52 protein-coding genes and 1 pseudogene (1 of these 53 cut by a window edge) are annotated in these 55576 nt (G+C 67.9%); 24 read left to right on the top strand and 29 right to left on the bottom strand.

The window, feature by feature from the left end:
• On the top strand, positions 1-277 hold the 3' portion of the coding sequence (locus tag AC6EI8_RS02290) for an SDR family oxidoreductase (protein WP_498381167.1). Its footprint begins 521 nt before the window's first position; the window shows 277 of its 798 coding nt (coding positions 522-798); its start codon lies beyond the left edge, outside the window; it ends in the stop codon at positions 275-277.
• A gap of 21 nt (positions 278-298) precedes the next feature.
• On the opposite strand, the gene AC6EI8_RS02285 is transcribed toward AC6EI8_RS02290, so the two are convergent.
• A complete protein-coding gene (locus AC6EI8_RS02285; protein WP_226106307.1) occupies positions 299-1255 on the bottom strand; it encodes a GlxA family transcriptional regulator in 957 nt (318 codons plus the stop codon).
• Between the two features lie 261 nt (positions 1256-1516).
• Between AC6EI8_RS02285 and AC6EI8_RS02280 the strand changes: the two genes are divergently transcribed.
• Positions 1517-2158 carry an HD domain-containing protein gene (locus tag AC6EI8_RS02280; RefSeq protein ID WP_149316045.1) on the top strand — a complete coding sequence of 214 codons (642 nt, stop codon included), beginning with the start codon at positions 1517-1519 and terminating at the stop codon, positions 2156-2158.
• 83 nt (positions 2159-2241) lie between these two features.
• On the opposite strand, the gene AC6EI8_RS02275 is transcribed toward AC6EI8_RS02280, so the two are convergent.
• The 7 genes and pseudogenes from AC6EI8_RS02275 to AC6EI8_RS02245 all read right to left on the bottom strand — a co-directional run bounded on the left by AC6EI8_RS02275 (position 2242) and on the right by AC6EI8_RS02245 (position 9149).
• On the bottom strand, positions 2242-3261 hold the full coding sequence (locus AC6EI8_RS02275; RefSeq protein WP_226105846.1) for a Bug family tripartite tricarboxylate transporter substrate binding protein: 1020 nt from the start codon (positions 3259-3261) through the stop codon (positions 2242-2244).
• Positions 3262-3330: 69 nt separating this feature from the next.
• Positions 3331-4254 carry an HpcH/HpaI aldolase/citrate lyase family protein gene (locus AC6EI8_RS02270; RefSeq protein ID WP_149316043.1) on the bottom strand — a complete coding sequence of 308 codons (924 nt, stop codon included), beginning with the start codon at positions 4252-4254 and terminating at the stop codon, positions 3331-3333.
• 61 nt (positions 4255-4315) lie between these two features.
• Positions 4316-5542, bottom strand: coding sequence for a CaiB/BaiF CoA transferase family protein (locus tag AC6EI8_RS02265; protein ID WP_265635398.1), 1227 nt, complete (start codon positions 5540-5542; stop codon positions 4316-4318).
• 13 nt (positions 5543-5555) lie between these two features.
• A pseudogene (locus AC6EI8_RS02260) lies at positions 5556-6077 on the bottom strand (MaoC family dehydratase); the annotation flags it as partial.
• Positions 6044-7288: an acyl-CoA dehydrogenase family protein gene (locus AC6EI8_RS02255; protein ID WP_261661535.1), complete on the bottom strand. Its 1245-nt coding sequence runs from the start codon at positions 7286-7288 to the stop codon at positions 6044-6046. The pseudogene AC6EI8_RS02260 and the gene AC6EI8_RS02255, both read right to left, overlap by 34 nt.
• A complete protein-coding gene (locus tag AC6EI8_RS02250; RefSeq protein WP_265633857.1) occupies positions 7285-7776 on the bottom strand; it encodes a MaoC family dehydratase in 492 nt (163 codons plus the stop codon). The genes AC6EI8_RS02255 and AC6EI8_RS02250 overlap by 4 nt, the downstream gene beginning before the upstream one ends.
• Positions 7777-7796: 20 nt before the next feature.
• Positions 7797-9149 carry an MmgE/PrpD family protein gene (locus tag AC6EI8_RS02245; protein ID WP_265633858.1) on the bottom strand — a complete coding sequence of 451 codons (1353 nt, stop codon included), beginning with the start codon at positions 9147-9149 and terminating at the stop codon, positions 7797-7799.
• A 214-nt stretch (positions 9150-9363) separates the two neighbouring features.
• Here AC6EI8_RS02245 and AC6EI8_RS02240 point away from each other — a divergent pair, with 214 nt between their 5' ends.
• The gene (locus AC6EI8_RS02240; protein WP_498381166.1) at positions 9364-10335 is read left to right on the top strand and encodes an HpcH/HpaI aldolase/citrate lyase family protein; all 972 of its coding nucleotides are present in this window, start codon (positions 9364-9366) and stop codon (positions 10333-10335) included.
• Here AC6EI8_RS02240 and AC6EI8_RS02235 read toward each other — a convergent pair.
• Positions 10332-11057 (bottom strand): IclR family transcriptional regulator, encoded by a 726-nt coding sequence (locus tag AC6EI8_RS02235; protein ID WP_149316036.1) that lies wholly within the window; start codon positions 11055-11057, stop codon positions 10332-10334. The two genes, AC6EI8_RS02240 and AC6EI8_RS02235, sit on opposite strands and share 4 nt — an antisense overlap.
• Before the next feature lie 277 nt (positions 11058-11334).
• Between AC6EI8_RS02235 and AC6EI8_RS02230 the strand changes: the two genes are divergently transcribed.
• The 3 genes from AC6EI8_RS02230 to AC6EI8_RS02220 all read left to right on the top strand — a co-directional run bounded on the left by AC6EI8_RS02230 (position 11335) and on the right by AC6EI8_RS02220 (position 14661).
• Positions 11335-12360 carry a hydroxymethylglutaryl-CoA lyase gene (locus AC6EI8_RS02230; RefSeq protein WP_498381165.1) on the top strand — a complete coding sequence of 342 codons (1026 nt, stop codon included), beginning with the start codon at positions 11335-11337 and terminating at the stop codon, positions 12358-12360.
• Positions 12361-12382: 22 nt separating this feature from the next.
• Positions 12383-13534 carry a CaiB/BaiF CoA transferase family protein gene (locus tag AC6EI8_RS02225; RefSeq protein WP_498381164.1) on the top strand — a complete coding sequence of 384 codons (1152 nt, stop codon included), beginning with the start codon at positions 12383-12385 and terminating at the stop codon, positions 13532-13534.
• A 92-nt stretch (positions 13535-13626) separates the two neighbouring features.
• Positions 13627-14661 (top strand): tripartite tricarboxylate transporter substrate binding protein, encoded by a 1035-nt coding sequence (locus AC6EI8_RS02220; protein ID WP_498381163.1) that lies wholly within the window; start codon positions 13627-13629, stop codon positions 14659-14661.
• Positions 14662-14856: 195 nt separating this feature from the next.
• Here AC6EI8_RS02220 and AC6EI8_RS02215 read toward each other — a convergent pair whose 3' ends face one another.
• The 5 genes from AC6EI8_RS02215 to atzF form a co-directional block, all read right to left on the bottom strand.
• Positions 14857-15627 carry a GntR family transcriptional regulator gene (locus AC6EI8_RS02215; RefSeq protein ID WP_226105838.1) on the bottom strand — a complete coding sequence of 257 codons (771 nt, stop codon included), beginning with the start codon at positions 15625-15627 and terminating at the stop codon, positions 14857-14859.
• A 173-nt stretch (positions 15628-15800) separates the two neighbouring features.
• A complete protein-coding gene (locus AC6EI8_RS02210) occupies positions 15801-16622 on the bottom strand; it encodes an ABC transporter ATP-binding protein (RefSeq protein ID WP_498381162.1) in 822 nt (273 codons plus the stop codon).
• Entirely contained in the window at positions 16619-17455 is an 837-nt protein-coding gene (locus AC6EI8_RS02205; RefSeq protein ID WP_226105834.1) for an ABC transporter permease, read from the bottom strand. The genes AC6EI8_RS02210 and AC6EI8_RS02205 overlap by 4 nt, the downstream gene beginning before the upstream one ends.
• Positions 17456-17460: 5 nt before the next feature.
• On the bottom strand, positions 17461-18492 hold the full coding sequence (locus AC6EI8_RS02200) for an ABC transporter substrate-binding protein (RefSeq protein WP_226106302.1): 1032 nt from the start codon (positions 18490-18492) through the stop codon (positions 17461-17463).
• Between the two features lie 113 nt (positions 18493-18605).
• Positions 18606-20303, bottom strand: coding sequence for an allophanate hydrolase (gene atzF, locus AC6EI8_RS02195; RefSeq protein ID WP_226105832.1), 1698 nt, complete (start codon positions 20301-20303; stop codon positions 18606-18608).
• Positions 20304-20612: 309 nt separating this feature from the next.
• Here atzF and AC6EI8_RS02190 point away from each other — a divergent pair, with 309 nt between their 5' ends.
• The 4 genes from AC6EI8_RS02190 to AC6EI8_RS02175 all read left to right on the top strand — a co-directional run bounded on the left by AC6EI8_RS02190 (position 20613) and on the right by AC6EI8_RS02175 (position 26153).
• Positions 20613-22706: a TonB-dependent siderophore receptor gene (locus AC6EI8_RS02190; protein ID WP_498381161.1), complete on the top strand. Its 2094-nt coding sequence runs from the start codon at positions 20613-20615 to the stop codon at positions 22704-22706.
• Complete coding sequence (locus tag AC6EI8_RS02185; RefSeq protein WP_498381160.1) at positions 22703-23710, top strand: ABC transporter ATP-binding protein; 1008 nt, start codon at positions 22703-22705, stop codon at positions 23708-23710. Before AC6EI8_RS02190 ends, AC6EI8_RS02185 begins: the two co-directional genes overlap by 4 nt.
• A gap of 131 nt (positions 23711-23841) precedes the next feature.
• The gene (locus AC6EI8_RS02180; RefSeq protein WP_498381159.1) at positions 23842-25080 is read left to right on the top strand and encodes an ABC transporter substrate-binding protein; all 1239 of its coding nucleotides are present in this window, start codon (positions 23842-23844) and stop codon (positions 25078-25080) included.
• On the top strand, positions 25077-26153 hold the full coding sequence (locus AC6EI8_RS02175; protein WP_498381158.1) for a FecCD family ABC transporter permease: 1077 nt from the start codon (positions 25077-25079) through the stop codon (positions 26151-26153). Before AC6EI8_RS02180 ends, AC6EI8_RS02175 begins: the two co-directional genes overlap by 4 nt.
• Positions 26154-26490: 337 nt before the next feature.
• On the opposite strand, the gene AC6EI8_RS02170 is transcribed toward AC6EI8_RS02175, so the two are convergent.
• Positions 26491-27375, bottom strand: a complete 885-nt coding sequence (locus AC6EI8_RS02170) for a LysR family transcriptional regulator (RefSeq protein ID WP_498381157.1) — start codon at positions 27373-27375, stop codon at positions 26491-26493.
• Positions 27376-27504: 129 nt separating this feature from the next.
• Between AC6EI8_RS02170 and AC6EI8_RS02165 the strand changes: the two genes are divergently transcribed.
• The gene (locus AC6EI8_RS02165; RefSeq protein ID WP_498381156.1) at positions 27505-28488 is read left to right on the top strand and encodes a Bug family tripartite tricarboxylate transporter substrate binding protein; all 984 of its coding nucleotides are present in this window, start codon (positions 27505-27507) and stop codon (positions 28486-28488) included.
• A 13-nt stretch (positions 28489-28501) separates the two neighbouring features.
• Positions 28502-29917 (top strand): FAD-dependent oxidoreductase, encoded by a 1416-nt coding sequence (locus AC6EI8_RS02160; protein ID WP_226105821.1) that lies wholly within the window; start codon positions 28502-28504, stop codon positions 29915-29917.
• Here the strand turns inward: AC6EI8_RS02160 and AC6EI8_RS02155 are convergent.
• The 5 genes from AC6EI8_RS02155 to gtdA form a co-directional block, all read right to left on the bottom strand.
• Positions 29914-31260, bottom strand: a complete 1347-nt coding sequence (locus AC6EI8_RS02155; protein WP_498381154.1) for an MFS transporter — start codon at positions 31258-31260, stop codon at positions 29914-29916. The genes AC6EI8_RS02160 and AC6EI8_RS02155 overlap by 4 nt on opposite strands.
• Positions 31261-31387: 127 nt before the next feature.
• On the bottom strand, positions 31388-32605 hold the full coding sequence (locus tag AC6EI8_RS02150; RefSeq protein ID WP_265633868.1) for a 3-hydroxybenzoate 6-monooxygenase: 1218 nt from the start codon (positions 32603-32605) through the stop codon (positions 31388-31390).
• A gap of 37 nt (positions 32606-32642) precedes the next feature.
• Positions 32643-33284, bottom strand: coding sequence for a maleylacetoacetate isomerase (gene maiA, locus AC6EI8_RS02145; protein ID WP_498381153.1), 642 nt, complete (start codon positions 33282-33284; stop codon positions 32643-32645).
• 13 nt (positions 33285-33297) lie between these two features.
• Positions 33298-33999, bottom strand: a complete 702-nt coding sequence (locus AC6EI8_RS02140; RefSeq protein WP_498381152.1) for a fumarylacetoacetate hydrolase family protein — start codon at positions 33997-33999, stop codon at positions 33298-33300.
• 97 nt (positions 34000-34096) lie between these two features.
• Positions 34097-35143 (bottom strand): gentisate 1,2-dioxygenase, encoded by a 1047-nt coding sequence (gtdA, locus tag AC6EI8_RS02135; RefSeq protein WP_226105812.1) that lies wholly within the window; start codon positions 35141-35143, stop codon positions 34097-34099.
• Between the two features lie 190 nt (positions 35144-35333).
• On the opposite strand from gtdA, the gene AC6EI8_RS02130 reads away from it, so the two are divergent.
• The 5 genes from AC6EI8_RS02130 to AC6EI8_RS02110 all read left to right on the top strand — a co-directional run bounded on the left by AC6EI8_RS02130 (position 35334) and on the right by AC6EI8_RS02110 (position 40721).
• The gene (locus AC6EI8_RS02130) at positions 35334-36254 is read left to right on the top strand and encodes a LysR substrate-binding domain-containing protein (RefSeq protein WP_149316022.1); all 921 of its coding nucleotides are present in this window, start codon (positions 35334-35336) and stop codon (positions 36252-36254) included.
• A 211-nt stretch (positions 36255-36465) separates the two neighbouring features.
• Positions 36466-37485 carry a Bug family tripartite tricarboxylate transporter substrate binding protein gene (locus AC6EI8_RS02125; protein ID WP_498381151.1) on the top strand — a complete coding sequence of 340 codons (1020 nt, stop codon included), beginning with the start codon at positions 36466-36468 and terminating at the stop codon, positions 37483-37485.
• Between the two features lie 137 nt (positions 37486-37622).
• Positions 37623-39992 (top strand): ATP-dependent DNA helicase, encoded by a 2370-nt coding sequence (locus AC6EI8_RS02120; protein ID WP_498381150.1) that lies wholly within the window; start codon positions 37623-37625, stop codon positions 39990-39992.
• Positions 39993-40090: 98 nt separating this feature from the next.
• Complete coding sequence (locus AC6EI8_RS02115) at positions 40091-40324, top strand: AbrB/MazE/SpoVT family DNA-binding domain-containing protein (protein ID WP_149316020.1); 234 nt, start codon at positions 40091-40093, stop codon at positions 40322-40324.
• The gene (locus AC6EI8_RS02110) at positions 40311-40721 is read left to right on the top strand and encodes a PIN domain-containing protein (RefSeq protein WP_150083870.1); all 411 of its coding nucleotides are present in this window, start codon (positions 40311-40313) and stop codon (positions 40719-40721) included. Before AC6EI8_RS02115 ends, AC6EI8_RS02110 begins: the two co-directional genes overlap by 14 nt.
• A 15-nt stretch (positions 40722-40736) precedes the next feature.
• Here the strand turns inward: AC6EI8_RS02110 and AC6EI8_RS02105 are convergent, their stop codons facing one another.
• The 4 genes from AC6EI8_RS02105 to AC6EI8_RS02090 all read right to left on the bottom strand — a co-directional run bounded on the left by AC6EI8_RS02105 (position 40737) and on the right by AC6EI8_RS02090 (position 44538).
• Positions 40737-40955, bottom strand: a complete 219-nt coding sequence (locus AC6EI8_RS02105; protein ID WP_498381149.1) for a hypothetical protein — start codon at positions 40953-40955, stop codon at positions 40737-40739.
• Between the two features lie 79 nt (positions 40956-41034).
• Positions 41035-42465 (bottom strand): aldehyde dehydrogenase family protein, encoded by a 1431-nt coding sequence (locus AC6EI8_RS02100; protein ID WP_498381148.1) that lies wholly within the window; start codon positions 42463-42465, stop codon positions 41035-41037.
• Positions 42466-42580: 115 nt separating this feature from the next.
• Positions 42581-43540, bottom strand: coding sequence for a Bug family tripartite tricarboxylate transporter substrate binding protein (locus tag AC6EI8_RS02095; RefSeq protein ID WP_498381147.1), 960 nt, complete (start codon positions 43538-43540; stop codon positions 42581-42583).
• An 80-nt stretch (positions 43541-43620) separates the two neighbouring features.
• Positions 43621-44538, bottom strand: a complete 918-nt coding sequence (locus AC6EI8_RS02090) for a dihydrodipicolinate synthase family protein (RefSeq protein ID WP_498381146.1) — start codon at positions 44536-44538, stop codon at positions 43621-43623.
• Between the two features lie 101 nt (positions 44539-44639).
• Here AC6EI8_RS02090 and AC6EI8_RS02085 point away from each other — a divergent pair, with 101 nt between their 5' ends.
• The 3 genes from AC6EI8_RS02085 (at position 44640) to AC6EI8_RS02075 (ending at position 47524) form a co-directional block, all read left to right on the top strand.
• Positions 44640-45533, top strand: a complete 894-nt coding sequence (locus tag AC6EI8_RS02085) for a LysR family transcriptional regulator (RefSeq protein WP_150083874.1) — start codon at positions 44640-44642, stop codon at positions 45531-45533.
• A 306-nt stretch (positions 45534-45839) separates the two neighbouring features.
• The gene (locus tag AC6EI8_RS02080; RefSeq protein ID WP_150083875.1) at positions 45840-46154 is read left to right on the top strand and encodes a helix-turn-helix domain-containing protein; all 315 of its coding nucleotides are present in this window, start codon (positions 45840-45842) and stop codon (positions 46152-46154) included.
• A complete protein-coding gene (locus tag AC6EI8_RS02075; protein ID WP_226105806.1) occupies positions 46151-47524 on the top strand; it encodes a HipA domain-containing protein in 1374 nt (457 codons plus the stop codon). The genes AC6EI8_RS02080 and AC6EI8_RS02075 overlap by 4 nt, the downstream gene beginning before the upstream one ends.
• A gap of 21 nt (positions 47525-47545) precedes the next feature.
• Here the strand turns inward: AC6EI8_RS02075 and AC6EI8_RS02070 are convergent, their stop codons facing one another.
• The 5 genes from AC6EI8_RS02070 to AC6EI8_RS02050 form a co-directional block, all read right to left on the bottom strand.
• Positions 47546-48037 (bottom strand): flavodoxin family protein, encoded by a 492-nt coding sequence (locus AC6EI8_RS02070; protein WP_149316014.1) that lies wholly within the window; start codon positions 48035-48037, stop codon positions 47546-47548.
• A gap of 157 nt (positions 48038-48194) precedes the next feature.
• On the bottom strand, positions 48195-49118 hold the full coding sequence (locus tag AC6EI8_RS02065) for a LysR family transcriptional regulator (RefSeq protein ID WP_498381145.1): 924 nt from the start codon (positions 49116-49118) through the stop codon (positions 48195-48197).
• 68 nt (positions 49119-49186) lie between these two features.
• Positions 49187-49981, bottom strand: a complete 795-nt coding sequence (locus AC6EI8_RS02060) for a crotonase/enoyl-CoA hydratase family protein (RefSeq protein WP_498381144.1) — start codon at positions 49979-49981, stop codon at positions 49187-49189.
• Positions 49978-50142 (bottom strand): hypothetical protein, encoded by a 165-nt coding sequence (locus AC6EI8_RS02055; protein WP_498381143.1) that lies wholly within the window; start codon positions 50140-50142, stop codon positions 49978-49980. The genes AC6EI8_RS02060 and AC6EI8_RS02055 overlap by 4 nt, the downstream gene beginning before the upstream one ends.
• On the bottom strand, positions 50100-51074 hold the full coding sequence (locus AC6EI8_RS02050; RefSeq protein ID WP_498381187.1) for a Bug family tripartite tricarboxylate transporter substrate binding protein: 975 nt from the start codon (positions 51072-51074) through the stop codon (positions 50100-50102). The genes AC6EI8_RS02055 and AC6EI8_RS02050 overlap by 43 nt, the downstream gene beginning before the upstream one ends.
• A gap of 291 nt (positions 51075-51365) precedes the next feature.
• On the opposite strand from AC6EI8_RS02050, the gene AC6EI8_RS02045 reads away from it, so the two are divergent.
• From AC6EI8_RS02045 to AC6EI8_RS02030, 4 genes are all read left to right on the top strand, one after another.
• Positions 51366-52589, top strand: a complete 1224-nt coding sequence (locus tag AC6EI8_RS02045; RefSeq protein ID WP_149316010.1) for a CaiB/BaiF CoA transferase family protein — start codon at positions 51366-51368, stop codon at positions 52587-52589.
• A 27-nt stretch (positions 52590-52616) separates the two neighbouring features.
• Positions 52617-53075, top strand: a complete 459-nt coding sequence (locus tag AC6EI8_RS02040; protein WP_498381142.1) for a MaoC family dehydratase — start codon at positions 52617-52619, stop codon at positions 53073-53075.
• Between the two features lie 162 nt (positions 53076-53237).
• Positions 53238-54395, top strand: a complete 1158-nt coding sequence (locus tag AC6EI8_RS02035; RefSeq protein ID WP_498381141.1) for an acyl-CoA dehydrogenase family protein — start codon at positions 53238-53240, stop codon at positions 54393-54395.
• 114 nt (positions 54396-54509) lie between these two features.
• Entirely contained in the window at positions 54510-55511 is a 1002-nt protein-coding gene (locus tag AC6EI8_RS02030) for an acyl-CoA dehydrogenase family protein (RefSeq protein WP_498381140.1), read from the top strand.
• Positions 55512-55576 lie beyond the last annotated feature (65 nt).

Below are 55576 nucleotides of genomic sequence, written 5' to 3'. Positions count from 1 at the left end.
GGCCACCAAGGCCGGCGTCGAAGCGATGACGCACGTGCTGACCAAGGAATTGCGCGGCCGCAATATCACCGTCAACACGGTGGCGCCCGGTCCCACCGCGACCGCGCTGTTCCTCGACGGCAAGCCGCAGGAGCTCATCGAGCGGCTGGCCAAGCTGGCGCCGCTCGAGCGGCTTGGCCAGCCCGAGGACATCGCCAATGCGGTGGCCTTCCTGGCCGGTCCCGATGGCGCGTGGATCAACGGGCAGACGCTGCGCGCGAACGGCGGCGTGATCTGATGCGCGACGATCTCGCCGGCGCTAGCGGAAGTTGGCGCGATACTGCGCCGGCGAGATCCCCAGCCGCTGCTGGAACAGCACGCGCATGCGGTCGACCGTCACGAAGCCGCACTTGTAGGCGATCGATTTCAACGGCAGGGCGCTGCCTTCCAGCAGATTGCGCGCGATATCGATGCGCGCCCGCTCGATGAACGCGTGCGGCGTCATGCCGGTATCCGCGACGAACAGGCGGACCAGATTGCGTCCGCTCATGCCGACCTCGGCAGCCAGCGCGTCGAGCGTCAGCCTGGCACCGATATTCGCCATCACATAGGCCTGCGCGCGTGCCACCGGTGAGTCGGCCTGGGTCGGCGCCGCGGCCAGATACGGGCTGAACTGCGACTGGCCGCCCTGGCGCTGCGCCACCACCACCAGCCGCTTGGCCACCGCCAGCGCCACTGCGGCGCCATGGTCCTCCCGCACCATGGCCAACGCCAGGTCGATTCCGGCGGTGACGCCCGCCGAGGTGACCAGCTTGCCGTCGCGCAGATAGATGCGGTCGTACTCGACCGTGGCGGCGGGAAAGCGCTCCGCGAGGTGGGCGGCATTCTGCCAATGGGTCGTCACCGTGCGGCCGTCCAGCAGGCCGGCATGACCCAGCACAAAGGCGCCGGTACAGACCGACCCATGCAGCCGCGCGCGCGACGCCGCGGTACGCAGCCACTTCGACACCGCGGCATCCGCCGGCGCGGTCGGCAGCCCGGGGCCGCCGGCCACCAGCACGATATCGAAGCGGGGCGCTTCGTCGCCCAGCGACAGGTCCGGCATCAGCTGCATGCCGTTCGACGCGCGCAGCGGCTTGCGCGTCCTGCCCACCAGCACCGTTTCATAGCGGTCCTTGCGGCCGATAAAGGCATTGGCCTCGGCGAAGACGTCGACCGGCCCGGCGACGTCCAGCGCCTGTACGCCGTCGAGCATCAGGATGGCTACGGTGGTCACGCTCATGGGATGGGTTTCCTGCGGCTGTCTTCAAGCGCCGTCACGATGTCCGGATCTGACGGAATGGCGTCATTGTAGTCAGACACGGCGCAGACCAGAATGAAGGCGCGAGACCGGGACCGCTGTGGCGACCGAAGGCGACCAAGGACGACCCAGGACGGCGGCGGCCCCGGCTGGCAGTTCCCTTCTCACTCTTGCGATGGCGACCGCATCGTGCGCCTTGCCGATGCCCGCCATGCCGATCGTTCAGGAGCAATCAAGATGGCCGAAATCATTGCCGGTATTCGCGTACCCGACAGCGCGATGGCACGCGCCGCCACCCAGCTGGTGCGCGACACCGAGGACGATCTGCTGTACCACCACAGCCGCCGCGTGTTCTTCTGGGGCGCGCTGACCGGCGAGCGCAAGGCGCTGGCCTACGACCCGGAGCTGCTCTATATCGGCGCGATGTTCCACGATATGGGGCTGACGCAGCGCTATGCCAGCGACAATCTGCGTTTCGAGGTGGACGGCGCCAACGCGGCGCGCGACTTCCTGAAGGGCTATGGCATTGCCGAGCGGGATATCGACGATGTCTGGGCCGCGATCGCGCTGCATACGACGCCGGGCGTTCCCGAACATATGCGCCCGACGGTGGCGCTGGTCACGGCGGGCGTCGAGATGGACGTGCTGGGACTGTGCTATCACGACTTCACCGGCGAGCAGCGCGACCACGTCTGCCGGCATCATCCGCGCGAGCACAACTTCAAGGAAAGCATCATCGACCATTTCGCCGAGGGCACGCGCCGCAAGCCGCTGACGACCTTCGGCAACGTCAAGGCCGATGTGCTGGCGCTGAAGGATCCGAACTATCAGCGCCTGAACTTCTGCAGCATCATCCTGGGGTCGGCCTGGCCGACCTGAGCCAAGGCCGTGCCATGGCGCCGGACGGTCTGCGATACGGCATACGGGCGTGCCTTACCCCAACAGGCACGGCGCTCCCTGCGTCATTGCAGCGTCAGCCCGATCGCCTTGGTGGCGGCCTGGTAGGTGGGCCAGACGCGGCCGATGAACTGGCGCAGCGCATCGCCGGTCAACGGCGTGTCCTGGCTGCCGAGTTGTTGCCGGACCATCTTGACCTGCTCGGACTCGGTGATCGATTTCGTCACCAGATCGGCCAGCCGCGCGCCGATCTCCGGTGGCAGCCCGGCCGGTCCCAGCAGCATGTTGCATTCGGTCAGGTTGCGGAACACCGGGCTGTTGAAGCCCTCGTCTGCCCAGGTCGGGATGCCGGGCAGCCGGTCGCTGCGCGGGCCGGAGATGATCAGGATCGGCTTGAGGCCACCGGACTGCAGACCGCCCGACATGCCGAGCAGCGAGCCCGCGCCGACGTCGATATGGCCGGCCAGCAGGTCGCCCATCATCGCTCCCGTGCCCTTGTAGTTGATGATGTCGAGCTGGGCGCCGGTCTCCTTCTTCAGCTGGGCCACCATCAGCTGCCAGCCCGAGCCTACGCCGTAGTTGCCGACCGAGACCGGCCGCTTGCGGGACAGCGCCAGCACTTCCTTGAAGTTGTTGGCGGGCAGGTTCTTGTTGGCGACCATCACGCCCACGCCGGTGCTGACCGCGGCGATCGGCACCAGGTCGCGCGACGGATCGATCGGCGGCTTGCGCAGCAGCACCGGCGCCTGCGCGAGCTGGCTGTGCAGCGTGAACAGCAGCGTGTAGCCGTCGGGCTCGCTGCGCGCGACCGTCTCGGCGGCGATCATGCCGACGCCGCCGGGCTTGTTCTCGACGACCACGGGCACCTTCAGCACGCTGGTGAAATACTCGGCGAAGGCGCGGGCCGTACTGTCGTTCGACGAACCTGGCGCCTGCGCCGCGATGATGCGGATCGGCCGGGTTGGCCAGTTGGCGGCGCGCGCGGACGCGAACGGCCACGGCAGCACCGCGAGCGCCGCGCCGGCGCGCAACAAGCGACGGCGCCGGCCGTCTACCAGCCATGGGGGTGGGATCTCAGCCTTCATATCGTCTCCGTGTCGTTGTTATCACTGCCCGGCGGTGAGCCGCGGCCGCGGTCCGCGCCGCCGCGACCGCTACATGCCGATCAGCGCGGCCCGCTCCACCAGATTGCGCACGATGCGGATCGACGCGATGTCGATCATCTTGCCGTCGTACTGGACGGCGCCCAAGCCCTGTGCGAGCGCGGCGTCGTAGGCGCGCATCATGTCGCGCGCGCGGGCGACATCGTCGGGCGAGGGCGAGAACACCTGCTGCGCAAGTTCGACCTGCGACGGGTGGATCGCCCACTTGCCGACCATGCCGAGGATCATCGCGCGCCGCGCTTCCTGCAGATAGACGTCCGGGTCGCGGAAATCGGCGAAGGGGCCGTCGACCGCGTCGAGCCGGTTGGCGCGCGCGGCGATCGTCAGCCGGTGCCGCTGGTAGTGCCAGATATCGCCCGGATAGCCGCCGCTGCCGCCGATGTCCCGCACGGAGACGCCCTGGCTGGCCGAGTAGTCGCCCATGCCGAAGATCAGGCATTCGAGCCGGGGCGTGGAGGCGGCGATCGCTTCCACGTTCATCATGGCCTCGACCTCTTCGATCAGCACGTCGATGCCGATCCGGTGCGGCAGCTTGAGCTTGATCTCCATCATCGTCAGCAGCTTGTCGACGAACTGCACGTCGGCGGCGCTCATCGCCTTGGGCAGCATGATCACGTCGAGGTTGGCACCCGCGCCCTCGACCACTTCGATGATGTCCTCGTAGGCGTATTCGGTGGTCAGGTCGTTGACGCGCACGCAGCGGGTGGTCCTGCCCCAGTCGAGCCCGTTCAGCGCATCGACGATCCTTGCCCGCGCGGGGCGCTTCTCGGCCGGCGCGACGGCATCCTCGAGATCGAGAAAGACGAAGTCGACGTCCATCGCGGCGGCCTTGCTCATCATCTTCTCGCTCGAGCCCGGCACCGAAAGCTGGCAGCGGCGCAGCCGCCGCGGTCGTTGTTGTGCATCCCTTTGCATCGCTGTGTTTGCTCCTTGGTGGTATGCGCTGTCGCCAGGCGAACCATGGCGATCCGGTTTGTCACGGCCGCAGCGCGGCAATCTCGGTCGCGGTGAAGCCGAAGTCGGCCAGCGTCCGTTCGGTGTGCTCGCCGACCATCGGGGCGCGGCGGCGCACCGCGCCCGGCGTCGCGCTCATTCGCACCGGCGTGCCGGCGACCGTCAACGGCCGGGCCGCGCCCGGCTGCTCGACCTCGACCAGCATGTCGCGCACGCGGAAATGCGGGTCGGCGAAGATGTCGCGGGCATCGAACACCGGACCGAACGGGATCTCGCCGCCGAGTTCGCGCGCCAGTTCCTGCTTCGTGAAGCGCCGGGTCCAGGCGGAGACGAGCTCGTCCACCTCTTCGCGATGCGCGACACGGGCGTCGTTGCTGGCAAAGCGGGGATCGTGCTGCAGCTCGGGCCGCTGCATGCGCGCGACCAGCAGGGCCCAGAAGCGGTCGTTCGGCACGCCCAGGCTGACGTAGCCGTCGGCGGCGGGAAACAGTCCGAACGGGCACAGCAGCGGGTGGCCGTTGCCTTCCGGCCCCGGCGCGTTGCCCGTCACGCCGTACTGGAACACCAGCCGCTCGCAGACCGCGAGCACCGCGTCGACCATCGCCACGTCGACGAACTGCCCCTGGCCGGTACGCTGTGCGCGCCAGCAGGCCGCCGCGATGCCGTACGCCAGGAACATCGCCGGCACGATATCGCCGACGCCCGGGCCGATCTTGGTGGGCGGGCCGCCGCGGCGGGCGCCGGTGATGCCCATGATGCCGCCCATGGCCTGCGCGACCGGGTCATAGGCCGGCCAGTCGGCGTAGGGGCTGGCGCCGCTGCGCGGATCGCCGAAGCCCCGCAGCGTGGCGTAGACGAGCCGCGGGTTCGCGGCGGCCAGCGTCTCGTAGCCCAGCCCGAGGCGGTCCATCACGCCGACGCGGTAGTTCTCGACCAGCACGTCGGCCTGGCGTGCCAGCCGCAGCAGCGCCTCGCGCCCGGCGGGCCGCTTCAGGTCCAGCTCCACCGATTCCTTGTTGCGGTTGATCGAGCCGAAGTAGGCGCCGTATCCGCGCTGCTCCAGGCGCAGCGCGCCATCCAGATGCGGACCGTTGCGCCGCGTCAGATCGCCGCCCGGCGGCTCGATCTTGATGACCCGCGCGCCCTGGTCGGCCAGCATCATCGACGCATACGGCCCGGCCAGCATCTGCGTCAGGTCGAGCACGACCAGGCCGTCGAGCGCGCCGACGGGGCGCTCGTCGCCGCTCATCGCTCGCCCCTGGTCATCGGTCACCCCAATGGCTCTTGCGCTTGAGCAGCACCGTGCGTTCGGCCTGCACGCACAGCCTGTCGTCCTGGTTGATGCCGTAGTGGCGGAAGCGGACGAGGCCGGCGTCCGCCCGGTCGGGCGCGTCTTCTACCGCCAGCACCTCGGAGTAGGCGTACAGCGTGTCGCCATGGAAGACCGGATGCGACAGCCGGATCTTGTCCAGGCCGATTTCGCGCAGGCATTGCTCCGCGGTGTCCTGCGCGGCAAGGCCCAGCACCATCGACAGATTGATGCCGCCGAACACCACCCGCTGCGAAAAGATGCCGTTTGCCGCGCGCCGCATGGCGTCCTCGTTGAAATGGCCCTCGGCGGTGTTCATCACCATATTGGTCAGCAGCACGTTGTCCATCTCGGTCACCGTCTTGCCGCGCGCATGGCGGATCAGCATGCCGGGCGAGAAATCCTCGAAGTAGCCGTCGTGGCTGGTCAGCGCATGCGTCTTCATGCCGTTGCCCTCCCGGCGCCCTGGCGCTGATCGAAGGCGCGGCTGGCGATCATCGCTTCGACCTCCGAACGTCCCAGCAGGCTGTTGGCGATGATGCGCTGCTGGATTTCCGAGGTGCCCTCGAAGATCTTGGTCAGCCGCGCGTCGCGCCAGTAGCGCTCGACCGGGAACAGCTTGGTATAGCCTGCGCCGCCGAAGATCTGCAGCGCGGTCGAGGTCACGCGTTCGGCCATCTCCGAGGCGAAGTACTTGACCATCGACGCCTCCTTGTCGCAACGGCGGCCGCTGTCGATCTCGTTGCAGACGTAGTACAGCAGCTGGCGCGCGGCCTCGATTTCAGTGGCCATCGTGGCGATCTTGAAGCGGATCGCCTGATATTCGGCGATCGGCATGCCGAACTGGCGGCGCTCCAGCGAGTAGGCGATCGCGTCCTCGAGCGCGCCCTGGGCCAGTCCGATCGCACGGGCCGCGGTATGCGCGCGGGCGCCTTCCAGGCCCTTGGCCATCAGCAGGAAGGCCTTGCCTTCGCCGCCCATCAGGTTGCGGGCGGGGACGCGCACGCCATCGAGTGCCAGCTCGAAGGTCTTCCAGCCGAAATAGCCGATCTTGGGAATCGGCGAGCCGGTCATGCCCGGCGGAAAGCTGCCGCGTTCCTTCTCGATCATGAAGCAGGAAATCCCTTCCCAGCGCTTGTCGGGACTCGGCGGCGGCGAGGTGCGCGCGAACAGGATCAGGTAGTCGGCTCCATCGGCGAACGTGCACCAGTACTTGTTGCCGGTCAGCACCCATTCGTCGCCGTCGCGCTCGGCGCGGCACGAGATCGAGGCCAGGTCCGAGCCGGTGTCGGGCTCCGACAGCGCGCTGGCGTTCAGGAATTCGCCGCGCACCACGCGCGGCAGATAGGCCTGCCGCATGTCCTCGGGCATCGCCTTCATGATCCAGCCGCCCTGCGCGCGCGCGACGATCGAGGCGACCGACATCCAGCCGCGCGACAGCTGTTCGCAAATCAGGCAGTACTCGAAGATGCCGAGGCCCAGGCCGCCGTACTGCTCGGGAATCGTGATGCCGAAATACCCCATCTCGGCCATCTTGTCGCGCAGATCCATCGGGATCTCGGCGTCGGGGCCGTCGAGGGCATTGGCGACGGGCAGCACCTCCTTCATGGTGAACTCGCGCGCCGCCTCGCGGATCATCTGGCGCTCTTCCGTCATGTAGCCCTTGCCGTCTGCCGATATGGTCATGCCCTGGTCCTCACAAGATTCGAACGTTTGAACGCGATCACCGCTTCGCCGCGCTGGTTGGTGCCGCGCGTGTGCCAGGTCACGATGCCGTAGCCGGGGCGATTGCTGGCGAGCCGGCGCGACACCACCTCGGAGCTGGCGTACAGCGTGTCGCCGGGATAGACGTGCTCCACGAAGCTGAGCTCGTCGACGCCGAGAAACGGACCGCCGCCTTCCGACAGGTCCTCGACCGACAGGCCGAAGACGGTGTTGAACACCAGCAGCGGATTGACCGGAATGCGCGGATGGCCGGCGGCCTCCGCCATTGCCGCATTGGTGTATTGCGGGTTGTAGTGCAGCGTCAGCACCGAGAACAGCGTGTTGTCGGCCTCGCTGACGGTGCGGCCCCAGTGATGGGTGAAGGCGCGGCCGGGCTCGAAGTCCTCGTAGCGATTGCCGCGTACGCGCAGCGTCGCCTCGGCCTTGAGCCGGGCTACGGTGGGGTCCACGGAAGCGGTGTCCTGGGATGTCATCGGATTGCCTCGAACAGGGGGTCAAGGGAAGGGAGCCGGTCTAGCGCTTGCACCGCATCGACCAGGCGGCCAAAGCGCGCACCGCCCAGCACCGGCGTGACGATGGCCTCGGCCTTGGCCAGCAATTGCTGCCATTGCCGATCGAGATCGGCGGCCGGCACCGCGACATTGGCGCTTTCGCGCAGCGTGCGGCCATCGCGGGTGCGAATCTCGACCACGGCGGCGTTGCGGTCGCCCCCCTGGTCGGTGTGCAGCGCGACGCGTTGGCGGGCGCGCGCGAGGCGCGGATCGGTGGCCTGCCGGTCGGTGTAGTTGTCGAGCGAGGCGGTGGACACACCATCGAGGGCCATCACCGCAAGATGCTGGATCGAGAACTTGATCTCCAGGCCGGTGCGCGGCTGCGCGATGTCGCACACGCCGCGATGGGGACCGGACACGAGAATGGCCATCGTCTCCATGTCGTCCAGGCCGATGCCGTGCTTGCGGCGCGCCTGTGCCACGGCCTCGAGCGTGGAGTGGGTCAGGTAGCAGGAGGCGTGGTACTTGAACAGCGTCTTCTCGATCGCCATGGTGTTTCGCGGCTCGAACCGCGCGGGCAGCGGATCGCCGTCCGGCGCCTGCGTGGCTGCAAATCCCTGTGCGCATTCGAGCGCCGCGGTGTTGGCGGTGAAGCCGCGCGCCGCCAACCGGGCCGCCATCACGCCATGCATCGCGGCCTTGCCGGCATGCAGCGGCTTGGCCATCGTGCCGAACATGCATTTGAGGCCGGCCGCCTGCGTGGCCGCCAGGCCGAGCGCGTGCGCGCTGCGATCCGGGTCCAGCCGCATCAGCCGGGCGCACGCCGCCGCCGCGCCGATCGCGCCGGTGGTGCCGGTCGGATGCAGGCCGAAGCGGTATTGCGCGTCGCCAATCCGCTCGCCGATGCGCGATTCCACCTCATGGCCGATCACCAGCGCGCGCAGCAGATCGATGCCGCCGGCGCGCTGCAGCTCGGCCACCGCCAGCGCGGCCGGAGCGACCGGTACGGTGGGGTGGCCGCGCATCGCGGAAGCGACGTCGTCGAAGTCGAGCGCGTGGCCGGCCGCGCCATTGATCAGCGCAGCGTCGGCCACGTGCGCGCGGGTGCCGCCCAGCAGGGTGCAGGGCGCGGTCGAGTCGCCGCCATGTTCGGCAGTCAGCATCGTGACCAGCGGCTCGCCGTTGGCGGCGATCGCCACCGCCAGCCAGTCCAGCAGCGCGTGGCGCGCCCACATCAGGGCCGCCGGCCCGATCGCCGTGTCGTCGACCGTGCTGATCCACTGCGCCATCGCGCCGGTATAGCCGGGTGCCGCCTGCTCGGATCGTTCCATGTCCACCTGTTCGATGCGCCCGGTTTGGCGGGCGACGGTTGTTGCGGGTGGAGGCAGTATCGGCCCGCGCGGCATCGGCGGGCATCACATATGTGATGGATGACGACGGCAGCAAATCATCATGGATGTGATGGCGGGGCGCCGGGCGGAGAGGCAGACTGCATGTCGCGCGGTCCCGCACCGCCTGTCCGCCAACCACTTCGAGATCGAGACCATGACCGACGATTCCCTCCGCCTGCGCCGCTCGGTGCTCTATGTTCCCGCGGCCAACGCCCGCGCCATCGACAAGTCGGCCGCGCTGCCATGCGATGCGATCGTGTTCGACTTGGAAGATGCGGTGTCGCCCGCGATGAAGAGCGCCGCGCGCGCGCAGCTTGGGCAAGCGCTGTCGGGGCGGCGGTCTGCCGGCCAGGAGATCGTGCTGCGCGTCAATGCATTGGGCACCGCCGAGTTCGCGCAGGACCTGATGCTCGCCGCCAGCGCGCGCGTCGACGCGGTGTTGCTGCCGAAGGTCGGCGACGACAGCGATGTCGTGGCATTCGCCCGCGCCTGCGCGGCGCTGGCATGGGACAAGCCGCCGGCGCTATGGGCGATGGTGGAGACGCCGCAGGCGATCCATCGGCTCGATGCGATCGTCGCGGCCGGGCGTGCGGCGACACCGCGCCTCGATTGCCTGGTGATCGGCACCAACGATCTGGCCAAGGACACCGGTGTATTTGCCGGCGAGGAGCGCCGCCATCTGATGCCCTGGCTGATGCAGGCCGTGCTGGCGGCGAAACGCTACGGGGTCGACATTCTCGATGGCGTCTGGAACGACTTCGGCGACCAGGCCGGCTATGCCGCGGAACTGACCCAAGCCGTGCGGATGGCATTCGATGGCAAGACGCTGATCCACCCGTCGCAGATCGACGCCGCCAACGCGGCATTCGCGCCGTCGGCACAGCAGGTCGCGGAAGCCGAGCGGATTGCCGCCGCCTTCGCGGCGAACGAGAACGCAGACGCGGGGGTGATCAATCTCGATGGCAGGATGGTCGAACGGCTGCATCTGGAACAGGCGCTGCGGCTGCTGGCTCGCCACCGCGCAATCGTGCAGGCGGAGCAGCGGCGGGGCGGGGCGGCTGCGACTGCCGCGAACGCTCCGAACGCTGCGAATGCAGCGAATGCAGCGAACGCGGCGAAGGTCTAGCAGTTTCGCGCGACGGCCAGCACCGCGGGCAGCAACTGCTTGCGGCGCGCATGCAGCCGGGCCACGGGCCCGCCGGTACCGATGCCCAGCCATTGTCCGCGGATCGGTGTTGCCAGCAGCGTGGCCAGGACGCCGGCGCCGGGCGTGGCGAGATTGGCCGATTCGTAGTAACCCTGCTCGCGCGCCTGCCGGACGGCGCGCATGGTATCGGCCAGCCGCGCCGGCGGCCATGCGCTCTTGTGCTCGGCGTTATAGCGGCGCAGCAGGCGGCCCACCTCGTCGTCGTTCATCCGGCTCATCAGCATGATGCCGATCGCGGTCAGATGCATCGGGCGCATCGCGCCGGAGACGGCGGTCAGCCGCAGCGCGTGGGGCGATTCGATGACCGACAGGTACTGCAGCATGATGCCGTTCTGGCGTCCCAGCAGCACGGTCTCGCCGGTGTCCGCCGATAGCCGCCGCATGGCATCGTGGACGGTCGCGCTGGTGCCATGCTTGCGCGTGGTCCAGTCGCAAAGGAAGGACACCCGCACGGAAGGGCAGAAGGTGCGCGCCTGCGCATCGAATTCCATATAGCCCCGGCCTACCAGCGTGCGCACCAGCATCGATGCGCTCGATTGCGGTATCCCCAGCTTCTCGACGATTTCGCCGACCCGCAGCGGCCGCCGCTCGCGCTCGAACAGCTCGAGCAGATCGAAGACCCGGTTCGCCGATTTCACCATGCCTGCATCCACAGCCTGTCTCCCCTTGCCGGGCGGTCGCGCCGCCGGTCGAATTGCCGAACTGCCGTATGGTACGCCGGCCGTAGCACCCGCCGCGCATGACGTTCCGGCGGGACGGCCCCGCGATGGGTCGCTAGCCAAGGCTTTCCGATATGGAATCGAAACGTGCACGAATCATCGCTGTAGCTCGATTCGGGAATGGCATACATTGCTCCCACCCTGCCGCACGAGATCGCCGATCTCCCGGTCCGCATCCCCGCGAGAGCCAGCCAGAGCCATGAAAGCCAGCCCACTTCCTTCCCTGCCCAGCCGTGCCGTGGTCCGCGAGGTCGGCCTGCGCGACGGCCTGCAGAGCGTGCAGACCATCGTGCCGACCGAACACAAGCGCGAATGGATCCGCGCCGCCTACGACGCCGGCCAGCGCGAAATCGAGATCGGCTCCTTCGTGCCGGCGCGGTTGCTGCCGCAATTGGCCGATACGGCCGAGCTGCTGGCCTTCGCCAGGACGCTGCCGGGCTTGTTCTGCTCGGTGCTGGTGCCGAATCTGCGCGGCGCCGAGCTGGCGCTTGCCCACGGTGCCGACCTGATGCTGGTGCCGCTGTCGGCCAGCCATGCGCACAGCCTGGCGAACCTGCGCAAGACCCCCGACGAAGTGGTGGCCGAGGTGGCCCGCATGCGCGCGGCCCGCGACGCCGCCGGGGCGAGCACGCTGATCGAGGGCGGCGTGGGCACGGCGTTCGGCTGCACGATCCAGGGCCATGTCGATGCCGACGAAGTATTGCGCCTGATGCAGGCGCTGCTCGATGCCGGGGCGGACCGCGTCAGCCTTGCCGATACGGTGGGCTATGCCGATCCCGCGCAGGTGGCCGCGCTGTTCGAGCGCGCCGTCGCGCTCGCCGGCGACAGGTTCTGGTGCGGCCATTTCCACGATACCCGCGGACTGGGGCTGGCCAATGTCTACGCCGCGATGCAGACCGGCGTGAACCGCTTCGACGCCTGCCTCGGCGGCATCGGCGGCTGCCCGCATGCGCCGGGCGCGAGCGGCAATGTCGCCACCGAAGACCTGGCCTATATGCTGGGCAGCATGGGCATCGACACCGGCCTCGATATCGGCGCGCTGCTGCGCCTGCGCGAGCGTGTGGCGGGCTGGCTCTCCGGCGAGACCCTGCACGGCACGCTGTGGCGCGCCGGCTTGCCGAAGACATTCCCCGGTGTCGGCGCTGACGACGATGCCGGCCTTGCCGCGCCGAGCCGCTGTGGCACGGCACCGTCCCCGACGCCCATCCCGACTTTCCCAGCCTGATCGCCACTGAGTGGGTCATATCATGATGCAAAGCAACGAATCCCTCCCGCTCGCCGGCATCCGCGTGGTCGAGTTCACCCATATGGTCATGGGCCCGACCTGCGGCATGATCCTGGCCGATCTCGGTGCCGAGGTCGTCAAGGTCGAACCGCCCGGCGGCGACAAGACGCGCAACCTGCCCGGCCTGGGCATCGGCTTTTTCCGCGCCTTCAACCGCAACAAGAAGAGCGTGGTGCTCGACATCACCACCGACGAGGGCCGTGCCACCGCGGCGGAACTGGCCGGGCAGTGCGACGTGCTGCTGGAGAACTTCCGTCCCGGCCTGATGCGCAAGCTCGGCCTGGACTACGACACGCTGTCCAAGTCCTGTCCGCGGCTGATCTATGTCTCGCACAAGGGCTTCCTGCCGGGGCCGTATGAGAACCGGCTGGCGCTCGACGAGGTGGTGCAGATGATGGGCGGGCTGTCGTACATGACCGGACCGAAGGGGCGGCCCTTGCGCGCCGGCACCTCGGTCAACGACATCATGGGCGGCATGTTCGGCGCGATCGGCGTGCTGGCCGCGCTGCGCGAGCGCGATCGCACCGGCCGCGGCCAGGAGATCCAGAGCGCGCTGTTCGAGAACTGCGTGTTCCTGGCCTCGCAGCATATGCAGCAGTACGTGATGACGGGCGAGGCGCCGCCGCCGATGCCCTCGCGCGTATCGGCTTGGAGCGTCTACGACGTCTTCACGCTGGCCGACGGCGAGCAGCTGTTCATCGGCGCGGTCAGCGACAAGCAGTTCGTCACGCTGTGCAGGGTGCTGGAGCGGCCGGACCTGCTGGACGTGCCCGAGTACACCAGCAATGCCTCGCGCGTCGCGGTACGGCCGCAACTGCTGGATCAGCTCGGCGGCATCCTGCGGCATCACCGCGTCGCCGAGCTGGCGCCCAAGCTCGAGGCGGCCGGCATTCCGTACGCGCCGATCGTGCGCCCCGATCAGCTGCTCGACGACGTGCATCTGAAGGCAAGCGGGGGACTGGTGCCGATGCAGGCCGACGACGGCTCGACGGCGCCGGCCGTGCTGCTGCCGCTGCTGATGGGCGGCCGCCGCCCCGGCGTGCGCCATCCCTTGCCGAAGGCCGGCGAGCACAACGACGAAATCCTGGCGCGCCTGGGCAAGGGCGCGCGCTGACAGCACCGGGGCGGCCGGCGCGCGATCTGCGCTGGCCAGGCCCGAACAGGCCGCGGCACAGCGGCCGGACATACCCATCCGGAGACAACATCATGCATTCACCCCGCTCGCGCGCCATCGCGCCCTCGCTTCCGATCCGTCGCAATGTGATCAAACTGGCCGCGGCGGCCGTCACGCTCGGCATGCTCGCCGTGCCGGCGCTGTATCCGCTTCGGAACGCGCAGGCGCAGCCGGGTTCCGGCAAGCCGATCCGGCTGATCCTGCCGATCAGCGCGGGTTCCGGTGTCGATGCGATTGTGCGGACGGCCGCGCTGGCGCTGGGCAAGGCGCTCGGCCAGCCGGTCGTGATCGAGAACATGCCCGGCGCGGGCGGCATCACGGGCACGGCCGCGGTCGTCAAGGCGGCGCCGGACGGCACCACGCTCGGCATGGTGTCGAACAACCACGCGATCAATCCGAGCGTGTTCAAGTCGATGCCCTTCGATGCGATCAAGGACATCACGCCGATCAGCGTGCTGGGCGCGACCTCGCTGGTGCTGGTGGTCAACCCGAAGGTGCCGGCGCGCAACGTCAAGGAGCTGGTCGCCCTGCTGAAGGCCAAACCGGACGAATACAACTACGCCTCGTCGGGCAACGGCACCGTGATTCATCTGGCCGGCCAGATGTTCCTGGAGGAGGCCGGCGTCAAGGCGCGCCATATCCCGTACAAGGGCACCGGGCCGATGGTCACCGATCTGCTGTCGGGGCAGGTGCAGATGGGCGTGGTCGCGCTGAACGCCGTGCTGCCGCATCTGAAGGCCGGCACGCTGCGCGCGATCGGCCTGTGCGGCGCGAGCCGTTCGCAGGCGGCGCCCGATATCCCGACCATCGCCGAACAAGGCTTGCCCGCCTACGACATCGAGGGCTGGTTCGCGCTGGTCGGTCCGGCCAACCTGCCGCCCGCCGAGGTCCAGCGCCTGCACGATGCCTTCGCCAGGGCCTTCACCAGCCCCGAGGTGGTCGAGGCGCTGAAGAAGCAGGCGACCGCCACGCGGCCGACCACGCCGGCGCAGGCGGCAACGTTCTTCGCCAGCGAGGCGGCGCGCTATGCCACGCTGGTCAAGAAGGCCAACGTATCGGTCGAATAGCGGCACGCGGGGCTTCCCGGGATTTGAGCGAAGAGGAAGTGCGCAATCTGCGCGCGAACGCCCCCGATTACGTCCGCCGCGGCGCGGATTACAAGAGCCGACTGAAGAAGCTCGTGTGACAGAGCACTTGCGCCCGACATGCGTGCGGCACGCGTTCCGAGCGATACGCCGAGGGAAAACACCCGCTTCGCGGCGTCAGCTGCGACCGTCGCCCGAGGTCCCTCCCTGATGTCGGGCCAGATGCAGTTGGTGCAGCGTGATCTTGCGCACTTCCGCCTGGCTGCTGCCGATATGCGCGCGCAGCAGCATCGTGGCCTGGTCGGCGCGCTTGGCGAGGATCGCGCGCAGGATCTGCGCGTGCTCTTCGTAGGTGGCCTCGATCCGGAACGACTTGGTGAAATCGAGACTGCGCACCATGCGGATGCGCTCGGTGATGTCGCGGTGTATCCGCGCCATTTCCGCATTGCCGGCCGCTTCGACCAGCGCGCAATGGAATTCCTCGTCCCATTGCCGGACCTGGACGCCGTCGGTACTGCGCCGCGCGGGCTCCACCAGCCAGATCGCGGCCAACTGCTCCATGCGGGAACGATCAACCGCGGCACCGTACACCGCAGTCCCCGTGCACAGGCGCTGCGCCGCCGTGGTTTCCAGCACCATGCGCAGGTCGTAGAGCTGCTCGTAGCGGTCGAAGTCGAACGGCAGCACGCGCCAGCCGCTGCGGAACATCACCTCGACATAGCCCTCCTGCTGCAGACGCACCAGCGCCTGGCGCACCGGCGTGCGCGACACGCCCAGCCGGGCGCACAGCTCCAGTTCGGTGAAGCGGTCGCCGGGCAGCAGCCGGAACTGGCCGATGTCGCGCTTCAGTCCGTCGTAGACCTGGTCGGCGACCAAGCGCCGCGGGCCGGCGTCGGCGTCGGCCGTTCCCGTTGGGGTTGCCGTCCCGGTGCGAGGGCGGGCGGTCATCGGCGCCGCCTTTGTGGGCGCCGTCTTGGGCGCCGTCCTGGATGTTGTCTTGACCGCCTTGATGGTGGTCGCGCGTGCCTGCTTGCCGAGGGTCTGCATGGAAAGAAGGTGTCTCCGTCTTCTGCTGCTTCGAAGCATACCGCGCGGCGGGCCGTTCCGGCGCCGCGCGCAGTTCAGCGCCGCACCTCGCGCTGGAAGATTTCCATGCTGAGCCGCTTGGTATCGACGAAGCTGGGCTGCGACAGCGTCTCGACCGTGCGGGGTCGCGCATCGCCGTAGTGCAGGATTTCCGCGACCCGCGTGGGGCGTTTGGTCAGCAGCAGCACTTCGTCGGCCAGGTAGACCGCTTCCTCGAGATCGTGCGAGACAAGCATCATGGTGGTGCCGGTCTGCATGAAGACCTCCTGCAGCTTCTCGCGGATGAACAGCGTCATCTCGAAATCCAGCGCCGAGAAGGGTTCGTCGAGGAACAGCACTTCGGGCTTCGGCGCCAGCGCGCGCATGATCGATGCGGTCTGCTGCTGGCCGCCTGACAGCTCATACGGATAGCGGTTCAGGTCGAACTTGACGTCGAAGGAGGCGACCAGCTCGGCCATGCGGCGGTCGACCTCGGCCTTGGATTGCCCGGCCATCTTCAGCGGGTAGGCGATATTGTCGATGGTCCGCATCCACGGAAACAGCGCCTCGCGGTAGTTCTGGAACACGTAGCCGATCTTGGTGTCCTTCAGCGACTTGCCGTCGAACAGGATTTCGCCGGCGTCGATCGGCACCAGCCCGGCAATCATGTTGATCAGCGTGGACTTGCCGCATCCGTTGGGACCGAAGATCGAGACGATCTTGGCCTTCGGGATATCGAGATCGAAATTCTCGTACAGCGGCCAGCCGGCGAAGTACTTGGTCAGCCCACGGATGGTGATATGCGTGCCGGCGGGGCCGGGACGGAAGGCCGGCTTCGGCGTATCCGCGAAAACGGGGGCGTTGATCACTGCGCTCATCTGCCGCTCCAATGCACGATCCGGCGTTCGATCACCAGAAACAGGATGTTCAATACATAGCCGAGCGCGCCCGCGGCCAGGATCGCCGCGTACATGCTCTTGACGTTCAGAACCTGCTGCGCGTCGATGATGCGATGGCCAAGGCCGTTCTCCGAGCCGATGAACATCTCGGCGACGATCACGATCACCAGCGCCATCGATACCGCCGAGCGCAGGCCGACGAAGGACGGCTGCAGGCTTTCCCAGATCAGCACGTCCTTGAAGATCTGCCAGCGCGAGGCACCCATCACCTGCGCCGCCGCCACGCGCTGCTTGCGCGCGTTGATCACGCCGTAGGCGCTGTTGAATACCACGATCAGCAGTGCGCCGAACGCGGCGATCGCCACCTTGTTGATGTCCGAGACGCCGAAGATCAGCAGGAATAGCGGGATCAGTGCCGACGACGGCGTCGAGCGGAAGAAGTCGATCAGGAACTCGACGCTGCGATAGGCCTTCTCGTTGCTGCCGAGCACCACGCCCAGCGGCATGCCGACGACCGCAGCCACGAGGAAGGCCTGCAGCGTGCGCGCGACCGTCACCAGGAAGTCGGTCAGCAGCGGACCGCCGAGCAGGCCCGACACCAGCGTGGCGATGGTGTCGGACGGCGGCGGCAGCAGGATGGCCTTGATGAAGCCGCCGCGCACGGCCAGGTCCCAGATGATGAACAGCACCAGCGGGCCCAGGAAGGGCAGCAGGCGGCTGCCCAGCGATGCCTTCGGCGACGCGGGCGTGGATGCCGCCGCCGCGGCGGCCCATGGCGGAGAGACAGGCGAAGACGTGGTCGTTTCCGGCATGGCAATCAACCTTTGTAGAGCATCGAGTCGACCAGTACGCGCTTGCTGAAGATGCCCTTCTCGGCGAACAGGTCGAAATACTTCTGGAAGTACGCCACGTCGCTGGGCTTGAAATCGGTCGAGAACACGTAGTCGACCATCGGCACCTCGGCCGTCAGCGCCCCGTCGATGGCGGTATAGCCCTTCAGCGATGGGCGCGCCTCGGGCAGGTTCTTCTGCACCAGTTCGACGCCGCGCCGATAGGCCGCGATGTATTTGCGCGCGACGTCGGGATGCCTGGCGATGAATTCGCTGGACAGGCTGGCCGATCCGCCGAACCAGGGTGCCATCGGATCGCCCAGCAGGTATTTGGCGATCACGCCGACCTCCAGCGTGCGGGTCGCGCCATTGAGGCGGCCGATCGTGCCGGTCGGCTCCAGCGTGTAGCACGCTTCGATCTGGCCCGCGGCAATCGCGGCCACATGCTGGCCGATCGGCAACTCGACCACCGTGGCGCCGGTCGCGCCGGCGCGCTCGAGCACCGTCCTGGCCATCAGCACGTTCTGCACGCCGGGCCCGCAGCCGATCTTCCTGCCTTTCAGCTCGGCGATGCGCTGGACCGGGCTCTCCTTGGCGACCAGGAATTCGTCGAGCACGTACCTGGCATTGCTCGGGTTGGCGCAGAAGATCTTGACCAATCCCGGCTGGGCGATCTCGCCGATCGCCAGCGCGGCCGACGCGGTTCCACTGGCGCTGCCCTCGGCGCGCCCGGCGAGGATGGCTTCGGTGACCTGCTGCGGGCTGGCGAACTTCAGCGCCTGCACATTCAGGCCGGCCTCCTTGAAATAGCCCTTGTCGATTGCGGCGAAGAAAGGCAAGCCCGAGGCGACCGGCCAGAAACCGATGCGGATCGGCGGCGCGCTTTGCGCACGCACGATGGCGGGTGCGGCGATGGCGCCGAGCGCGGTCGCGGCGGCGGCCTTGAGCACGCTGCGGCGGCCGCGCTGCGGCGTTGCGGTGTCGAAAGCCGGCAACGCGCGGGCAGCGCGGGAGGGCATGGATTCACGGGGCATCAGATCGCTCCTGGAGGTTGAGGTCGCTGGTCGGTAGTGAGGCACGGGCAGTGTTCGGCGTGCGCGGGGCTCGATGGTTGGTGCGAGAGACGATTCCGTCAGGCGTTGGCCGCGACATAGGCGCGCCAGCCGCCGAAGTGGCTGATGTCGGTGGCACCGGCCAGCGCGAACGGCTCGCACAGGAAGCCCTGCACTTCGCTGCCGTCGTCGAGGCGGATGCGGCCGATGCCAAGCGGCGCAGGGATCAGCGCGACGAATGAGCCATAGTCCTGCATCGGCATCTCCCAGATTTCCAGCGCGATGCGGTGCCCGGTGCCGGGCGCGACGCGCAACAGCCCGGGCTTTGCCGGCGTGCTGTCCGGCAGCGCGTAGAGCCGATAGTCGGCGGCGGTCATGGCAGCGGATACCAGGCGCCCATGGCGCTCGGTCAGTTGGCGGTTCAGCGGCATGCCGCTCAGGTGCGCGCCCACCACGGCCACCCGCACGGTGTCCTGGCCCACGGGTGTGAGCCCAGGGATCGAGCCGGGCGTGGGCAACGGCAGGCCGGTCGCGCCCTGCGTCAGTCCGCTGCGGTGGTGATAGCGCTGCCCCAGCTCGGCCAGCCGCAGATCGCTGCCACATGGGCCGATCAGCGTGATGCCGAAGGGCAGGCCGTCCGCGCGCAGGCTGCTGGGAACCGACAAGGCCGCGTAGTCGAGCAGATTGACGAAATTGGTATAGGCGCCGAGATGGCGGTTCAGCGCGATCGGGTCGTCGCGCATCTGCGCGATCGTGTAGTGGGTCGGTGCGGTCGGCACCAGCAGCAGGTCGATGCGCTCCCACATCGCTGCCGCGCGCTGCCCGAGCGCACGCAATCGCGTCTGCGCGTCGAACACGTCGGCCGCGCTGTAGTCGCGGCCGCTGGCAACGATGCTGCGAACCGGCTCGAACACGTCGGCTTCGTGCGCATCGAAGAAGCGGCGGATCGCCGCGTAGCGCTCGGCCACCAGCGCGCTGTCGTAGAGCAGGGCAGCGGCCTCGGCGAGCGGCGCGTAGTCGATCGTCACCGGCTCGCCGCCCAGTTCGCGCAACCGTTCGATCGCGACGGTGAATTCGCGCTCGGCAAGCGCATCGCCGCAGAATTCGAGCGTGTTGGGGACGCCAAAACGGAAGGTGGCCGGAAAGGGGCAGCGACAAAGCTGCAGTTCGCGTGAGTACGGGTCGAGCGCGTCGTAGCCCTGGGCAACGGCCAGTACACGGGATGCCGTGTCGACCGTGCGCGCGAAGATGGACACGCAGTCGACGCTCTGCGCTGCCGGCAGTACGCCGCGGGCGCTGATCAGACCCTTGCTCGGCTTGAGCCCGACGATATTGTTCAGCCCCGCGGGCACGCGGCCGGAGCCGGCGGTATCGGTGCCCAGCGCGAAATCGACTTCACCGGTGGCCACCACATAGGCCGAACCCGAGCTCGATCCTCCAGACACATAGCGCGCATCGAAGGCGTTGGGCACCGCGCCATAGGGCGAACGCGTGCCGTTCAACCCGCAAGCGAACTGATCGAGATTGGTCTTTCCATACAGCGATGCACCAGCCGCAAGCAGGCTCTGCACCACCGGCGCGCTGTCGCGCGGCATCCGGTCGAACGCAGGGCAGGCCGCCGTGGTCGGGTAGCCGGCCAGATCGATGTTGTCCTTGATCGCAAACGACAGGCCGGCCAACGGCCCGTCGGCCGCGCCGGCAAGCGCGATGTCCAAGCGCCGGATCCAGGCGGGGGACGTCTCGTCATGAAGAATAGGGTCGGCAGCGGCAGGTCGCATTTTGGTGCATCCAAGCTTGTATCCAAGATGGAATGCAACCGCCATGCCAGCTCTCCCCGCAGTGTCCCGGCTCGCGGCGAACAGTCTGACGGCGATCAAACCGAGAACCGATTCGGCGCAATTGACTTCTAATGATAATGCAATATCATTATCGGATTTGTCGACCTGGCCGACCTTATCGACCTTATCGGCCTTATCGACCTTATTGGCCTCGTCGACCTCGTCGATCTCATCCACCCTGACCCGCTCACCGTGCGCTCTACCATGCAAAGACAACCTCATACAAACCGATGGCAGCAGCGCGCCGCCGTGGCTTTGCTGGCCACGGCGCCGGGCATCTGCGCGGCGCAGGAAGGCGAGGCCGGAGCGGTCGCGGAGCTGGAGGCGGTGACCGTTACCGGCACGCGCGAGCGGGCCTACCGCGCGGTGGTCGCACCCACCGCCAACAAGAGCGATACCGCGCTGAAGGAAACGCCGTTCTCGATCCAGACCGTGACGCGCGAGTTGATCGAGGACCGTGGCGTGTTCACGCTGGGGGAGGCCATCCGCACGGTCCCCGGTGTGACGGCACAAGTCGGCTGGGGCGGCAGCAACGACCGCTTCCGGCTGCGCGGCTTCGCGACCTCGGCGAACCTGAAGAACGGCTTTCGCCGCAGCGTCTTTGCCCCGGTCGACGAGATGGCCAACATCGAGCAGATCGAGGTGCTCAAGGGCCCGGCGTCCGCGCTCTATGGCCGCTTCGAGCCCGGCGGGGTGGTCAATATCGTGACCCGCAAGCCGTTGGACAAACCGCAGCACAGCGTGGAATTGACCGGCGGCAGCCACGACTTCCGCCGCGCGACGGTGGACAGCACCGGGCCGATCAGCGACACGCTGAGCTATCGGATCACCGGCTCATGGCAGGACAATCGCAGCTTCCGCGACTTCGTCGATGCGCAGACGCTGTTCGTCTCGCCGGTGCTGCAGTGGAAGCTGGCACCACAGACGCGCCTGACCGCGGAATTCGAGTTCGGCCGCCGGCGCGGCGCCTTCGACCGCGGCTTCGGCAACAGCCCGTTGTTTCTCAACGTGCCGATCCATTACAACTATGGCGAGCGGGACGCGCGGCTGGACAACGACAGCGCGCTGGGCTCGCTGGTGCTCGATCATCGCTTCGACAATGGCTGGGCGTTGCGCGCCGGGGCGCTGCGCTCCTATGCGCGCACCGATGCGGTCTGGTATCCGTATGGATTCCCCGCGCTCAGCGGCGCCGATGGGCCCGACCCGCAGGTCAATCGCCGCAAGCAGCGCAATATCGACCGGCAGACCGATACCACGCTGATGGCGGAGGCCTCGCGCCGCTTCGATACCGGCGGCATCGGCCACCGCGTATTGATCGGTGCCGATTACAACTGGGACGAATGGGACTTCAGCGCGCAGGCGAACCTCGGGCCGGGCGGCTTCCCGGTGAACCTGCCGATCGATCTCTACCACCCGGTGCATGGCGCCAACGCCGGCGCGCTGCTGCCGTACGACGGCTCGCGCTACGCCAGCCGCAATCTGGGCCTGTACGCGCAGGACGAGCTGCAGTTCGGAGCGCATTGGCGGTTGCTGCTCGGCCTGCGCTACGACCGCTCGCGGACCAGCGCGCGCGCCCAGTACCTGCAGGCGGCGGACACGCTGGTCCGGCATGACGACGCGCTGTCGCCGCGCGTGGGGCTGACGTGGACGCCGGTCGAGCCGGTGTCGTTCTACGCCAGCTGGGCGCGGTCCTTCCTGACCGAACCGTCCGGCGGCATGCTGCGCGCCGGCACGCTGCCCGCGCCGTCGCGCGGCAAGCAGACCGAAATCGGCGCCAAGTTCAGCCTGCTGGACGGCCGGCTGGAGCCGACCGTCGCACTGTTCGACATCCGCCGCAGCAACGGCGTGGTCTCCGATCCGGAGGACTTCAACTATGTGGTCCAGGTCGGCGAGCAGCGCAGCCGCGGCTGGGAGATCGACGTGCCGTTCAGCATCACGCCACGCTGGCGCGTGCTGGCGAGCTACACGCAATACAAGGCCGAGATCGCCGCCGACAGCAATCCGGCGCTGGTCGGCAAGCTGCTGGCCAATGCGCCGCGCCGCACCGCCAGTATCTGGACCACCTACGATTTCGCCGGCGCCGCGTCGGGACTGAGCGTCGGCATCGGCGCGACCTATGTGGGCGAACGGCAGGCCAACACGGAGAACTCGTTCGCTCTGCCGTCCTACACGCGCTGGGACGCAAATATCGCCTACCGCTTCGGCAAGGCGCGGCGCTACAAGCTGCAGCTGACGGTGCAGAACCTGGGCGATCGCCGCTATTACGACTCCGGCGGCGCCTTCGTGCCGACCTATCCGGGCGCGCCGCGCACCGTGTTCGCCAGCTTCGGAGCGACGCTGTGACGGTGTTGGCGACCACGGGACTGTTCGCCGGCCATGGCGGGCGTCCGCTGCTCGGGCCGCTCGACCTGTCCATCCCGAGCGGGCGGTTCGTCTGCCTGCTGGGCGCGAATGGCGCCGGCAAATCGACGCTGATCCGCACGCTGTGCGCGATGCAGGCGCCCGTGGCGGGACAGGTGCATCTGGACGGCGAGTCGATCCACGCGATGCCCGCCGCGCAACGTGCGCGGCGTCTTGCCGTGGTGTTGACCGAGCGGGTCGACGGCACGCTGATGCGCGGCTACGAGCTGGCCAGCATGGGGCGCTATCCCTATCTGGGCTGGGCGGGCCGGCTGAGCCCCGACGACCATCGCATCGTGCACGACGCGCTGGCGAGCGCCGGCGCCCTGTCGCTGGCGGAGCGGCTGGTTGCCGAGATGTCCGACGGCGAGCGGCAGAAGATCATGATTGCCCGCGCGCTGGCACAGCAGCCACGCTTGCTGGTGCTCGACGAAGCGACCGCCTTCCTCGACCTGCCGCGCCGCGTCGGCACGATGCAGCTGCTGCTGGATCTTGCACACCGGCATGGCCTCGCGGTACTGCTGTCCACGCACGACCTGGAACTGGCGCTGCGCTACGCCGACGAGCTGTGGTTGATCGACGGCCAGCGGCGGTTGCATGTCGGCGCACCGGAGGACCTCGCCATCGACGGCGTGCTGGGGGCGAGCTTTGCCGCCGACGGACTGACCTTCGATCTCGAACGCGCGGAGCTGCGCGTGGGACCGGCAGGAACCCGCGCGATCCGGCTGGAAGGCGCGGGGCTGCGCGCCAGCTGGGCCGCACGGGCGCTGGAGCGGGCCGGGTATGTGCGCGATCCCGCCGCCGCGCTGACGCTGCGCGCCGATGCGGCGGGATATACCGTCGCCGGTGAAGGCGGCGTGGCGACGTGCTATCCGACGCTTGGCGCGCTGGTCGAGGCGCTACGAAGGCCGTCGAAGGCGACGGCCTTCGCGCAGGGGCCGCGGTGAACCGGCGCAGGACCGTGGCGGCAACCGTGGCGGCAACCGGGGCCGCAACCCGGGCTGCAACCCGGGCTGCAACCCGGGCCGCGATCGCCTCGGCGACCGCGCGGGCCACGGCGTCCGCCATCGCACTGGCCATGCTGCTGTGCGGCTGCACGCGGATCGAAGCTCCGCCGCGCGCCACGTGGCCGACACAGGCCGTCGGCGCCGCCGGTCCCACTGCCAACCTCGATGCCGCCTGCGTCGCCGACTATCGCCCCGGCGTCGACTACTTCCCGCACAAGACGACGTTTTCCCATTCGTCCCAGCTCGAGGTCGAATACGGCCCGCACTACAAGCGCGTGCGCTTCACGCCGAGCGTGGGCACCGGCGAACGGCTCGAATATCTGCTGGTCCAGTGCGGTACGCCGGTGCCGCCGCATCGCGACGACGTACCGGTGATCATGGTGCCGATCCAGCGCCTGGTCACCGGCAACGCGGCCATGCTCGGCGCGCTGGACGAACTGGGCCTGGTGGACCGCCTGTACGGCACGGAAAACGTGCGCAGCGTGACCGTGCCATCGGTGCGGGCGCGGATCGAGCAGGGCAAGGTCCATGATATGTGGGGCTACGGCCATGCCTCGATCGAGCAGGCGATGTCGGTGCAGGCCGATGTCTATCTCAGCTTCTATTCGGCCTATCCGCAGGGCAATATGCATCCGCGCCTGTGGGAGCTGGGCGTGCGTGCGATCGCGCAGGCGGACCATCACGAGCCGCATCCGCTCGGGCGCGCGGAATGGCTCAAGCTGCTGGCGCTGCTGTCGAACCGCGAACAGCGTGCCAACGCGCAGTTCGCGTCGATCGAGGCGGCATATCGCCGGCTGGCCGCGCTGGCGGCGCGTGCGCCGACCCGCCCCGCGGTGATGTCCGGCTTTGCCGCGGGACGACAGAGCTTCGAGACCTTCGGAGCGGACAACCAGCGCGCGCGGCTGATTGCGGACGCGGGCGGACGCTATGTGCTGGACGGCGGCGGCACCGGCAGCCTGGTCTATCTGCCGTTCGAGCGCGTCTATGCGCGCGGCGTCGATGCGCCGGCCTGGCTCGGCACGGTGGGAGGGCGGGCCGATCTCGAAGCGTGGCTTGTCGCCAGTCCGCTGCACGGGCGCTTTGCTGCGGCGGCCGGCCGCAACGTCCATGCATGGGACCGCGGCTATACCGGGGCCTGGGCGTATCCCTACCAGGACCAGAGCATGACGCGGCCGCATATCCAGCTTGCCGAGGCCATCGCGGCGCTGCATCCCGAACTGGCATCCGAAGCGGCCGAGGTCGTCTCAGCCGCGCAAGCCGCCACGCCGACCTCCGATCCCCCCTCTCGATTCCTGCGGAAACTACCGTGACGACCCTGACTTCTGCCACGGCGCCGATGCCGCGGACCTCCATGCGGCGTGCTCCGCTGATCTTCGCCGGCCTGGTGCTGGCCATCGTGGTGTTGCTGCTGACCGAACTCACGCTGGGCGCGGTGGCTGTGCCGCTGCCCGCCGTGCTGCAGGCATTGACCGCGCAGCCGGTCGAGGCCGAGGTCTGGCGCGAGATCGTGCTGGGCTTTCGCCTGCCGCGGGCGATCAACGCGATGGTCAGCGGGGCCGCCCTGGGCGTGTCGGGCCTGCTGCTGCAGACGCTGTTCCGCAATCCGCTGGCCGATCCCTTCGTGCTCGGCATCGTGCACGGCGCGCGGCTGGGCACGGCACTGCTGGTCACCATCGCCGGCGTCGCGGGCAATGCCTTTCTGCTGCGCTACGGACTGGTCGGCGACCTCGGCATGGCACTGGCATCGATCGCCGGCTCCACCGCCGTGCTGGCCTTGCTTGCGGTGCTGTCGCGCCGGGTCGGCACGGTGACGCTGCTGATCACCGGACTGATGCTCGGCTATCTGGCGGTCGGGCTGATCAGCGCCTCGATGCACTTCATCGACGAAACGCAGGCGCGGGCGTTCAAGGCCTGGGACGACGCCAGCTTTGCCGGTGCCACGCGCCGGCAGCTCGAACTGCTGGTGCCCGGGGTAGCGATCGGCCTGCTCGGCAGCCTGTTGCTGGTCAAGCCGCTCAACGGCCTGCTGCTCGGGGAGCGCTATGCCGAATCGATGGGGATTCCGGTGACGCGGGTCAAGCGGGCCGCGTTGCTGGCCACCGCATGGCTGACGGGACTGGTGACGGCCTTCTGCGGACCGGTGGCCTTCCTGGGACTGGTTTCCGCGCAGGTGGCCCGCGCGCTGTGGCGCTGCGCCGACCATCGCGTGCTGCTGCCCGGTGCGGCGCTGGTCGGCGCGGTCCTCGGCCTTGCCGCCGACCTGGTGGTGCATCTGCCGTGGAGCCGGCATGTGTTCCATCTGAATGCGGTGATTGGCCTGGTCGGCGCGCCGGTGGCGCTCTACATGCTGTACCGGACAAAGGCGCTGCATCGCGCCGAATGAGGACTACTGCGGCGGCGGCCTTCACTGAATAAGTGCAATTAACCGCCAGTATTTTCGCCCAACTCCCAAGCCCGCCTGCAATCTGCGCGATCCGGACGGCAACAAGGTCCAGGTGGTCCATCGCGGCGATCTGCCTGCGGTTTCCGCCTGACAGGCAACAGCCGCCGCGGATTTCACTTGCGGCATCGTCGCCGCGCGCCGGTCACCGCCGCACGCGCGATGCGCAGAACAGGCTGACAGCTAGTCCATCGCGGGTCACCGTCCGGCGCTGCCGGTGTGGGTAAGGAGTGGTGTGGATCGCCGGCATGATACGGGCGATCCGCGGCGGCACGACGGCCTAATCGAGAAACAGGTCCGCGATCACCGAACGCAGCCAGCGATTGGCCGGGTCCTGGTGGTAGCGCTCGTGCCAATGCTGCTTGATCGAAAACGTCGGCAGCGGGAAGGGCGGGGCCAGCGCCTTGACGTTGGCGATGCCCATCAGCATTTGCGCCACTCGCTGCGGCACCGTGGCAACCAGGTCCGTATTGGCCAGCAGATTCCCGAGGCCCGGCAGTGTCGGCAGCGACAGCGCGACGTTGCGCGTGACGCGCCGCCGCTCCAGCTCGCGCTCGAGCAGATCGTGCCCGGTGCCGGCCGCGGTGATGGCAACGTGCTTCTCGCGCTTGAACAGCGACACCGTCATGCGCCGATCCACGCGGGGATGGTCCTGTCGCACCACGCAGGCGAAGCCCTGGTAAAACAGCCGCTGCTGGTAGAAGCCGGCCTCCAGCTCCGGCATGAAGCCGACCGCCAGATCGGCCTCGCCGCTTTCGAGCTGCTTCGGCGTGTCCGTGGAGATGCGCATCACTTCCACGCGAATGCCCGGCGCCAGCGCATGCAGTCGGTTCATCAGCCCCGGCAGAAACTGCAGATGACTGATATCGGTCATGCTGATGCGGAAGGTGCGTTCCGATCGAGGCGGGTCGAACACCACCTGCTGCTGCGTGGCGGTGCGCAGGATCGCCAGCGCCTGGCGGAACGGCTGGATCAGCGTCTCCGCATGCGGGGTCGGCAGCATGCCTTCGGCGGTCCTGACGAACAGCGGATCGCCGAACTGCTTGCGCAGGCGGCCAAGCGCCAGGCTGACCGAGGTCTGCGGCAGGCCAAGATGTTCGCCCGCACGCGACACGCTTCGCGTCTTGTACACCTCGTCGAAGATCGCCAGCAGCTTCGTATCCATTATTAAGAATCCCGCTTGCGCCTATGTCAGCCATTGCATGGACGCCATAGTGCCATTGCCCTAATCTTGCCGCAAGGCGCCACCGGATAGCGCGCCGGCATACAAACAAGACATCCTTGGAGACATTGAATGCAAACAGGCAAGCTGGGGAGATGGCTCGCTTGTACCGCGCTGGCCGCGACGGCCGCGGTATCGACGCTTTCCCATGGGCAGGACTGGCCAAGCGGACCGGTGCGCGTGATCGTGCCGTTCGCGGCCGGCTCGACGCCCGATATCACCGCGCGGCTGATCGGCGAACGGCTGACGGCACGGCTGGGGCAGCCGATGGTGGTGGAGAACAAGACGGGCGCCGCCGGCAATATCGGCACCGATGCCATCGCCAAGGCAAAACCCGATGGACAAACGATCGGGCTCAGCATCGCCGGTCCGCTGGCGGTCAATTCGCTGCTGTACGGCAAGATGCCCTATGACCCGGCGCGCGACCTGCAGCCGGTGACCATCGCGACCAGCCAGCCGGCGGTGCTGGTCGTAGCCAATCGCGTCCCGGCGCGCAACGCCGCCGAACTGCTGGCGCTGCTGAAGAAGCAACCGAAGGCATTGAGCTATTCATCGATGGGGGCCGGCACGATCTCGCATCTGGCAGTGGCGGCGCTGGCCGCGCGCAGCGAGGCCGATCCGGTCCATGTGCCGTACCCCGGCTCCGTCGCGGCGGTCACTGCTGTGATCGCCGGCGACGTCGACATGGCGATCCTGCCGGCGGCCACCGTGATGCCGCATGTCAGGAATGGGCGCATCAAGGCGCTGGCGGTGGCCAGCGCGAAGCGTTCGCCCTCGCTGCCGGACCTGCCGACGCTCGCGGAGGCCGGCATCGCCGACGTGCAGGCGGACGCCTGGATCGGCTATGTGGTGCCGGCCGGCACGCCGGCGCCGATCGTCAAGCGGCTGCACGACGAGATCGTCGCGGTGCTGGCGGAACCGGCGCTGCGCGAGAAGCTGCGCCTCCAATTCATGGACCCGGTCGGCAACACGCCCGATGCGTTCCGCCGCGTGATGGCGGAGGACGTCGCACGCTGGAAGCCGGTCATCGAAAAACACAGGATTCGGCTGGACTAGCATGGCAACGACAATGGAAGGTCTCTCTGCTCGCTCTGGGCTCTCTCGCGGGGACACGCTGACCGAGGCGGCGCGCGATGTCCCCGTGCTCGGCCCCTTCGATGTGGTCGTGCTGGGCGGCGGCCCCGCCGGCATCAGCGCGGCCGCGGCGGCGGCCTGCAACGGGGCGCGCGTGCTGCTGGCCGAGCGCTACGGTTTCCTCGGCGGCATGGGCACGGCGGCCGGCGTGACCAACTTCTGCGGCCTGCATGCCAACGTATTCGGCGAGATCCGCCAGGTGGTGCACGGCGTCGCCGACGATCTGCTGATGCGGATGCGCCGGCTCGACGGCCTGAACGAACCGCATCTCGTGCTCGGCAAGATCCACGCACAAGCCTATGACATGTCGGCGTTCAAGTGCGCCGCCGATGCGCTGCTGGCCGACCACGGCGTTCATCTGCTGTTCCATGCGCTGGCCGCCGGCGTCGCGCGGCATGCGGACGGCACGCTCGATGCGCTGCTGCTCGAGACCAAGTCCGGCCGCGTCGCGGTGCGCGCGCGCTGTTTCATCGATTGCTCGGGCGACGCCGACATCGCGCACTGGGCCGGGGTGCCGACCGAGAAGGGCGACGGCCACGGACATATGCTGTACCCCACGCTGATGTTCCGCGTCGGCAATGTCGATGCGCAACGCGCGGGCGAGGCCTGGAAGACGATCCCGGCGTTGATGGACGAGGCCGAGGCCGCCGGGGAATTCCGCTTCCCGCGGCGCGGCGCGGTGGTCCGCCCGCAGAAGCATCCTTACGAGTGGCGCGTCAACGTGACCCAGCTGCGCAAGCTCGACGGCTCGGCAACCGACGGCACCGATGCGCAGTCGCTGAGCGAAGGAGAGATCGAGGGCCGCCGCCAGATCGTCGAGTACCTGCGCTTCCTGCGCACCAGGGTGCCAGGCTTCGAGAACGCCTACGCGCTCGACATCGCGCCGCAGCTCGGCATCCGCGAAACGCGCCGCCTGATCGGCGAAACCATGCTGAGCGCCGACGATGTGCTTAACTGCGCGGATTTCCCCGATGCGATCGGCGTCAACGGCTGGCCGCTGGAAAAGCATGTGGCCGGCGACGTGCAATGGGTCTGGCCGCCGATTCCGGATTCGCGCGGCTACAACCAGCTGCCATACCGGATGCTGCTGCCTCGCCGCGCCAGCGCGGGTGGCGTCGACAACCTGCTGGTGGCGGGCCGCTGCGCGTCGATGACGCATGACGGGCAATCGGCCGCGCGCGTGTCCGGCGCCTGCTTCGTGATGGGCCAGGCGGCCGGCACCGCAGCCGCGCTGGCGGTGCGCGACGGCCGTTCGCCGCACGACATCGACGTGGCGGAACTGCAGGCCTTGCTGGTCAAGCAGGGCGCCTTTCTCGGCGAAGCGAAATATGAGCGCTTGAAGCGCGCCTAGCCCTGCACCGCGGGTATCGCCGCTCGGCCGCCCGGATGCCCGCGGCCGAGCACCAGCATCGTCAGGCCGGCCAGTACAGCCGGAATGCCGACCAGCACGAACAGCGCCGGCATGCCCAGACCCAGCGACAGCATCGCGCCGCCGCCGACGGAGCCGACCACCGAGCCGATGCGCCCCACGCCGTTGGCCCAACTGACACCGGTCGCGCGGCAATCGGTCGGATAGTAGGCCGCCGACAGCGCGTTGGCGCCGACCTGGGAGCCGGACACGCAGAAGCCGGCCCAGAACACGGCGACGGCGGCCAGCACCGGGCTCGCGGTCACATTGCCGATCAGGGCGGTGAAAACGCCGGCCAGCGTGTAGCTCGCGGCCAGCACGTAGTGCGGGTTCAGCCGGTCCATCAGCCAGCCGAGCACGATGGCGCCCACGGTGCCGCCGACCTGGAACATCGCGGTCACCAGCGCCGCGTGCTTCAGCGAGATGCCGGTGCCGCGCAGCACGGTCGGCAGCCAGCTCGACAGCAGGTAGATCACCAGCAGGCTCATGAAGAAGGCGAACCACAGCAGCAAGGTGCCGCGCAACAGATCGGGACGGAACAGATGCCAGACCGGCGAGCCGGCCTGCGCGCGCGGCGGCACCATGAAGCCGGCGTCGCGCAGGTCCGCGTTGCGGTCGATCCGCTGCAGCGTCGCGGCGACGCGATCGAGCTTCTTGCCCACGGTCACCAGATAACGGACCGACTCGGGCAGCAGCACCAGCAGTACCGGCACCAGCAGCAGCGGCAGCACGCCGCCGACCACCAGCACGGAGCGCCAGCCATACGATTCGATCAGGCCCGCGGAGGCCAGCCCGCCGAGCGCCGAGCCGATCGTGAAGCCGCAGAACATCGTCGTCACCAGGAACGAGCGGCGTTTGTCGGGACAGTATTCCGAGGTCAGCGTGATCGCGTTGGGCATCGCGCCGCCCAGCCCAAGGCCGGTGATGAAGCGCAGCGCGATCAGCTCCCACAGCGAGTTCGACCAGGCCGATACCAGGCTGGCCACGCCGAAGAACAGCACGCTGAAGACCAGCACCGTCTTGCGGCCGTAGCGGTCCGACAGCGGGCCGAACAGGAAGGCGCCACCCATCAGGCCGGCCAGGCCCGCGCCGAACAGCGGCCCCAGTTGTGCCGGGCTCAACTGCCATTCGCTGCGGATGGCGGGCGCGATGAAGCCGATCGCGGCGGTATCGAAGCCGTCGATGGCGACGACGAGGAAGCACAGTACGACGATCAGGATCTGGAACGGCGATAACGGCGCTTCGTCGATGAAGCGCGTCACGTCGATGGCGGCGGGGCGCGGCATGGTTGTCTCCGGATTCTGGTTTTGAATGGATGAGCTGGGGCGCCGCCGTCTCCGTGGGGAGGCGGCGGGACTACGTGGTCCAGCAAGAGCTTCAACGAAACGTCGAGCGACGAAATATCGAGCCGGGCTAGCCCGGGCGCTGGCCCGGAGCCTTCAGGCAATCCTGCGCGCGCCATCCATGCAGCCAGGCCAGCGCGTCGTAGAACTGCTCCTGCGTGCGGTCGACCCACAACGAATTGCGCACCAGCCGTTCGACGCCCTTGGCGTGGTAGATCCGGCCCATTTCGCGGGCGGAATACAGCACGCGCGCCGTGCGCGGAATCCGGACCTTGTCGTACAGCGCGAACGCGGCCTCGAAGTCGCCGTCGCAGTGCTCGACCGCGGCGCCCAGCGTCACCGCGTCCTCCAGCGCCTGGCAGGCGCCCTGCGCGAGGTATTGCGTCATCGGATGGGCGGCGTCGCCCAGCAGCGTGGCGCGGCCGAAGCTCCAGCGCTCGACCGGATCGCGGTCGGCCGTCGCCCAGCGTTTCCACGAGGTCGGACGATGCAGCATCTGATGCGGGCGCGGATGGATGCCTTCGAAGTAGGACAGCACTTCCTCCTTGCTGCCCTCGCGCACGCCCCACACCTCCTGCTCGCGGCTATGGAACGTCACCACCAGGTTGTACTGCTGGCCGCCGCGCAGCGGGTAGTGGACCAGATGGCAATGGGGACCCGCCCAGACCACCGGCGCATTGATGCGCAGGTCCTGCGGCATGTCCTCCAGTTCGACGACCGCGCGATAGACCACGTGGCCGGTGACGCGTGGCTCGTCGCCCAGCAGCACCTGGCGCACGGCCGATTTGACGCCGTCGCAGCCGATCACGGCGTCCGCGCGGTGCCGCTCGCCGCGCTGGTCGATCACGGTGACGCCGTTGTCGTCCTGCTCGAGGCCCTCGACCCGCGTGGCCGTGCGGAAGCGGATCAGCGGATGGTCCTGCACCGCTTCGAGGATCGACAGATGGATGTCGGCGCGATGGATCACGGCATAGGGGTTGCCGAATCGCTGGCGATAGCGCGCGCCGACGTCGACCACCGCGACCTCGCTGGCATCGACCGCGTCCATCAGCATCAAATGGTCGGTGAATACCGAGCGGTTGCGCGCTGCCTCGCCGACCCCGAGCGCGTCCAGCGCGGCGAAGGCATTGGCCGCGAGCTGGATGCCCGCGCCGATCTCGCCGATCTGTTCGGCCTGTTCCAGCAATTCGATGCGGATGCCCTGCCGCGCGAGGGCCAGCGCCGCGGCCAGGCCGCCGATGCCGCCGCCGACCACGATGACCTTGCGGTCCTGTTGTGTTGTGTTCATCGATGTCTCCTGTCCCGCTCCTCGGGCAGCATGGCGCTCAGCCTTGATAGTCCGGCTGCCGGCGCGGCTCGGCGGCGCGGAAGGCCGGATGCTCGGCCGCATGGCGGTAGACCGCCATCGTCAGCGGAAAGCGCTCGGTGTCGCAGCCCATGCGCTGCGCGTTGGCGATCTGGGGCACCAGGCAGCAGTCCGCCAGCGTTGGCTGGTCGCCGAAGCACCACGGGCCGGCCGCGCGCTTGGCCAGCAGCCGTTCGACCATGGCCAGGCCCTCGTCGACCCAGTGCCGGTACCACGCATCCTTCTGCTCCGGCGATACGCCCAGCGTGTCCTGCAGATAGCGCAGCACGCGCAGATTGTTGACCGGATGGATGTCGCAGGCGATCGCATACGACAGCTCCAGCACGCGCGCCCGCGCTTCGGGGTCGGCGGGGATCAGCCGCGGTTCCGGATGGCGCGCATCGAGGTAGTCGACGATCGCCAGCGATTGCCCCAGGTGCATGTCGCCGTCGGCCAGCGCCGGCACGCTGGCCGAGGGATTGATCCGCTCGACATAGCCGGCGTCGCGATGCGCGCCGTTGCGGATATTGACCGGCACGTAGTCGTAGGGCAGGCCCTTCAGCGCGAGCGCGATCCGCACGCGGTAGGACGTCGAGCTGTTGAAGAAGCTGTGCAGCTGCATGATCGGCTTCCGCTCAGACGATGCGCACCGACAGTTCGCCGAGTCCCTGCACGCCGGCCACCATTTGCTGTCCCGGCTTCACCGCGCCGACGCCTTCCGGCGTGCCGGTAAAGATCAGGTCGCCCGCTTGCAGGCGGAAGTACTGCGACAGGCAGGCCACCGTTTCCGCGACCGACCAGATCAAATGCGAGACATTGCTGCGCTGGCGCGTCTCGCCATCGACGGTCAGCCACAGCTCGGCCTGCTCGGGGTGGCCGACGTTGGCGGCGCGATGCAGCGGGCCGATCGGTGCCGATGCATCGAAGGCCTTGCCGATTTCCCAGGGGCGGCCCATCTCGCGCATCTTCATCTGCAGGTCGCGCCGGGTCATGTCGAGACCCACCGCATAGCCCCAGACGTGGTCGAGCGCCTGCTCGACCGGAATATCGCTGCCGCCACGGCCGATCGCGGCCACCAGTTCCGCTTCGTAGTGATAGTTCTGCGTCTGCGAGGGGTAGGGCAGCGACAGCGTGTCGCCGTAGGCCACCGGAATCACCGCGTCGGCCGGCTTGCAGAAGAAGAACGGCGGCTCGCGGTCCGGATCGAAGCCCATTTCACGGGCATGCGCGGCGTAGTTGCGGCCGACGCAGTAGACGCGACGGACGGGGAAGCGGTCATCGCCGCTGCCGGCGACCGGAATGGCGACGGTGGGCGCCGGATCGAAAACATAGGGCATGGGAAGTCCTTGCAGGATCGTATCGTTCAGGAATGGAATGCGCGGATGACGGGCGCGGCGGTATGCCCCGCGCACGCCGGTGTCCCAATGCAGGCGGTCAGAGCCGTTCCTCGCGCAGCAGATTCAATGCGCTGAGCACAGGGCGGTCCGAATAGCTGAACAGCACCGCGTCCTCGACGCACGCCAGCTGCACCGGCTGCCACGATGGCGCGACGAAGATGTCGCGTGGCTCGAACTGGAACTGCATCTCGCCGATGCGCGCGGTGCCGCGGCCCTCGACGACGCTGTAGACCGTTGCGTCGGTGCTGCGATAGGTGCGGCCCTGGAAGCCCGCCGGCAGCAGCTGCATGAAGGTGGCCATGGTCGGCATCGGCCAGCCGCCGGTGGCGGGATTGACGTAGCGCAGCTTGACGCCGTCCCACGGGTCCAGGTCGCCATGGCGATAGAGCTGGTCCAGCGCCTCGCGCGTCCTCGCGTACGGATAGCTGAAGATCGGCGAACTGCCGCCGGTTGGCTGGTGGCGCACCGGCACCATGTTGTTGCCGAAGCGCGCGAAGCTGTTGCCCTCGGGCCGCGTGACCGGCTGCACGGCTTCGGGATAGCTCTCGGCAAAGCCGGCATCGAGCTGCAGCAGCAGCGGGATATCGAGTCCGTCGAGCCAGACCACCGGTTCGCCACCGTCGGACTCGATTGGATTGCCGTGGTCATGCCAGGTCCACGACGGCGTGATGATGAAATCGCCGGGATGCATCGTCGTGCGTTCGCCGTCGACCGCGGTCCACGCGCCCTGGCCCTCGACGATGAAGCGCAGCGCGGACTGCGTATGGCGATGGCTGGGCGCGATTTCGCCGGGCAGGATCAGTTGCAGGCCCGCGTACAGCGTCGACGTAATGCTCGATTTGCCGCGCAGGCCGGGGTTTTCGAGCACCAGCACGCGGCGTACCGCTTCGTCGGCGCTGATTACCGAACCCGCCTGCATCACCAGCGGACGGATCTGCTCGTATTTCCAGATCGCCGGCTGCGCTTTCGGCTGCGGTTGCGGCGGCACCAGCGCGTGCAGCGATTCCCACAGCGGCGCCATATGGCTGCGTCCGATCTGCTCGTAATAGGCCGCGCGGGCGATATCCCGCTTGCTGTTCGACATCGAGGTCTCCAATCGAGAAGGCACCGGCGGAGGCCCCCATCTCCCGTCTGCGGATGAGAGGCAGGGGGGCTTGTCCGCGTCATTCGTCGTTATTCGTTGGTTGGAACTGTAGCCGTGCAGGTATATTTCGAAAAATGAATTGTTGATCTGATCCATACGAATATGGATATGACTGGGAGGGTTTTCCCTGATGGATTGGACACACAGGCTGCGGCTTCGCAACCTGCAAATGCTGTTGAGCCTGGCCGAGACCGGCAACATGAGCCAGACCGCGGCGGCGCTCAATACCACGCAGCCCGGCCTGTCGAAGTGGCTGCGGGAGCTCGAGGAGGACATCGGCCTGCCGCTGTTCGAGCGGCACGCGCGCGGCCTGCGGCCGACGCCTTACGGCGAATCGCTGATCGAACATGCGCGCCGCATCGAAGCGCAGCTCGATAGCGCGCGCGACGATCTGCAGGCGCTGCGCGATGGCGGCAGCGGCCTCGTGGTGATCGGCACCTCCGGCGCATCGGCGGCCGATACCGTGCCGCTGGCGGTGGTGCGGCTGCTCAAGGCGATGCCCGGCGCGCAGATCCGCCTGGTCGAGAGCACGATGGATGAGCTGATGAGCCGGCTCGCGCGCGGCGAGCTCGACATCGTGGTCGGGCGCTCCGCGCCCGAGTTGCAGGACGCGCGCCTGCGTACCGAAGCGCTGTACATGGAGCCGATCCACTTCGTCGCGCGCCCCAAGCATCCACTGCTGGCGATGGCGGCGCTCGACTGGAACGCGCTCGAATCGTTCCAATGGGTGATCTGGCCACGCGGCACGCCGATCCGCAATGCGCTCGAATCCGCGTTGGCGGCGGCCGGGCGCCCGTTGCCCGCGCGCTGCGTCGAGTCCAATTCGACCATCCTGAACCTGACGCTGCTGAACCATACGAACATGATCGGCGTCGCCTCGCACCGCACCGCGCGCCGTCTTGAGGATCTGGGCGCGCTGCGCATCGTGCCGTTGCGGCTGTCGGGCTTCGGCTCGGTGTCGATGTATTGGCGCGAGGACAGCTTCCGCCGCGGCGCGGTGGTGGCCGCGCTCGATGCCTTGCGCGAAGCGGGCGGGGGTGGCAGCGTGTGACGGTGGTCTGCCGTCTCGAACGGTCCCACGCGCACGTGCGGATTGGATATGATGGCGCCCGCCGGCTTGCATCGGCTTCGGCTTCGGCTTCGGCATCGGCTTCGGCTTCGGCTTCGGCTTCGGCTTCGGCTTCGGCTTCGGCATCGGCCTGCGAGCCGCAACAACGACAACAACGAACGCAAATCATCACCACACGAAAGGAGACCGCCTCATGACGCCAATCACGCCCATGACGCCTCGCGCCCGCCATCTTCCCCGCCGTACCGTTCTCGCCATCGCGCTCGCCGGCCTGGCCACGGCAATGCTTGGACTGCCGAAGCCCGCTAGCGCGGCCGACTATCCGACCAAGCCGATCCGCTTCATCGTGCCCTACGCCGCGGGCGGCACCACCGACCTGGTGGCACGCACCGTCGGCCAACGTGTCGCCGAGAAGCTGGGCCAGCCCGTGGTGATCGAGAACCGGCCGGGCGCCGGCGGCAATATCGGCATGGAGGCCGTGGCCAAGGCGGCGCCGGACGGCTATACGATCGGCTTCGGCGCGATTTCTACCAATGCGCTGAACCCGCATATCTACAAGGCGATGCCCTTCGATCCGCGCCGCGATTTCACCGCGGTGAGCTTGCTCGGTACGTCGACCATCGTGCTGGAGGTCGGCAATCAGCTGCCGGTCAAGACCGTCGCCGAGCTGGTGGCGTGGGCCAAGCGCAATCCCGGGCTGACCTACGCGACCGCGGGCACCGGCACCTCGATGCATCTGGCCGGCGCGATGTTTGCGCAGATGACGGGCACCAGCCTGACCCACGTGCCGTACAAGGGCAGCAGCCCGGCAATCAACGACATGCTGGGCGGACATATCCCCGTGATGTTCGACAACCTGCCGGCCTCGCTGCCGCATATCCAGGCCGGCAAGCTGCGCGCGCTGGCGGTGGCGGGCACCACGCGCTCGCCGGCATTGCCCAATGTGCCGACGCTGGCCGAGGCGGGACTGGCCGGCTATTCGGTCGACCCGTGGTTCGGCGTGTACGGGCCCGCCGGCATGCCGGCCGACATCGTGCAGAAGCTCAATGCGGCGTTCGTCGAGGCGCTGGGCAGTGCGCCGGTGCGCGACAAGCTGGTGCAGGCCGGCTTCAACCCGAAGTCGTCGAGCGCCGCCGAGCTGCAAGCGCTGACGCAGGCGGAATACGAGAAGTTCGGCAAGGTGGCGCGCAGCGCGAATATCACGGTGGATTGATCGCGCCAATGCGGTGGTGACGCCGGGACATCGACACGCCGGTCGCGTACCTGTATATTTATACAGTCCATTTCGGCCCCAACGAACGACGTCAACGAAGGGCCTCACCGAAATGGCGCGATCCCCTGCCGTTATCGATGCCCGCCGCTGTTACTGCCACTCCGCCCAATTCTTCCGCCATCGCCCAGGACCGGCTCCCCGCTTCGCCGTGCGGGGAAGTCGGGCCAGTGGTGGCGGCCGACGACGAACCGCGCTACATCGTCGCGGTCCGCACGCTTTGCGAATTCACCGCCCGCGCCGGCGATCTGGACCTGCGGTTCACCCCTTCGCCGACCGCGCTGGAGGGCGTGGCGGGCCATGCCACCGTGACGTCCCGCCGGCCTGCCGGCTATCGGACCGAAATCGCGCTGAGCGGTGACTTCGGTCCGCTGCGCGTGCGCGGCCGTGCCGACGGCTACGATCCGGCGCTGCGGCGGCTCGAGGAAATCAAGACCGTGCGCGGCGATGCGGCCGAGGTGCCGGCCCATCATCGGCATCTGCATTGGGCGCAGGCCAAGGTCTACGGCTGGCTGATGTGCCAGCGCGAGGCGCTCGACGATATCGACATCGCGGTGGTCTATTTCGATATCGTCAGCGGGCGCGAGCGAACCGAGGCGCAGCGCTTTACCGCGGTGGCGCTGCGCGACGGCTTCGAGGCGCAATGCCGTGCCTTCATCGGCTGGGCCGAGCAGGAGCTGGCGCATCGCGCCGAGCGCGATCTGTCGCTGGAGGCGCTTGCCTTTCCGCATGCCGGATTCCGGGCCGGCCAGCGCGAACTCGCCGAATCGGTCTATCGCGCGAACCTCTCCGGCCGCTGCCTGCTCGCGCAGGCGCCCACCGGAATCGGCAAGACGGTCGGCACGATCTTCCCCGCGCTGAAGGCGATGCCGAAGCAGAAGATCGACAAGCTGTTCGTGTTGTCGGCCCGCTCGACCGGCCGGGCGCTGGCGCTGGAAGCCGCACGCGGGCTGGCCGCGCAGCGGGAAGCGATGCCCCTGCGCGTGCTGGAGATGGTGGCCCGCGACAAGGCCTGCGAATATCCGGGCCGTGCCTGCCACGGCGAAGCGTGTCCGCTGGCGCGCGGCTTCCATGACCGCCTGGCGGCGGCGCGTACGCAGGCGGCGCAGCAGACAATGCTGGACCGCGGCCACATCCGCCAGATCGCGCTGGCCCACGACATCTGCCCGTACTACCTGAGCCAGGAAATGGCGCGCTGGAGCGATGTGGTGGTGGCCGACTACAACTACTACTTCGACCGCACGGCGCTGCTGCATGCCTTTGCGCTGCACGACGGCTGGCGCGTCAGCGTGCTGGTCGACGAGGCCCATCAATTGCCGGAGCGGGCGCGCGACATGTACAGCGCCACGCTCGATCAGGCCGAATTCCGCGCGCTGCGGCGGCAGGCGCCGGTGGAGCTGCGCCGCGCGTTCGATCGCGTCGGCCGCCAATGGAATGCCGCGGCGAAGATGTTGGCCGGCGACTATCGGGCCGAGGCGAAAGTCCCGGCGCCGTTGCTCGATGCCTTCGAAGGGCTGTGCGCTGCGTTGCTGGAACGGTTCACGGAGCGGCCCACCGAGCAGGACCCGGCGCTGCAGCGCTTCTATTTCGATGTGCTGCAATTCTGCCGGCTCGCCGAACAGATCGGTCCGCATTCCGTGTTCGACATGACGCGCATGCCGGCGCGCGGCGCGCACGGCAATGTCCGTCTGGGGGTACGCAACCTGGTGCCGGCGCATTTCCTGCGGCCGCGACTGGCGGCGGCGCATTCGGTCTCGCTGTTCTCGGCCACGCTGGCGCCGGCCTCCTACTACGCGGATATGCTGGGCCTGCCGGAGCGATGGGTCTGGCACGAGGTGCCGTCGCCCTTCCAGCCGGACCAGCTGCGCGTTCGCGTCGCGTCGCATATTTCGACCCGCTTCGCGCATCGGCAGCGCTCGCTGCCCGATATCGTCGAACTGATCGCCGCGCAGTATCGCGACAGTCCGGGCAACTATCTCGCGTTCTTCAGCAGCCACGACTACCTGGGCGATGCGCTGGCCCTGTTCGCGCAGCGGCACGCCGATATCCCGAGCTGGTCGCAGGCGCGCGGCATGGGCGAGGCCGAGCAGGCCGAATTCCTCGCCGCCTTCCGGCCCGGCGGCCGCGGCGTGGGTTTTGCCGTATTGGGCGGGCCTTTTGCCGAGGGCGTCGATCTCCCAGGCGACCGCCTGATCGGTGCCATCGTCGCCACGCTTGGCCTACCCCAGTTCAATCCGGTCAACGAGCAGCTGCGCAGCCGGCTGGAGGACACGTTCGGCGACGGCTATGCCTACGCGTACCTGTATCCAGGCCTGCGCAAGGTCGTGCAGGCGGCGGGCAGGGTGATCCGCACCAGCGAGGACCGCGGCGTGGTGTATCTGATCGACGACCGGTTTGCGCAGCGGTCGGTGCGGGAGTTGTTGCCGAGATGGTGGCGGGTCGATGCGTAATTCGGGAGCGGCCATGCGCATGCTGGTGTGCCTAAGAAGGCATTAGCATTCGGTTTGCTCTGATATACAATTTCCAATGTATATCCAAGGAGAAAGCCATGCAGGTAGCGAAGTGGGGTAACAGCTTGGCTGTGCGTCTGCCGTCCAGCGTCGTGGAGGCGCTCGAATTGCGTGAAGGTGACGACATCGAGATTGTGGTCGATGACCCGCGGACCTTCGCTGTCCGAAAAAAGCCCGGTGCCGATGTGTTGCTGGAGCGGGTGAGACAGCTGCGTGGAAGGCTGCCAGCTGACTTCAAGTTCAGTCGGGATGAGGCGAATGAGAGAACCTAAAGGCAGCGCGTTCATTGATAGCAACGTCGTTCTTTATTTGCTGTCGGAGGACGCCAGGAAAGCGAACCGTTCTGAAGCCTTGCTGAGGACGCGGCCGATGATCAGCGTTCAAGTGCTGAACGAGGTGACCAGCGTATGCGTCCGAAAGCTGGATATGGCTTGGCACGAGATCGCGGACCTGGTGGACGCGGTGAAAAGTTTTTGCACTGTGGTCCCACTCACAGTCGATATCCACGACTCTGCACGGCGACTGGCTGAACGGCATGGCTTCGCGTTCTACGATGCCTGCATCGTCGCTACCGCTTCCATGAGCGGATGTCAGATCCTGTACACAGAGGACATGCACGACGGGCTGATCGTCGAGGACGGCCTGACGATACGGAATCCTTTTCTCTAGGCTGCCGATTGCCCGCTACGCCAGCGCCGCGATGGCCATCACGATCCCCGCGACGGCAAGCATGCCCACGACCGCAACGAGCTCGAACTCGTACCACGCTTCGCGCCGCAGTGGCGAGGCAGGATATCGCCCCAGCGTGACGATCTTCAGTACGAGCCAGCCCGGCCAGTAGAGGACCAACTGGAACAGCACGTACATCGCGAACCGCGCCACGAACCCGATGACCGACTCCATTGGCCATGCCCCGCTTGATGGTGGAATGGCCGCATTCCAAGCGGGGCGGCCGGTGCGTCAAGCCGCCATGGGGTAGCCATCAAGCCGCCGTATACGCCGTCTTCACCGTCGTATAGAACTCCTGCGCATACCGCCCCTGTTCGCGCGGACCATAACTCGATCCCTTGCGTCCGCCGAACGGCACGTGGAAATCCACGCCGGCGGTCGGCGCGTTGACCATCACCATGCCGGCCTGCGCGTGGCGCTTGAAATGCGCGGCCAGCTTCAGCGAGGTGGTGCAGATGCCGGCGGACAACCCGAACTCGGTATCGTTGGCCAGCGCCAGCGCTTCCTCGTAGTCGCGTGCCGCGATCACCGCGGCCACCGGCCCGAAGATCTCCTCGCGCGCGATCCGCATGTCGTTGCTGCAATCGACGAACAGCGCCGGGCTCAGGTAGAAGCCGTCCTTGCCGAGCGACAGCCGTTCGCCGCCGCACACCAGCCGCGCGCCCTCGGCCTTGCCGATGGCGATGTAGCGCTCGTCCTGTTCGAGCTGGCGCGCGTCGACCACCGGGCCGATCTGCGTGCGCGCATCGCGGGCGTCGCCGACCACCAGTGCCGCGGTCCGCTCGGCGAGCCGGGCAACGAAGCGGTCGTGGATGCCCTGTGTGACGATGATGCGGCTCGACGCGGTGCAACGCTGGCCGGTCGAATAGAACGAGCCCTGCAGCGCGACTTCGACCGCAAGCTCGAGGTCGGCATCGTCGGTGACCACCAGCGGATTCTTGCCGCCCATCTCCAGCTGGAACTTCGCCATGCGCTGGCAGGCCTGCGCGGCGATGCTGCGCCCGGTGGTCACCGAGCCCGTGAAGCTGATCGCGTCGACCTGCGGATGTTCGACCATCCGCTGGCCGACATCGCGTCCGCGGCCGAGCACCAGATTGAACGCCCCGGCCGGCAGGCCCGAGCGGCTCAGGATCTCCGCCAGCGCCCAGCTCGAACCCGGCACCAGCTCCGCGGGCTTGAACACCACGCAATTGCCGTAGGCCAGCGCCGGGGCGATCTTCCACGCGGGAATCGCGATCGGGAAGTTCCACGGCGCGATCAGCGCGACCACGCCGATCGGCTCGCGCGTGATCTCGACACCGATGCCGGGGCGCACGGACGGCAGCACCTCGCCCGCGGTACGCAGCGCCTCGCCGGCGAAGAACTTGAAGATCTGCGCGGCGCGCACCACCTCGCCGGTCGCCTCGGGCAGCGTCTTGCCTTCCTCGCGCGCCAGCAGGTCGCCCAGCTCGGCGCGGCGCTGCAGCAGCTCGTTGCCGACGAAATCGAGCACATCGAAGCGCTGCTGCGGCGTCGACAGCGACCACTTGCCGAAGGCCTGCCGCGCGGCGCGGACCGCCTGGTCGACGAGGGCGGCATCGCCCTGCGCGTAGTGGCCGATGATGTCCGATACATCGGACGGATTGACGTTGGCGCTGCTGTCGTTGCCGGCAACCCATTCGCCGGCGATGTAGTGCGATTTCACGGTAGCTTCCTTGTTCAACGGATCGGCGCTGCGGCATCGACGTCGCCCCCGCGAAGACGGGAACCCAGCGGCTTGCGCAGACGCTGGATTCCCGCCGGCGCGGGAACGACGGCGATCACTCCTTCTCGATGCCGGCGGTGCGGATGATGCGGCCCCAGCGGTCGAGTTCGGCGAGCTGGAAGCGGCCCAGCTCCTCGGCGCTCGACAGCGCGATTTCCTGGCCGCTCTGCTCGACGACCTGCCGGACGCTCGGCGTGGCCAGCGCGCGATGGACCAGTTCGCTCAGGCGTTGCACCACCGGCTGCGGGGTATTGGCGGGCGCATAGAGCGCGTTCCAGTAGCCGGCCTCATAGCCGGGCAGCGTGTCGGCGATGGTCGGCACATTGGGCACCAGTGCCGAGCGCTTGGGACCGCTGAAGCCCAGCACCCGCAGCTTGCCGGAGCGCACCTGCGGCAGGCTGGCCGGCAGGTCGACGATCATCAGGTCGGTCTGGCCCGCGACCAGGTCCACTACCGCAGGCGGATTGGCCTTGTACGGGACGTGGGTCATCTCGGTGCCGCTCATCTGCTGGAACAGTTCGGCGGCGACGCGTGCCGACGAACTGCCCGAACCGTAGGTCAGCTTGCCCGGCTCCTTCTTCGCCAAGGCGATCAGCTCGGCGACGCTGTTGGCCTTGACGTTCTGATTGACGACCAGCAGCTGGTAGCCCTTGGTCAGCATCGAGACGGGCGTGAAATCCTTGATCGGGTCGTAGGGCAGCTTCTTCAGCAGATGCGGATTGGCGGCCTGCGTGGTGTTGGTCGTGATGAACAGCGTATAGCCGTCGGGCTTGGCACGCGCCACGGTCTGGGCCGCGATGCCGCCCATCGCGCCGGCGCGGTTCTCGATCACCACGGCCTGTCCGGTCAGCCGGGTCACCTCGTTGCCCAGGGCGCGGGCCAGGCCGTCGGTGGCGCTGCCGGGGCTGGAGCCGATGACGATCGTGATGGGACGGGCGGGATAGCTTTCCGCGAGCGCGCCGCCGGTCAGCGAGGCAAAGGCGCAGAAGGCAAGCAGGGTGCGACGAAATGGCATCGATAGTCTCCAATGAAGTTTCTTGTAGTGGGACGTGGCACGTCCCCTCACTGCGCAGCGGGCAGTCGCCCGCGATGAAATCAGCGTGCGAGCCCCCAGCCGGACATCAGCTCGTGCAGGCGGCGCTGCTGGGCCTCGGTCAGCGGCCACGCCGAGGGCGGCCGTGCGGCGCCGCAGTCGTTGCCCATCAGCCGCAGCGCTGCCTTGACGACCGTGACGTTGGTGCCGTTGTTTTCCTGGGCGCGCAGATCCTCGAAGGGCAGCATCTCGCCGATCAGGCGCATCGCCAGCGCATGGTCGCCGTCCTCCAGCGCGCGGTGGATCGCCACCGACCGCTCCGGCATCACGTTGATCAGGCCCGAGGTAAAGCCGCGTGCGCCGACCGCATAGAAGGGCGGCGCCCAGACCTCGGCCAGCCCGCCGACCCAGGCCAGCCCGCGATCGGCGGTGCGCCGGATGGCTTCGGCCAGCACCATCGGCGTGGGGGAGGCCCACTTGACGCCGACGACTTCGGGAATGCGGCACAGCGCTTCGATGGCGGCAAGGCCGATGTTGTCGTTACGCAGATAGAGCACCAGCGGCAGGCCCTGGCCGGCCTCGGCGATCTTCTGCACATAGGCGACCACGCCGCGCGGCGCGACGAAGGGATCGGGCGGCTGATGGACCATCAGCGCGTCGGCGCCGGCTTCGCGGGAGGCGCGGGCCAGCGCGCAGGCTTCGTGGACGCTGCGTCCGACGCCGGCCAGCAGCGGCACCCGGCCGGCCACGTATTCGGCGGCGACATGGACCATGCGCACCGCCTCCTGCTCCCGCAGGCCGTAGAACTCGCTGGTATTGCCATTGGCGACCAGCACATGCACGCCGGCGCCGACGGCCCGGTCGACCACGGCCGAAAGCGGACCGGGCGAGACGGTATCATTCGCGTCGAACGGCGTGACCAGGATTCCGGAAATGCCATTGAGCGCCTCGCGCAGCGCGGAACCTTCGAAAGTCGCCACTTGAACTCCTGATGGAATGGACATGAGAGGCGCTACTGTAGAAAGCCCCCGCTGCTGCCGTCCAATCCAAACTGGCGATTACCCAATTCAAGATTTGAATCGTGTTCCAGCTATCCCATCTGCGCAGCTTCGTGGCCGTCGCGACCGAATTGCATTTCGGCCGGGCCGCGGCCTTGCTGAACATGACGCAGCCGCCGCTGACGCGGCATATCCAGCTGCTCGAACATGAGGTCGGGGTGCAATTGCTGGACCGCTCGGGCGGCGGGGTTCGCCTGACGCCGGCGGGCGCGATCTTCCTGCGCGAGGCCGAGGACATCCTGCGGCGCAGCCAGGCGGCCAAGCTGGCCGCGCGCCGGGCCATGCGCGCAGATGCCGGTAGCGTATCGATGGGGTTCATCCCGGCAGCGAGCTTCGCGCTGCTGCCGCAATTGCTGGGCGCGATCCGCGCGAGCCTGCCGGAGGTCCACGTGTCGCTGCGCGAAATGCAGACCGACGCGCAGCTCGAGGCAATCGCCGCCGACCGCATCGAACTGGGCCTGGTGCGCCCGTTTGCGCCGCGCAGCTTCGTCGAATCGGCGCCGCTGCTGCGCGAGCCCTTCGTGCTGGCAGCGCCGGTCGGGCATCCGTTGCTGCAGGCCGAGCGCCTGCCGCTGTCCGCGCTCGAAGGCCAGCCCTTCATCGAGTTCTGCCGCTCCGAATCGCGCTATCTGTACGAGATCGTCGCCGGCCGGCTGCGCGCCGAGGGCGTGGCGCCCGACACGGTGCAGACGCTAAGCCATACGCATTCGATCCTGTCGCTGGTCGACGCCGGCATGGGCGTCGCGCTGGTGCCCCAGTCGGCATGGCGCCTCGGCTATGCCGGCGTGCGCTTTCGGCCGATCGACGACCAGGTCGGGCTCGATGTCGAACTGCATCTCGTTTGGCGAAAGGGCAATCCGCATCGGGTGGCGGCGGCCGTGCGGGGGGTGCTGGAGCGCAAGTCACCGCCGGGTTGAAAAGCAGCGCGTATTGCCGTGACCGCAGAAGTGCGCGGTTGGTACCGATCGGTCTGATGGCTCCCCAATGTCGCTTTATTGTTCCGATGGATCAAGAACAATGGGTGCGAGTTCCGGTCCTGTCGCCTTAATTCCGTAAACTCAGGAACTAAGAAATATCCGAGATCATCTGGCTCATTATTCCTTATAATTGCGGAACAATGTGCTACATTTTACACATCGGACCGTATTGTTCCGTGAATGTCAGAACTATGAAATGGTGACGGCGCGCCTATGTGTGGTCTGCACGGCAACGGAACGTTAATCATGGTGAGAAAACTACCTCTGCCCGACGAGTCCCTAAGCCCGGTCGTGGAAACTCTTGACTCGCTCGGTTCGCTGGTGCGTAGCCAGCGCGCACGGGGCCAGTTGCGAATCGACGATGCGGCCGATTTGCTGGGGGTGTCGAAGGATCTGCTGTCCCGTCTGGAGAACGGCAGGTCCGTCAGCCTGGACAGCCTGATGAAGGTGCTGGACGGTTTGGGCCTGAAGATGCTTGTCGTTCCCAAGGGCGACGCCTTGCTGGTCGAGGAGCAGCTGGCCGAGCGCGCCGCAAATTCCACTGACAAAGGCAGCGCATGACTTACTCACTCCGCGTGGTTTCGCAGCAGGCGACCGTGGGCCGCCTGACTTACGAGCCCCGCCAAGGCCTGGCTGGCCGTTACGCGTTCGCGTACGACCCAGGCTGGCTTCGCCGCAACGATCGATTTCCGCTTTCCCCGCACCTGCCCCTGCGTGGGGAGCCCAGCGATCCCGATACGGTCGCGCGTTTTCTCGCCAATCTGCTGCCCGAGGGCAGGGCGCTGGAGGTCGCCGCTGCGCATCATCACATCGCGAAGTCGAATACCTTCGCCCTGATCCGCTTGCTCGGCAAGGAGCCGGTTGGCGCGTTGAGCTTCGTGCCGGAGGACGAGCCCTCCCCGGACCCGGCAGAGCAGCACACCGCGTTCATGCCGGAAAAACGCCAGATCTCGCGGGAAGAACTGAATCAGCGCATCGCCGATCGCAATCGCGATGTGCCCTTTCCTGTCTGGGATGGCAGGGTCAGGCTCTCAGTCGCCGGATTCCAGGACAAATTGCAGGTGCTGGTGGAAGGGGACCGCATTGCGCTGGCGGACGGCCGACTCAGTTCTACCCATATCCTGAAGCCGGAGTCCATCAATGCGAAGTGGGAGAGCCTGGTCGCGAACGAACACTATTGCATGAGGCTCGCCGCCGAGATGGGCCTGCCCGTTGCACCCGTGCAGATATGGCGGATTCCTGCGCCGATACTGCTGATACAGCGTTTCGATCGCGTCGTGACATGGGATGCCGCCGACGGAGAGACGGTACGGGATGTGCGACGGTTGCACGTCATCGACGGGTGCCAGGCGATGGACCTGCCCGTGGGCTACAAATACGAGCGCAACTTCGGCAGCACGAAGGACGTTATGCATGTCCGGGATGGAGCCAGTTTCGAGAAGCTGTTTGCCCTGAACCGTTTTTTCGCCGTGCCGGCCATGGCGCGCGCGTTCATGTTGCGCTGGGCGCTGCTCAATGTCCTGCTTGGCAACTGCGACGCGCACGGCAAGAACATCTCGTTTTTTGTCAGCGCGAAGGGCATCAGCCCGGCACCGCTGTACGACCTGGTGTCTGTGGGTGTCTATGGCGATGCGGTGGAGCAGGAGCTGGCCATGGCGTATGGCGACGAATTCCAGCTGGAAGCGCTGACGCCGTTCGCGATGGCGGACTTCGGCAGCCGCATCGGCGTCAAGGCGTCCCTGTTGCAGCGGGAAATGACCCGGATGGCCCAGGCGGCGACCAATCTTGCGCCGAGGCTCGCGGAATCGGATACCTATGTTGGGCAGGAGCGTGAACTCGTGCGGCGCATTGCGGAATTTGTGCAAGCGCAGGCGCGGCGCATGGCTCAGATCGCAACGCAAGTACGCCGCGTGAAAGCCGATCTCCTCTGAAACCCGAGCCGGAGTCGTTCTTCAGAACACCCCCAGCGCCAGCCCGCCGGCGAGGCCTTCGCCGAGTTCCGCGCAGCGCGCCAGGTCGTCGGCGCCGATCTGCTTCGGTGCCAGGATGCGCTCCGGCGTCTGCGCATGCGTGCAGACGATCAGCCCGGGCGCCACGGAGCGCAGGCGCCAGCCGGTGGCGATGCGGTCGAGCTGGCGCAGCGCGTTCTGGCCGTCGCTGCCGGCGCAGATCATCGCGGCATAGGGGCGGCCATTGACGCGGTCGAGCACCGGGTAATAGCAGCGGTCGAAGAAGTCCTTCATCAACCCTGACATCGCGGCCAGGTTCTCAGGCGTGGCGAACAGATAGCCGTCGGCCTTCAGCACATCGTCGGGCTGCGCCTCGGTGGCGCGCAGCAGCCTGACCTCGACGTCCGGCTGCGTCCGCGCGGCGTTGGCCGCGGCTTCGGCCATCTGCTGCGTGCCTCCGGTCATCGTGTGGTAGACGATCAGCAGCGTCTTCATCGGTGCCTGTGTGCGGGTATGTATGCGGGTATGTGTGCGGGTATGTGTGCGGGAATGTGTGCCGGTATGTGGAGGGAATCCATGCCGGTATGGGTTCCGGCCCTCGATACGAGGGCAACGTAGCACGCCGTCTCCGGCGTGCCGTGCCGCGCGGACGTCAGCGCGACGATGGCGCCTCGGCCGCCCCTCCGACGGGAAAGGCGGACTGCGCGACCTGGCGGAAGTGCCGTCCCGCCGGGGTCTCGGTTTCGTCGCAATAGGCCAGTGCCAGCCCGATGCCGGCGGCACCGGGCATGTCGTCCACCGGAATACACACCAGCCGCTCGTTGGCGAAGCGATGCATGATCGATGGCACCAGCGCGATGCCGAGCCCGCTTTCCACCAGCGCCATCACGGTCTGGATCTGCGTCGCGATCTGCGCGATGCGGGGCTGGAAGCCGCCCAGCTGGCAGGCGGTCATCGCGGCGGCGTGCAGCCCCGAGGCTTCCTCGCGGGCGTACATCACGAAGCGCTCGCCGGCCAACTCGGACAACGTCAGCGATCGGTGCCCGGCCAGCGGATGATGGCGCGGCAGCGCGGCGACGAAGCGGTCGTGCTCCAGCGGAGCCAGCGTGATCCTGCCGGCCTGCAGCAGCGGGATGCGCACCAGGCCGACGTCCAGCGCCTCGTCCTCGAGCTGCTTGACGATCGATGCCGAGGTGGCCTCCTTCAGCGTCAGTTCCACCGCGGGATACTCGGCACGAAAGTGCGACACCAGTTGCGGCAGCAGGTGATAGGTGGTGGAGCCGACGAAACCGATACGCAGTGTTCCGCCCATGCCGCTGGCCGCGGCGTGCGCCGCCTCGCGGAAATGGCCGGCATGGAACAGGATGCGCCGCGCCTCGCCAAGCGCTGCGTGGCCGCTCGGCGTCAGCGTGACACCGCGCGTCTCGCGCACGAACAATTGCGTTTCCAGCTCCTGTTCCAGTTTCTGGATCGAAACGGTCAGCGCGGGCTGCGCGATATGCAGCCGTTCGGCGGCGCGGCGAAAGTTCAGCGTTTCCGCGAGAACGACGAAATGCCGGATACGTCGGAAATCCATGGGGCAGGGCGGCGCGCGGGCAGTGGCGAAGCCCACATCTTACCGATCGCCGCTGCCGCGCCCGCCGCTCAGCTGCGGGACGCCGGTTTTCGTTTCTCGAGGAAGGCCGTCACCGCCTGCCGGTGCTCCTCGGTCTGGTGGCACATCGCCTGGAAGGTCGCGGACATTTCCAGCAGCGTGTCGAGCCGCGTGTGCATCCCCTCGCGCAGCAGCCGTTTGGCCAGGCGCACCGCTTGCGGCGGATTGGCGGCAATCGCCTCGGCCAGCCGCATCGCGGTCGGCAGCAACTGGTCGGCCGGCACCACCTGGGATACCAGGTTCCATTCCAGCGCCCGCGCGGCATCGATCGGCAGGCCGGTGAAGATCATTTCGGCGGCGCGCGACAGGCCGACGATGCGCGGCAGCAGCCAGGCGCCGCCATCGCCGGGAATGATGCCCAGCCGCACGAAGCTCTCGGCGAATTGCGCGGTCTCGGATGCAATGCGCAGACCGCACATGCAGGCCAGGTCCAGTCCGGCGCCCATGGCCGGGCCGTTGACCGCGGCGATGACCGGCACCTCCAGATTGAACAGCGCCAGCGGCAGCCGCTGGATGCCGCGGCGATAGTCGCGCCGGATCTCCATGCCGGGCACCGTGCCCGACGCCTGGCGCTCCATGTCGCGGATGTCGCCGCCGGTCGAGAACACGGTGCCGGCGCCGGTCAGGATCACCGCGCGCACCGAGTCGTCGCCATCGATGCGGTCCACCGCTGCCACCAGTTCGGCCACCGCGGTGTTGCCGGTCAGCGGATTGCGGCGCGCGGGCTCGTTCAGGGTAAGGGTCACGATATGACCCTGCTGCGCATAGTCCAGGAACTGGCTCATGGTGGTCCTCGTTCGGTGGGTTGCCGACGGCGGTCGTCGTCGTCGGTATCGGTGCGGTCGTCGTCGTCGTCGTCGTCGTCGGTATCGGTGCCGGTGTCGGTGTCGTTGTCGGTCCGCGCTATTGCTTCGGAATGCCGGCCCGCGTCGCCGCGTCCGACCATTTGCGGATCTCCGCCAGCTGGAAGCGCCGCAGCTCGGCAGCGTTGCCGGTGAAGACATCCCAGTTGGTGCGGGCGAAGAACTCCGCGGTCTCCGGCGCGGCGTTGATTTCCAGCAGCAGCTTCTCCAGCTTCTCGACCACCGGGCGCGGCGTCTTCGCCGGCGCGAAGGCCGCGGTCCAGTTGACCATGAAATAGCCGGGGAAACCGCTCTCCTGCAGCGTAGGCGTATTCGGCTGCGTGGCCAGCCGTTTTTCGCTGGTCACGGCCAGCAGCCGCAGCTTGCCCGCCTGCAGCAGCGGCAGCACCGCGCCATAGTCGGCGAAGGCGAAATCGACCTGGCCCGCGGCGACGTCGGTCAGCGCCGGCGCCGCGCCCTTGTAGGGGACGTGGTTGGCCTTGATTTGCCCCTGCGTCAGGAACAGTTCCGTCGCGATCTGATAGGACGCGCTGCCGGCGCCGTAATTGAGCTTGCCCGGCTGCTGGCGGGCATGCGCGACCAGTTCGGGCACCGTATGGAACGGTGAGGCCGGATTGACCACCAGCGCCATCGCGCCCACGCCGAGCCGTGCGATCGGCGCCAGTTCCACGACCGGATCGTAGGGCAGCTGGCGGAACATCGCGACATTGGTCGCCACCGGCGAATTGCTGGCCAGCAGCAGCGTGTAGCCGTCAGGCTCGGCGCGGGTCACGGTCTGCACCGCGATGAAGCTGTTGCCGCCGGGCCGGTTCTCGACCACCACCGACTGGCCGGTCTTTTCCTCGAGCTTGCGGGCCACGTAGCGGGCGGTGGAATCGGTGCCGCTGCCCGGCGGAAACGACACGACGAGACGGATCGGCCGGTTCGGGTAGTCGGCTCGCGCCGGCGCGGCAACGCTCAGCGAAAGCGCGGCGAGGCAGAGGGCGGCGGCCAGCAGCCGGCCCGGGCGGGTCATCAGCATGTCTCTCTCCAGTCGGCGCCCCGTCATGGCTGCGAGGCTCGAGCGCAAGGCTAAGAGACACTTCCGCGGCGTGTCCAATATGAATTCGGCGCGAGGCGATATACAAAACTTATCGCTGCGTCGCCCATCCCGGCGCTCCTACCGGGCCCACTGCGATAAACGATCGCTATCAATCGATGGCGATTCGATATTGGACGCCGCACGTACGCCTTCACTAGGCTTGCCGCATTCGCATCCCCGATCGCAGCGCAATCGCAGCGCAATCGCAGCCACAGGAGACCACCGGTGAAAGGCGCACTGGCACATATCAAGGTTCTGGACCTGACCCGCATTCTGGCCGGCCCCTGGGCGACGCAGAACCTCGCCGACATGGGCGCCGAAGTCATCAAGGTCGAGCGTCCGCGCGTCGGCGACGATACGCGTGCCTGGGGCCCGCCGTTCCTGAAGGACGCGGAGGGTCGGGAAACCGCCGATTCGTCGTACTTTCTCAGCGCCAATCGCGGCAAGAAGTCCATTACCGTCGATCTGGCCGCGCCCGAGGGTCAGCAGATCATCCGCGAGCTGGCGCGCGAGGCCGATGTGGTGGTGGAGAACTACAAGGTCGGCACGCTGGCGCGCTACGGCCTGGGCTACGACGACCTGCGCGCGCTGAATCCGCGCCTGGTCTACTGCTCGATCACCGGCTTCGGCCAGTCCGGCCCCTATGCCGCGCTGCCCGGCTACGACTTCGTGTTCCAGGGCATGGGCGGGCTGATGAGCATCACCGGCCTGCCGGACGACGAGCCCGGCGGCGGCCCGATCAAATCGGGCATCGCCATCACGGACCTGCTGACGGGCATGTATGCGAGCACCGCAATCCTGGCGGCGCTGGAGCATCGCAATGTCAGCGGCGAAGGGCAGTACATCGACATGGCGCTGCTCGACTGCGTGGTGACCATCAACTCCTACCAGGCGATCAACTACTTCCTGTCCGGCAAGATCCCGCAGCGGATGGGCAACGCGCATTCGAACATGGTGCCGTACCAGGTGTTCCGCTGCCGCGAGGGCGACGTCATCGTCGCGGTCGGCAACGATGCGCAATACCGCGCGCTGTGCGAGGTGATCGGCCGCCCGGAACTCGCCACGGACCCGCGCTTCACCTCCGCCGGCCAACGCAACCGCAACCGCGACGCGCTGATTCCGCAGATCGCCGAAGCGATGCTGACGCGCACGATGACCGAGTGGGTGGAACGCATGGAGGCGGCCAACGTGCCGTGCGGGCCGATCTACAACATGCAGCAGGTGTTCGAGGACGAGCAGGTGCGCCATCGCGGCATGCAGCTGTCGCTGCCCCATGGCGCAGGCGTGCAGGCCCCGGGGCTGGCCAATCCGATCCGGCTGTCGGCCACGCCGATCCAGTACGAACGCGCCGCGCCGACGCTGGGCGAGCATACCGAGGCGGTGCTGCGCGACAAGCTCGGCTTCGACGACGCGCGACTTGACTCGCTGCGCGCCAAGGGCGTGATCTGACCATGGACCTGAAGGCGGACTGACGTCATGCAGACCATCGGATCGCTGGACGAACTGCGCGCGGCGGTCGGCGCGCCGGCCGCGGTCAGCGGCTATTTCACGCTCGATCAGCGCACCATCGATACGTTCGCCGAACTGACGCAGGACCGGCAGTGGATCCACGTCGACCCGGTGCGCGCGGCGGCCGAATCGCCGTATGGCTGCACGATCGCCCACGGGCTGCTGACGCTGTCGATGGTCACCGCCGCGTTCGGGCAGTGCTACCGCTTCCCCAATCGCAAGCTGTCGCTGAACTACGGCTTCGACCGCGTCCGCTTCACCGGCGCGGTGCCGGCCGGCTCGCGGCTGCGTGGCACCTTCGCGCTGCAGCGGATCGAGGACGTGCGGCCAGGGGAGGTGCGGTGTTTCTGGCAGGTCGAGCTGCAGGTCGAGGGCGCGGAGCGGCCGGCGATGGTGGCGACCTGGCTGATCCAGATGCGATATTGACGCCATCGAGGCCAGTGAAGCCGATCACGCCAATCACGCCAATCACGCCCCTCACGCCCCTCACGCCCATCACGCCCATCACGCCCCTCACGGCATCGGACGTGTGAGGCCTGGAAACCACCATGAAGCTGCCAAACATGGAACGCATCGGAGCCAGACGCAGTGTCCAGCCTTCTCGATAACTTCGTTCGTGCGAGCCTGCCGCCCGAGGCGGAGGCCTTCCGCACCGAAGTCAAACGCTTTCTCGCCGAACAGCTGCCCGATGCGCCCGCCGATCGTCGCGCGCGGTCGTGGATGGGGTTCGACGCGGCCTTCAGTCGCCGGCTGGCGGCACGCGGCTGGGTCGGCATCACGCTGCCGCCGGAGTACGGCGGCGCGGGACTCGATCCGTTTCGCCGTTTCGTGCTGGTGGAGGAGTTGCTGGCCGCCGGCGCCCCGGTCGCGGCCCACTGGATCGCCGATCGCCAGAGCGGTCCGCTGATTCTTCGCTACGGCACCGAGGCGCAGAAGCGCCGCCATCTGCCGGCCATCTGCCGCGGCGAGAGCTTCTTCTGCATCGGCATGAGCGAGCCCAACTCGGGCTCCGATCTGGCCAGCGTGCGCAGCCGCGCGACCCGCACGGCCGGGGGCTGGACGCTGAACGGCCAGAAGATCTGGACCACCAATGCCCCGCACTGCCAGTACATGATCGCGCTGGTGCGCACCTCCGGCGTGCTGGAGGACAAGCAGAAAGGGCTGTCGCAGTTCATCGTCGACCTGTCGTTGCCCGGCGTCACCGTGCGGCCGATCGAGGACCTGACCGGCGACGCGCATTTCGCCGAGGTCGTATTCGACAACGTGCCGCTGGGCGACGATGCGCTGATCGGCAACGAAGGCAGCGGCTGGGAACAGGTCAATGCCGAACTGGCCTTCGAGCGCAGCGGGCCGGAACGGATCTACTCGAGCGTGGTGCTGCTGGACCTGTGGGCGGCGCGCCTTCGCCGCGATGGCGCCACGCCGGAACAGCAGGCGCTGCTGGGCCGCTTCTGCGCGCAGCTGGCCACGCTGCGGCAGATGTCGATCGCGGTGACCGCGCGGCTGGCGGCCGGCGAAAGCCCCGTGGCGGAGGCCGCGTTGGTCAAGGACCTGGGCACGACGCTGGAGCAGCAGATTCCGGCCGCGCTCGAGGCCGTCATCGCCGGCGATCCGCGCACCCTTGCCGACGCGGAGTTGTATCGCACCGTGAGCTATCTGAGCCAGATCTCGCCGACGTTCTCGCTGCGCGGCGGCACGCGGGAAATCCTGCGCGGGATGATTGCCCGCAGCCTGGGACTGCGCTAGGGCGTTAGGGCGCTAGGGCGCTAGGGCGTTAGGGCGTTAGGGCGTTAGGGCGTTAGAGCGCTAGGGCATTGACGCGTCAGGGCGCGAGGACGTCAGGCGCGAGGAGAGACCACCATGTTTGTCGAAGCGATCGAATCCATTCTGCAGGATGCCTGCACACCCGCGGCGGTGCGGGCCATCGAGGACGGCGGCAATCCGCGACGACTGTGGGATGCCATCGCCGATGCCGGATTCGTGGAGCTGCTCGTGCCCGAGCAGGACGGCGGCGCCGGCCTGGCACTGTCCGAGCTCGCGCCCGTGCTGATTGCCATGGGGCGCCATCCGCTGCCGGTGCCGCTGGCGCAGTCGGTGGTCGCGCGGGCGTTGCTGCGCCGCGCCGGGCTCGCCGTGCCGCCGGGAATGATCACGCTGGCACAGGCCGGCGTGCGCGAAGCCGATGGCGGGGTGGTGTGCCCGATCACGCCGTACGGTGCGATCGCCGACCACGTGGTGCTGGGCCTCGACGACGGGCTGTTGCTGCTCGATGCCGGCGCGGCAAGCCGTATTGTTACCGGCGTGCACCGCGACCAGGCCGCGACGCTGCGTTGGCCGCCGCAGTCGGTGCCCGAGCCCGTGCCGGCCTCCGGTGCCGACGTCGGGGCATGGGGCGCCGCGCTGCATGCCGCGCTGATCGCCGGCGCCGCGCGTCGGGTGTTCGACCTCACGCTGCAATACTGCAATGACCGCACGCAGTTCGGCCGCGCGATCGGCAAGTTCCAGGCGGTGCAGCACCAGCTCAGCGTGATGGCCGAACTGGTGGCTGCCAGCCATATCGCCGCGCAGATCGCCTTTGCCGGCGATGGCGACCAGCCCGACCGCGTTGCCGCGGCCGTGGCGAAGGCTCGCACCAGCGAGGCCGCCGCGAGCATCGCCGCCACCGCGCACGCCTTGCACGGCGCGATCGGCATCACCGAGGAATACGATCTGCAGCTGCTGAGCCGGCGACTGCATCAATGGCGGATGGCCCACGGCTCCGAGGCGTTCTGGGAGCCGGTGGTTGGCGCGGCCTGCCTGGCGTCCGGACACGCCACGGTGGTGGACTTCATTCGTGCGGTGACGGACTGCCCCGCACACTGACGTCGCCGCCGACTGCCGACTGCCGACTGCCGACTGCCGACCGCCGACTGCCGACCGCCGACTGC

Source organism: Cupriavidus sp. R6-3, assembly GCF_059772245.1.
This window is presented reverse-complemented; position numbering and strand designations above follow the sequence as displayed.

Excerpts from the sequence above, each read along its gene's own strand:
- AC6EI8_RS02280 (WP_149316045.1), top strand. The coding sequence starts at position 1,517 with ATGGCCGAAATCATTGCCGGTATTCGCGTACCCGACAGCGCGATGGCA.
- AC6EI8_RS02275 (WP_226105846.1), bottom strand. The coding sequence starts at position 3,261 with ATGAAGGCTGAGATCCCACCCCCATGGCTGGTAGACGGCCGGCGCCGT.
- AC6EI8_RS02270 (WP_149316043.1), bottom strand. The coding sequence starts at position 4,254 with ATGCAAAGGGATGCACAACAACGACCGCGGCGGCTGCGCCGCTGCCAG.
- AC6EI8_RS02265 (WP_265635398.1), bottom strand. The coding sequence starts at position 5,542 with ATGAGCGGCGACGAGCGCCCCGTCGGCGCGCTCGACGGCCTGGTCGTG.
- AC6EI8_RS02255 (WP_261661535.1), bottom strand. The coding sequence starts at position 7,288 with ATGACCATATCGGCAGACGGCAAGGGCTACATGACGGAAGAGCGCCAG.
- AC6EI8_RS02245 (WP_265633858.1), bottom strand. The coding sequence starts at position 9,149 with ATGGAACGATCCGAGCAGGCGGCACCCGGCTATACCGGCGCGATGGCG.
- AC6EI8_RS02240 (WP_498381166.1), top strand. The coding sequence starts at position 9,364 with ATGACCGACGATTCCCTCCGCCTGCGCCGCTCGGTGCTCTATGTTCCC.
- AC6EI8_RS02235 (WP_149316036.1), bottom strand. The coding sequence starts at position 11,057 with ATGGTGAAATCGGCGAACCGGGTCTTCGATCTGCTCGAGCTGTTCGAG.
- AC6EI8_RS02230 (WP_498381165.1), top strand. The coding sequence starts at position 11,335 with ATGAAAGCCAGCCCACTTCCTTCCCTGCCCAGCCGTGCCGTGGTCCGC.
- AC6EI8_RS02225 (WP_498381164.1), top strand. The coding sequence starts at position 12,383 with ATGATGCAAAGCAACGAATCCCTCCCGCTCGCCGGCATCCGCGTGGTC.
- AC6EI8_RS02220 (WP_498381163.1), top strand. The coding sequence starts at position 13,627 with ATGCATTCACCCCGCTCGCGCGCCATCGCGCCCTCGCTTCCGATCCGT.
- AC6EI8_RS02215 (WP_226105838.1), bottom strand. The coding sequence starts at position 15,627 with ATGACCGCCCGCCCTCGCACCGGGACGGCAACCCCAACGGGAACGGCC.
- AC6EI8_RS02210 (WP_498381162.1), bottom strand. The coding sequence starts at position 16,622 with ATGAGCGCAGTGATCAACGCCCCCGTTTTCGCGGATACGCCGAAGCCG.
- AC6EI8_RS02205 (WP_226105834.1), bottom strand. The coding sequence starts at position 17,455 with ATGCCGGAAACGACCACGTCTTCGCCTGTCTCTCCGCCATGGGCCGCC.
- AC6EI8_RS02200 (WP_226106302.1), bottom strand. The coding sequence starts at position 18,492 with ATGCCCTCCCGCGCTGCCCGCGCGTTGCCGGCTTTCGACACCGCAACG.
- atzF (WP_226105832.1), bottom strand. The coding sequence starts at position 20,303 with ATGCGACCTGCCGCTGCCGACCCTATTCTTCATGACGAGACGTCCCCC.
- AC6EI8_RS02180 (WP_498381159.1), top strand. The coding sequence starts at position 23,842 with ATGCTGCTGTGCGGCTGCACGCGGATCGAAGCTCCGCCGCGCGCCACG.
- AC6EI8_RS02170 (WP_498381157.1), bottom strand. The coding sequence starts at position 27,375 with ATGGATACGAAGCTGCTGGCGATCTTCGACGAGGTGTACAAGACGCGA.
- AC6EI8_RS02165 (WP_498381156.1), top strand. The coding sequence starts at position 27,505 with ATGCAAACAGGCAAGCTGGGGAGATGGCTCGCTTGTACCGCGCTGGCC.
- AC6EI8_RS02160 (WP_226105821.1), top strand. The coding sequence starts at position 28,502 with ATGGAAGGTCTCTCTGCTCGCTCTGGGCTCTCTCGCGGGGACACGCTG.
- AC6EI8_RS02155 (WP_498381154.1), bottom strand. The coding sequence starts at position 31,260 with ATGCCGCGCCCCGCCGCCATCGACGTGACGCGCTTCATCGACGAAGCG.
- AC6EI8_RS02150 (WP_265633868.1), bottom strand. The coding sequence starts at position 32,605 with ATGAACACAACACAACAGGACCGCAAGGTCATCGTGGTCGGCGGCGGC.
- maiA (WP_498381153.1), bottom strand. The coding sequence starts at position 33,284 with ATGCAGCTGCACAGCTTCTTCAACAGCTCGACGTCCTACCGCGTGCGG.
- AC6EI8_RS02140 (WP_498381152.1), bottom strand. The coding sequence starts at position 33,999 with ATGCCCTATGTTTTCGATCCGGCGCCCACCGTCGCCATTCCGGTCGCC.
- gtdA (WP_226105812.1), bottom strand. The coding sequence starts at position 35,143 with ATGTCGAACAGCAAGCGGGATATCGCCCGCGCGGCCTATTACGAGCAG.
- AC6EI8_RS02130 (WP_149316022.1), top strand. The coding sequence starts at position 35,334 with ATGGATTGGACACACAGGCTGCGGCTTCGCAACCTGCAAATGCTGTTG.
- AC6EI8_RS02125 (WP_498381151.1), top strand. The coding sequence starts at position 36,466 with ATGACGCCAATCACGCCCATGACGCCTCGCGCCCGCCATCTTCCCCGC.
- AC6EI8_RS02120 (WP_498381150.1), top strand. The coding sequence starts at position 37,623 with ATGCCCGCCGCTGTTACTGCCACTCCGCCCAATTCTTCCGCCATCGCC.
- AC6EI8_RS02115 (WP_149316020.1), top strand. The coding sequence starts at position 40,091 with ATGCAGGTAGCGAAGTGGGGTAACAGCTTGGCTGTGCGTCTGCCGTCC.
- AC6EI8_RS02110 (WP_150083870.1), top strand. The coding sequence starts at position 40,311 with ATGAGAGAACCTAAAGGCAGCGCGTTCATTGATAGCAACGTCGTTCTT.
- AC6EI8_RS02105 (WP_498381149.1), bottom strand. The coding sequence starts at position 40,955 with ATGGAGTCGGTCATCGGGTTCGTGGCGCGGTTCGCGATGTACGTGCTG.
- AC6EI8_RS02095 (WP_498381147.1), bottom strand. The coding sequence starts at position 43,540 with ATGCCATTTCGTCGCACCCTGCTTGCCTTCTGCGCCTTTGCCTCGCTG.
- AC6EI8_RS02080 (WP_150083875.1), top strand. The coding sequence starts at position 45,840 with ATGGTGAGAAAACTACCTCTGCCCGACGAGTCCCTAAGCCCGGTCGTG.
- AC6EI8_RS02075 (WP_226105806.1), top strand. The coding sequence starts at position 46,151 with ATGACTTACTCACTCCGCGTGGTTTCGCAGCAGGCGACCGTGGGCCGC.
- AC6EI8_RS02070 (WP_149316014.1), bottom strand. The coding sequence starts at position 48,037 with ATGAAGACGCTGCTGATCGTCTACCACACGATGACCGGAGGCACGCAG.
- AC6EI8_RS02065 (WP_498381145.1), bottom strand. The coding sequence starts at position 49,118 with ATGGATTTCCGACGTATCCGGCATTTCGTCGTTCTCGCGGAAACGCTG.
- AC6EI8_RS02060 (WP_498381144.1), bottom strand. The coding sequence starts at position 49,981 with ATGAGCCAGTTCCTGGACTATGCGCAGCAGGGTCATATCGTGACCCTT.
- AC6EI8_RS02055 (WP_498381143.1), bottom strand. The coding sequence starts at position 50,142 with ATGGTCGGACGCGGCGACGCGGGCCGGCATTCCGAAGCAATAGCGCGG.
- AC6EI8_RS02050 (WP_498381187.1), bottom strand. The coding sequence starts at position 51,074 with ATGACCCGCCCGGGCCGGCTGCTGGCCGCCGCCCTCTGCCTCGCCGCG.
- AC6EI8_RS02040 (WP_498381142.1), top strand. The coding sequence starts at position 52,617 with ATGCAGACCATCGGATCGCTGGACGAACTGCGCGCGGCGGTCGGCGCG.
- AC6EI8_RS02030 (WP_498381140.1), top strand. The coding sequence starts at position 54,510 with ATGTTTGTCGAAGCGATCGAATCCATTCTGCAGGATGCCTGCACACCC.